This is a genomic window from Natrinema salsiterrestre (assembly GCF_029502005.1).
GTDB lineage: Archaea > Halobacteriota > Halobacteria > Halobacteriales > Natrialbaceae > Natrinema > Natrinema salsiterrestre.
The window spans coordinates 1-55,919 of sequence record NZ_JAMQOT010000010.1 but is presented as its reverse complement, the minus strand read 5'-3'; the positions used below and the strand labels follow the sequence as shown (position 1 = coordinate 55,919).

Annotated in this window: 59 protein-coding genes and 2 pseudogenes (1 of these 61 running past the window's edge); 16 read left to right on the top strand and 45 right to left on the bottom strand. The window is 54.9% G+C overall.

Annotation, left to right across the window (positions count from 1 at the left end):
- The 3 genes and pseudogenes from NDI89_RS20400 to NDI89_RS20390 all read right to left on the bottom strand — a co-directional run.
- Positions 1–662 carry the 5' portion of a hypothetical protein gene (locus tag NDI89_RS20400; RefSeq protein WP_277524393.1) on the bottom strand. 181 nt of this gene lie to the left of the window's left edge, so only the first 662 of its 843 coding nucleotides appear in the window; the start codon lies at positions 660–662; its stop codon lies off the left edge, out of view.
- A 422-nt stretch (positions 663–1,084) separates the two neighbouring features.
- Positions 1,085–1,966, bottom strand: a pseudogene (locus NDI89_RS20395) (biosurfactant protein 1).
- Positions 1,967–2,060: 94 nt separating this feature from the next.
- Positions 2,061–2,987: pseudogene (locus NDI89_RS20390) on the bottom strand (transcription initiation factor IIB).
- Positions 2,988–3,256: 269 nt separating this feature from the next.
- Here NDI89_RS20390 and NDI89_RS20385 point away from each other — a divergent pair.
- Genes NDI89_RS20385 through NDI89_RS20375 form a run of 3 tightly spaced genes read left to right on the top strand, consistent with a single transcriptional unit; the run spans position 3,257 to position 5,947 of the window.
- Positions 3,257–3,784, top strand: a complete 528-nt coding sequence (locus NDI89_RS20385; protein WP_277524391.1) for a hypothetical protein — start codon at positions 3,257–3,259, stop codon at positions 3,782–3,784.
- Positions 3,771–5,486 (top strand): hypothetical protein, encoded by a 1,716-nt coding sequence (locus NDI89_RS20380; RefSeq protein WP_277524389.1) that lies wholly within the window; start codon positions 3,771–3,773, stop codon positions 5,484–5,486. The genes NDI89_RS20385 and NDI89_RS20380 overlap by 14 nt, the downstream gene beginning before the upstream one ends.
- Positions 5,483–5,947 carry a hypothetical protein gene (locus tag NDI89_RS20375; protein WP_277524386.1) on the top strand — a complete coding sequence of 155 codons (465 nt, stop codon included), beginning with the start codon at positions 5,483–5,485 and terminating at the stop codon, positions 5,945–5,947. The genes NDI89_RS20380 and NDI89_RS20375 overlap by 4 nt, the downstream gene beginning before the upstream one ends.
- Before the next feature lie 20 nt (positions 5,948–5,967).
- Here the strand turns inward: NDI89_RS20375 and NDI89_RS20370 are convergent, their stop codons facing one another.
- From NDI89_RS20370 to NDI89_RS20355, 4 genes are all read right to left on the bottom strand, one after another.
- On the bottom strand, positions 5,968–6,228 hold the full coding sequence (locus NDI89_RS20370; protein ID WP_277524384.1) for a homing endonuclease associated repeat-containing protein: 261 nt from the start codon (positions 6,226–6,228) through the stop codon (positions 5,968–5,970).
- 216 nt (positions 6,229–6,444) lie between these two features.
- Positions 6,445–7,311: a DNA-binding protein gene (locus NDI89_RS20365; protein WP_277524381.1), complete on the bottom strand. Its 867-nt coding sequence runs from the start codon at positions 7,309–7,311 to the stop codon at positions 6,445–6,447.
- A 496-nt stretch (positions 7,312–7,807) separates the two neighbouring features.
- On the bottom strand, positions 7,808–8,695 hold the full coding sequence (locus tag NDI89_RS20360) for a hypothetical protein (RefSeq protein WP_277524379.1): 888 nt from the start codon (positions 8,693–8,695) through the stop codon (positions 7,808–7,810).
- A gap of 475 nt (positions 8,696–9,170) precedes the next feature.
- Positions 9,171–9,428 carry a HalOD1 output domain-containing protein gene (locus NDI89_RS20355; RefSeq protein WP_277524377.1) on the bottom strand — a complete coding sequence of 86 codons (258 nt, stop codon included), beginning with the start codon at positions 9,426–9,428 and terminating at the stop codon, positions 9,171–9,173.
- A 120-nt stretch (positions 9,429–9,548) separates the two neighbouring features.
- On the opposite strand from NDI89_RS20355, the gene NDI89_RS20350 reads away from it, so the two are divergent.
- On the top strand, positions 9,549–9,809 hold the full coding sequence (locus NDI89_RS20350; protein WP_277524375.1) for a MarR family transcriptional regulator: 261 nt from the start codon (positions 9,549–9,551) through the stop codon (positions 9,807–9,809).
- Positions 9,810–9,893: 84 nt separating this feature from the next.
- Here the strand turns inward: NDI89_RS20350 and NDI89_RS20345 are convergent, their stop codons facing one another.
- The 8 genes from NDI89_RS20345 to NDI89_RS20315 form a co-directional block, all read right to left on the bottom strand.
- Positions 9,894–10,064: a hypothetical protein gene (locus tag NDI89_RS20345; RefSeq protein WP_277524373.1), complete on the bottom strand. Its 171-nt coding sequence runs from the start codon at positions 10,062–10,064 to the stop codon at positions 9,894–9,896.
- A 25-nt stretch (positions 10,065–10,089) separates the two neighbouring features.
- The gene (locus NDI89_RS24155) at positions 10,090–10,320 is read right to left on the bottom strand and encodes a DUF8150 family protein (protein ID WP_486641802.1); all 231 of its coding nucleotides are present in this window, start codon (positions 10,318–10,320) and stop codon (positions 10,090–10,092) included.
- 117 nt (positions 10,321–10,437) lie between these two features.
- Positions 10,438–11,007, bottom strand: a complete 570-nt coding sequence (locus NDI89_RS20340; RefSeq protein ID WP_277524371.1) for a hypothetical protein — start codon at positions 11,005–11,007, stop codon at positions 10,438–10,440.
- Positions 11,004–11,369: a hypothetical protein gene (locus NDI89_RS20335; RefSeq protein WP_277524370.1), complete on the bottom strand. Its 366-nt coding sequence runs from the start codon at positions 11,367–11,369 to the stop codon at positions 11,004–11,006. Before NDI89_RS20335 ends, NDI89_RS20340 begins: the two co-directional genes overlap by 4 nt.
- Positions 11,370–11,454: 85 nt before the next feature.
- Positions 11,455–11,793 (bottom strand): DUF7558 family protein, encoded by a 339-nt coding sequence (locus NDI89_RS20330; protein WP_277524368.1) that lies wholly within the window; start codon positions 11,791–11,793, stop codon positions 11,455–11,457.
- On the bottom strand, positions 11,793–12,083 hold the full coding sequence (locus NDI89_RS20325; protein ID WP_277524367.1) for a DUF8069 family protein: 291 nt from the start codon (positions 12,081–12,083) through the stop codon (positions 11,793–11,795). Before NDI89_RS20325 ends, NDI89_RS20330 begins: the two co-directional genes overlap by 1 nt.
- Before the next feature lie 243 nt (positions 12,084–12,326).
- Positions 12,327–12,632 (bottom strand): hypothetical protein, encoded by a 306-nt coding sequence (locus NDI89_RS20320; RefSeq protein ID WP_277524364.1) that lies wholly within the window; start codon positions 12,630–12,632, stop codon positions 12,327–12,329.
- Positions 12,629–12,829: a hypothetical protein gene (locus tag NDI89_RS20315; protein ID WP_277524362.1), complete on the bottom strand. Its 201-nt coding sequence runs from the start codon at positions 12,827–12,829 to the stop codon at positions 12,629–12,631. Before NDI89_RS20315 ends, NDI89_RS20320 begins: the two co-directional genes overlap by 4 nt.
- A 493-nt stretch (positions 12,830–13,322) precedes the next feature.
- Between NDI89_RS20315 and NDI89_RS20310 the strand changes: the two genes are divergently transcribed.
- A complete protein-coding gene (locus tag NDI89_RS20310; protein WP_277524360.1) occupies positions 13,323–15,380 on the top strand; it encodes a PAS domain-containing sensor histidine kinase in 2,058 nt (685 codons plus the stop codon).
- Positions 15,381–15,899: 519 nt separating this feature from the next.
- Here NDI89_RS20310 and NDI89_RS20305 read toward each other — a convergent pair.
- Positions 15,900–16,157, bottom strand: a complete 258-nt coding sequence (locus NDI89_RS20305) for a hypothetical protein (protein ID WP_277524357.1) — start codon at positions 16,155–16,157, stop codon at positions 15,900–15,902.
- Positions 16,158–16,547: 390 nt separating this feature from the next.
- On the opposite strand from NDI89_RS20305, the gene ddfA reads away from it, so the two are divergent.
- Positions 16,548–16,814, top strand: a complete 267-nt coding sequence (gene ddfA / locus NDI89_RS20300; RefSeq protein WP_277524355.1) for a DdfA family disk-determining factor — start codon at positions 16,548–16,550, stop codon at positions 16,812–16,814.
- Positions 16,815–17,549: 735 nt separating this feature from the next.
- Here ddfA and NDI89_RS20295 read toward each other — a convergent pair.
- The 3 genes from NDI89_RS20295 to NDI89_RS20285 form a co-directional block, all read right to left on the bottom strand.
- Positions 17,550–17,987 carry an SPW repeat domain-containing protein gene (locus NDI89_RS20295; RefSeq protein ID WP_277524354.1) on the bottom strand — a complete coding sequence of 146 codons (438 nt, stop codon included), beginning with the start codon at positions 17,985–17,987 and terminating at the stop codon, positions 17,550–17,552.
- 458 nt (positions 17,988–18,445) lie between these two features.
- Entirely contained in the window at positions 18,446–18,616 is a 171-nt protein-coding gene (locus NDI89_RS20290; protein ID WP_277524352.1) for a hypothetical protein, read from the bottom strand.
- Positions 18,617–19,086: 470 nt separating this feature from the next.
- Positions 19,087–19,386 carry a DUF7344 domain-containing protein gene (locus tag NDI89_RS20285; RefSeq protein ID WP_277524348.1) on the bottom strand — a complete coding sequence of 100 codons (300 nt, stop codon included), beginning with the start codon at positions 19,384–19,386 and terminating at the stop codon, positions 19,087–19,089.
- A 198-nt stretch (positions 19,387–19,584) separates the two neighbouring features.
- Here NDI89_RS20285 and NDI89_RS20280 point away from each other — a divergent pair, with 198 nt between their 5' ends.
- Entirely contained in the window at positions 19,585–20,025 is a 441-nt protein-coding gene (locus NDI89_RS20280; protein WP_277524346.1) for a response regulator, read from the top strand.
- Between the two features lie 88 nt (positions 20,026–20,113).
- Here NDI89_RS20280 and NDI89_RS20275 read toward each other — a convergent pair whose 3' ends face one another.
- Complete coding sequence (locus tag NDI89_RS20275; protein ID WP_277524344.1) at positions 20,114–20,677, bottom strand: hypothetical protein; 564 nt, start codon at positions 20,675–20,677, stop codon at positions 20,114–20,116.
- A 310-nt stretch (positions 20,678–20,987) separates the two neighbouring features.
- On the opposite strand from NDI89_RS20275, the gene NDI89_RS20270 reads away from it, so the two are divergent.
- Positions 20,988–21,266, top strand: coding sequence for a PadR family transcriptional regulator (locus NDI89_RS20270; protein WP_277524342.1), 279 nt, complete (start codon positions 20,988–20,990; stop codon positions 21,264–21,266).
- A 526-nt stretch (positions 21,267–21,792) separates the two neighbouring features.
- Here the strand turns inward: NDI89_RS20270 and NDI89_RS20265 are convergent.
- The 14 genes from NDI89_RS20265 to NDI89_RS20200 form a co-directional block, all read right to left on the bottom strand.
- On the bottom strand, positions 21,793–22,824 hold the full coding sequence (locus NDI89_RS20265) for a PAS domain-containing sensor histidine kinase (RefSeq protein WP_277524340.1): 1,032 nt from the start codon (positions 22,822–22,824) through the stop codon (positions 21,793–21,795).
- A 57-nt stretch (positions 22,825–22,881) separates the two neighbouring features.
- Positions 22,882–23,316 (bottom strand): toxin-antitoxin system TumE family protein, encoded by a 435-nt coding sequence (locus NDI89_RS20260; protein ID WP_277524338.1) that lies wholly within the window; start codon positions 23,314–23,316, stop codon positions 22,882–22,884.
- A gap of 8 nt (positions 23,317–23,324) precedes the next feature.
- Positions 23,325–23,858 carry a DUF7342 family protein gene (locus NDI89_RS20255; RefSeq protein ID WP_277524337.1) on the bottom strand — a complete coding sequence of 178 codons (534 nt, stop codon included), beginning with the start codon at positions 23,856–23,858 and terminating at the stop codon, positions 23,325–23,327.
- Positions 23,859–24,014: 156 nt separating this feature from the next.
- Positions 24,015–24,308, bottom strand: coding sequence for a DUF8030 family protein (locus NDI89_RS20250; protein ID WP_277524335.1), 294 nt, complete (start codon positions 24,306–24,308; stop codon positions 24,015–24,017).
- 693 nt (positions 24,309–25,001) lie between these two features.
- Positions 25,002–26,513 carry a primase-associated protein gene (locus tag NDI89_RS20245; RefSeq protein ID WP_277524333.1) on the bottom strand — a complete coding sequence of 504 codons (1,512 nt, stop codon included), beginning with the start codon at positions 26,511–26,513 and terminating at the stop codon, positions 25,002–25,004.
- Positions 26,510–27,394 carry a bifunctional DNA primase/polymerase gene (locus NDI89_RS20240; protein WP_277524332.1) on the bottom strand — a complete coding sequence of 295 codons (885 nt, stop codon included), beginning with the start codon at positions 27,392–27,394 and terminating at the stop codon, positions 26,510–26,512. Before NDI89_RS20240 ends, NDI89_RS20245 begins: the two co-directional genes overlap by 4 nt.
- Complete coding sequence (locus NDI89_RS20235; protein WP_277524330.1) at positions 27,391–31,230, bottom strand: ATP-binding protein; 3,840 nt, start codon at positions 31,228–31,230, stop codon at positions 27,391–27,393. The genes NDI89_RS20240 and NDI89_RS20235 overlap by 4 nt, the downstream gene beginning before the upstream one ends.
- Positions 31,223–33,439, bottom strand: coding sequence for a VirB4 family type IV secretion system protein (locus NDI89_RS20230; protein WP_277524328.1), 2,217 nt, complete (start codon positions 33,437–33,439; stop codon positions 31,223–31,225). The genes NDI89_RS20235 and NDI89_RS20230 overlap by 8 nt, the downstream gene beginning before the upstream one ends.
- On the bottom strand, positions 33,423–34,544 hold the full coding sequence (locus tag NDI89_RS20225) for a TraC-like domain-containing protein (RefSeq protein WP_277524326.1): 1,122 nt from the start codon (positions 34,542–34,544) through the stop codon (positions 33,423–33,425). The genes NDI89_RS20230 and NDI89_RS20225 overlap by 17 nt, the downstream gene beginning before the upstream one ends.
- Positions 34,545–34,546: 2 nt before the next feature.
- Complete coding sequence (locus NDI89_RS20220; RefSeq protein ID WP_277524324.1) at positions 34,547–35,662, bottom strand: TrbL/VirB6 family protein; 1,116 nt, start codon at positions 35,660–35,662, stop codon at positions 34,547–34,549.
- 2 nt (positions 35,663–35,664) lie between these two features.
- Positions 35,665–36,525 (bottom strand): hypothetical protein, encoded by an 861-nt coding sequence (locus tag NDI89_RS20215; protein ID WP_277524322.1) that lies wholly within the window; start codon positions 36,523–36,525, stop codon positions 35,665–35,667.
- Positions 36,522–38,255, bottom strand: a complete 1,734-nt coding sequence (locus tag NDI89_RS20210) for a DUF8186 domain-containing protein (RefSeq protein WP_345781980.1) — start codon at positions 38,253–38,255, stop codon at positions 36,522–36,524. Before NDI89_RS20210 ends, NDI89_RS20215 begins: the two co-directional genes overlap by 4 nt.
- Positions 38,256–38,283: 28 nt before the next feature.
- Positions 38,284–38,703: a DUF7985 family protein gene (locus NDI89_RS20205; protein ID WP_277524318.1), complete on the bottom strand. Its 420-nt coding sequence runs from the start codon at positions 38,701–38,703 to the stop codon at positions 38,284–38,286.
- Positions 38,704–38,739: 36 nt separating this feature from the next.
- Positions 38,740–38,988 (bottom strand): hypothetical protein, encoded by a 249-nt coding sequence (locus NDI89_RS20200; RefSeq protein ID WP_277524317.1) that lies wholly within the window; start codon positions 38,986–38,988, stop codon positions 38,740–38,742.
- A 201-nt stretch (positions 38,989–39,189) separates the two neighbouring features.
- Between NDI89_RS20200 and NDI89_RS20195 the strand changes: the two genes are divergently transcribed.
- The 5 genes from NDI89_RS20195 (at position 39,190) to NDI89_RS20175 (ending at position 46,953) form a co-directional block, all read left to right on the top strand.
- The gene (locus NDI89_RS20195) at positions 39,190–40,173 is read left to right on the top strand and encodes a DUF7544 domain-containing protein (protein ID WP_277524315.1); all 984 of its coding nucleotides are present in this window, start codon (positions 39,190–39,192) and stop codon (positions 40,171–40,173) included.
- A 134-nt stretch (positions 40,174–40,307) separates the two neighbouring features.
- A complete protein-coding gene (locus NDI89_RS20190; protein ID WP_277524313.1) occupies positions 40,308–40,538 on the top strand; it encodes a MarR family transcriptional regulator in 231 nt (76 codons plus the stop codon).
- 378 nt (positions 40,539–40,916) lie between these two features.
- Positions 40,917–44,108 carry a hybrid sensor histidine kinase/response regulator gene (locus NDI89_RS20185; RefSeq protein ID WP_277524310.1) on the top strand — a complete coding sequence of 1,064 codons (3,192 nt, stop codon included), beginning with the start codon at positions 40,917–40,919 and terminating at the stop codon, positions 44,106–44,108.
- 448 nt (positions 44,109–44,556) lie between these two features.
- On the top strand, positions 44,557–45,735 hold the full coding sequence (locus tag NDI89_RS20180) for a sensor histidine kinase (protein WP_277524307.1): 1,179 nt from the start codon (positions 44,557–44,559) through the stop codon (positions 45,733–45,735).
- Between the two features lie 459 nt (positions 45,736–46,194).
- Positions 46,195–46,953, top strand: a complete 759-nt coding sequence (locus NDI89_RS20175; protein ID WP_277524305.1) for a hypothetical protein — start codon at positions 46,195–46,197, stop codon at positions 46,951–46,953.
- A gap of 1,147 nt (positions 46,954–48,100) precedes the next feature.
- On the opposite strand, the gene NDI89_RS20170 is transcribed toward NDI89_RS20175, so the two are convergent.
- Positions 48,101–48,277: a hypothetical protein gene (locus NDI89_RS20170; RefSeq protein ID WP_277524303.1), complete on the bottom strand. Its 177-nt coding sequence runs from the start codon at positions 48,275–48,277 to the stop codon at positions 48,101–48,103.
- Positions 48,278–48,727: 450 nt separating this feature from the next.
- The gene (locus tag NDI89_RS20165) at positions 48,728–49,051 is read right to left on the bottom strand and encodes a DUF7344 domain-containing protein (RefSeq protein WP_277524301.1); all 324 of its coding nucleotides are present in this window, start codon (positions 49,049–49,051) and stop codon (positions 48,728–48,730) included.
- Positions 49,052–49,176: 125 nt separating this feature from the next.
- On the opposite strand from NDI89_RS20165, the gene NDI89_RS20160 reads away from it, so the two are divergent.
- Positions 49,177–49,428, top strand: coding sequence for a HalOD1 output domain-containing protein (locus NDI89_RS20160; protein ID WP_277524298.1), 252 nt, complete (start codon positions 49,177–49,179; stop codon positions 49,426–49,428).
- 462 nt (positions 49,429–49,890) lie between these two features.
- Positions 49,891–50,055 (top strand): helix-hairpin-helix domain-containing protein, encoded by a 165-nt coding sequence (locus NDI89_RS20155; protein WP_277524464.1) that lies wholly within the window; start codon positions 49,891–49,893, stop codon positions 50,053–50,055.
- Positions 50,056–50,285: 230 nt separating this feature from the next.
- On the opposite strand, the gene NDI89_RS20150 is transcribed toward NDI89_RS20155, so the two are convergent.
- Genes NDI89_RS20150 through NDI89_RS20135 form a run of 4 tightly spaced genes read right to left on the bottom strand, consistent with a single transcriptional unit; the run spans position 50,286 to position 52,886 of the window.
- Positions 50,286–50,480 carry a hypothetical protein gene (locus tag NDI89_RS20150; protein ID WP_277524296.1) on the bottom strand — a complete coding sequence of 65 codons (195 nt, stop codon included), beginning with the start codon at positions 50,478–50,480 and terminating at the stop codon, positions 50,286–50,288.
- Positions 50,473–50,895: a hypothetical protein gene (locus NDI89_RS20145; protein ID WP_277524294.1), complete on the bottom strand. Its 423-nt coding sequence runs from the start codon at positions 50,893–50,895 to the stop codon at positions 50,473–50,475. Before NDI89_RS20145 ends, NDI89_RS20150 begins: the two co-directional genes overlap by 8 nt.
- A gap of 48 nt (positions 50,896–50,943) precedes the next feature.
- A complete protein-coding gene (locus tag NDI89_RS20140; protein ID WP_277524290.1) occupies positions 50,944–51,738 on the bottom strand; it encodes a hypothetical protein in 795 nt (264 codons plus the stop codon).
- Positions 51,735–52,886, bottom strand: a complete 1,152-nt coding sequence (locus tag NDI89_RS20135; RefSeq protein WP_277524288.1) for a tyrosine-type recombinase/integrase — start codon at positions 52,884–52,886, stop codon at positions 51,735–51,737. Before NDI89_RS20135 ends, NDI89_RS20140 begins: the two co-directional genes overlap by 4 nt.
- A gap of 329 nt (positions 52,887–53,215) precedes the next feature.
- Between NDI89_RS20135 and NDI89_RS20130 the strand changes: the two genes are divergently transcribed.
- On the top strand, positions 53,216–53,536 hold the full coding sequence (locus NDI89_RS20130) for a hypothetical protein (protein WP_277524287.1): 321 nt from the start codon (positions 53,216–53,218) through the stop codon (positions 53,534–53,536).
- Between the two features lie 51 nt (positions 53,537–53,587).
- Here the strand turns inward: NDI89_RS20130 and NDI89_RS20125 are convergent, their stop codons facing one another.
- The 5 genes from NDI89_RS20125 to NDI89_RS20105 all read right to left on the bottom strand — a co-directional run.
- Positions 53,588–54,061, bottom strand: a complete 474-nt coding sequence (locus NDI89_RS20125) for a zinc finger domain-containing protein (protein ID WP_277524285.1) — start codon at positions 54,059–54,061, stop codon at positions 53,588–53,590.
- Positions 54,062–54,276: 215 nt separating this feature from the next.
- A complete protein-coding gene (locus NDI89_RS20120) occupies positions 54,277–54,456 on the bottom strand; it encodes a hypothetical protein (RefSeq protein ID WP_277524283.1) in 180 nt (59 codons plus the stop codon).
- A gap of 43 nt (positions 54,457–54,499) precedes the next feature.
- Positions 54,500–55,123, bottom strand: coding sequence for a Cap15 family cyclic dinucleotide receptor domain-containing protein (locus tag NDI89_RS20115; protein ID WP_277524280.1), 624 nt, complete (start codon positions 55,121–55,123; stop codon positions 54,500–54,502).
- Positions 55,104–55,634 carry a nucleotidyltransferase-like protein gene (locus NDI89_RS20110; protein ID WP_277524278.1) on the bottom strand — a complete coding sequence of 177 codons (531 nt, stop codon included), beginning with the start codon at positions 55,632–55,634 and terminating at the stop codon, positions 55,104–55,106. Before NDI89_RS20110 ends, NDI89_RS20115 begins: the two co-directional genes overlap by 20 nt.
- Before the next feature lie 166 nt (positions 55,635–55,800).
- On the bottom strand, positions 55,801–55,919 hold a 119-nt coding region (locus NDI89_RS20105), incomplete at its 5' end, for an integrase core domain-containing protein (protein ID WP_277523737.1).

The window sequence follows — 55,919 nt, the reverse complement described above, 5'->3', positions numbered from 1 at the left end:
CGAATGTTTGGGTGTAGTGAGGAGTTTTGGTCAAGTTGAACGGTGATGTCGTCACCGTCTTCGGCGGCGAGCAGAAGTTGTGCTCTGCTCACTTCGACAGCGTCGAACTTCGACTGAGGGTACTTGAGGTAGCGAATCGAAAGGTCTGAGACGTCGAACCCGATTCGGTCCAACAAGTTGCCGTGACACCACAACAGAAACTCCTCGTTTGAGAAGAGTCGCTCCGTGTACGGTTCTTTGGTGACGCCGCGGACGAGCGTCAGCTGGGATGGTTGACTCTCGGTGAACCGGAGAAACATCGGTCGTCCGACTACCACCATGTTCACGAATTCGTGTGCGAAGGGCGGGTAGATCAGTGAGACATCCCCGGACTGGATGTCATCCCATGCGTCTGCGAGCGTGTACTCATTATCGGTTGAAGTCGTTGTTTCGGCGAGTTCGCTGTGTTGTTCTCGTCCTCGAACGAGACGTGCTGGGAGTGACTCTTCGTCCCAGTCGCTGCCACGTTGGAACCGGGCTTTCTGCTCACAGTAGTGCTGTGTCTCGAGCATGCTGAGCGGGATAATCCGCTCTGCATCGTCGCCTGATAACGCGTCGAACAGGGACAACTGGTCTTGAGCGATTTCCGAGGGCTCTGTTATGTGCGCCTTGCTCCCAGACATGCTACATCATTGACCCGCATATACCATAGGGCTCCTCATTTTGCATAACCTCCCGCTGTACAGCGATCATGGTAAAAATATTGACCATTCATTTAAGTATCCCGCGCGGTCCATGAGATACGAGCAATCCCGTGAACTATACGCAAATCCTCTCAGTACTCCTACTATTCTCGTTCCGCTTCAAGGCTTGCTTTGACCTCCTCAGTCAGCTCTTCGAAGATCGCGTCGAACTCCACCGGCTGCTCGTTGATGAACGTCGCGAGCATGTCGAAGGACGTGATCTCTTATTCGAACGCAGGGTAATCGGCTGTCGCTGGCTCGATTTGGTGTATTGACTCCAGATCGTCGCAGGAGCTCACAGTATTAACCAACAAAGCTCGGAGACCATGCAAGATGTTGGTTAATCGACATCCAACCCTGTGCTACTCGAGACTGGGTCCGTAGCGAGCCGAGCCACACACCCGGCACTCCCAGATCGGTTGTCCCGTCCACGCCTCATCTGGGATTGATTCATGGGTCTTGAACCGGTGGTCGGTTGCCCGTCCACAGTTTTGACAGTCGAGTTCCAGAGTCGCCGGCACCGCCGACATCTGGCGATCAGCCCCAGCTTCGCCAGTAGATTCGGTCAGCGCCATCGCTGGAACCAGCCACACCGCGTCGTCGGCGTCGTCGAGGACCTCAGTGAGCCGTGACGCGTCGCGGATGCCGTCCCCACGCTGGTCGTAGAGCCGCGTCGGGGTCTGCTCCCGACGCTCCGACGCTCCCTGCCCGTGCCACCCAGCCCGGTCACGGGCGGCACTAAGAAGCCGTTCTCCCGCCGCTGCCGACACCTGTACCGCGTCGGGGAGTGAGGGCTATTGTTCGGCCAACTGGCGCGCCGACGCCTCATCGAGATCGTAGATGAGCGTGTAGTCGTCGACAGCCGGCTCCGCCTCGTTGGCGGAGAGGAGGTTCGCAGCGGCGCCGCCCTTCGCCACGGCGCCGTAGAACGTGGTCGACTCGACGACCAGGTGAACGATGCCGAGAAACGTCGTCGACGCTGTCTCGTTCGTGCTAGTGGCGTCACTTCCGAGATGGTTGGTGAGACAGAACCGGCATTTTGTCTGGCCGTCTGGGACTGACGCCCCACAGGACTGGCACTCGCCATCGGTTACCGTCGGCGCATCAGGGTAGCCACCAGTACTCGTCGCGACGCGTTGCCGCCGGGGGTCTCCCTCACACCCGTCATCCAGCCTCGTGTCCGGAATGTGGGACGCCTCGCCGGTCGGCCGCAGTTCCTCAAAGTCGGAGTAACGACCGTTCATAGAGCAGTCTACAGAGAACATGGCTCGTCTTCGTGTTTAAATCGTAGCGTGGATAGAACGATGTGCAGTACAGACGGAGAGACCGTGATCTGCCTCAGGCGACCTGTTCCTCCAACGTATCTCGGTGTGTCCAGACGGTCGCCTTCGAGGCGTTCGCCACGTCCGCGGCCTCGGATTGCGTCAACCATCGGCCCTGCTCGCGACCGGCCTTGTAGAGGCAGGCCGCGGCGAACCCGGCCGGATAGACGCCCGTCGTGACGCCGCGCTCTTCTGCCTGCTCAGCGAGCGTTCGGGCCCGCTGTCGGATCTCATCCGGGCACTCGAGGTTCGAGGCGAGGCGCGGCACGAACATGCTGGGTGAGACGGGCTCAGCGGGAAGGCTCAGCTCTTCGTTCAGCGTTTTGTACGCGTTCGTGACCCGTGGCTCCGCGACGCGGGCCATCTCGCTGATGTCGTCCACTAACCGAGAGAGGCCGTTACACCGGCAGGCTCCGTAGACGCTGGCCGCAGCAATGGCCTCGATGGATCTGCCACGAAGCAGATCCTCGTTCTGGGCGCTCCGGAAGAGCTGACACGCCTGGTCGCGGACCGAATCGGAGATCTCGAGGGCACTCGCTAACCGACGCACTTCGCCCAGTCCGTGGGCGAGATTCCGTTCCGATTCCAACCGCCAGCGACCCCGGGTCTACTCTCGGCGAATTCGCGCGAGTCGCCGCCGCTTCTTCCCAGAGAGTTAGTTTCCTTTCGCGTCGGTGCCGCGACCGATTTCCGTCGACAGGCCGGGATCGTGGCGAGCCGCAGCAAGTGGGGCACCCGTTCGTTCACATTCCTCGTCGTCGTACGCCCGCCACTCCGGCCCGTGATCGATTCGCTGTTCGTCGATGACCAGCCCACAGTCCTCGCAGACCGTTTCGACCGCGTTCGTCGTGACTCGTCCGCCGCACTCGGGACATTTGTTCGCGCTCGATTCCGTTCGGACGTCTTCGTCGAAGCCAGTTTCGTAGATGTCTCTGGATGCCATCGTTCTCACCGTATTTCGGGAACCCGCCAGTACAGCGAGCCACTCACCCCTTGAGGGGCTAATAAAAACTACCGCAGTACGGATATTCTGATAAGAGATTATGAAATCTAGACAGCTGAGTTATGACCGTTTCTTCCCGTACAACGGAGTAGGAACAACGGATAGGTAGGCGTTCTATACATACGAACTATTAGTAAGCTTAATAGATTTGCCTGCCAACCACCACACACTTTATTGCCTGTGACATTGTTTGACGGAACAGTGTCACAATGGGGCTTACTTCTCAGATAAAGAACGGTGGATGGGGGGCACTGGCGATATACGTGTACTCCCTCCTCGTCTTGCTATACTGGGATATTCCTCTAATTTCGACAGATCGGATAGCACTTGTGGCAGCTACCGTTCCGGCTCTAGCCGTGATGTTCACAGTCGTTGTTGCTAATGATTGGCTCAACGACTTCTGGGCAGGAGGGAATCTGAAGCGATCCACAGCAACCATTCTGAGGATTACCGGAGAAAACGATTTCTTTGACTCCGCCCAGCAAGAGGTGAAAGACGCAATAGATGACTTCGACGAGAAGGGCTATAGCCATCACGTCTCCATTCTAGCCGGAATTCTTCTCGCAATCACAGTACCAATCACAGGATATGTGATCGGCAAGTTTGTGGGCCTGTTTATCGGCGTCGGGCTTGCCGCCATCATATTACGTGTGTTCTCTGTCCGGTCGTTTCGTGAACTGAACCAGCTTGCAAAACAGATGTCTGTCCCCTACGAGGAAAACTATGAAAATCAGTAGACTCGAAATCGAGAACTTCGCAATCGATGAGAGCCCAACAATCGCCGAAGAGACGATTTCCGGCGATGACTTGTTGTTGTCCGGCGGAAACAGATCCGGAAAGACGTTGACATTTAACGCCATCCTTTACGCGTTGTACGGACGGTCTGGAACGTTCGGAGTCACGTCCGGTCAACACAGTACGGTGAACGTCCACTTCGATAACACAGATGCAGTGCTACGGGATCAGAAACATACATACGAACACGATGGTCAATCTCTCAATGCCGGTGAAGGGGTGAGATCATACATCGGACCAGAGGAGGATGTTCGCCTCCAGTTTATCACCGCAAATCCGGCAAACCAGCCGATCAGCGCACACTCTGGGGAGGATCTGCTGAATCGAATTAGGTCGCTCCTCAGCGCGGAGAATCAGATAAAAATCGAACGCCATCGCCGTGCAAAACACGACCTAGACCACCTTCGAGAGATTCGAAGACGTGGAGAAGAGAAACCGAGTATCAGGCAACTGGAAGAGAACCTGAATTCTCTTCCCATCTCTAGAACGCAGAACCGGATTGAAGAGATCGAAGAGCTCAAAGAACTGGTTGAGTCGGGGGAGATTGAGAGTATCAGCGCTCGGCTTCAAGCGAAAGACGAGGTTGCAGAGCGACTTGACGGACTCTATGACCGGCGACGGTTCCTTGAGGACCAACTCAAACAAAAACGGCGGGAACTCAGTGACACGTCCAGATATACGCAGAAGGTCAATGACCTCATCATTGATGCCATTCAGGAATTTACCTGCCCCGTGTGTGGACGGCTGGTTGAAGAAAAAAAGGCACGGAACCGCCTCCCGAACAGGTGCCCTCAGTGTGGACGTAACCGTGATCTCAGCGAACTCCGGGAGCAGCTTCGAGAGAAGGTAGATAGTGCAGACGACCGGATTGAGTCTCTGAAAGAGGAGATCGGAGACCTAGAGGAAGAACTCTCGGAAGTTAAGGCTGAAATTACCGAACTCACGGAATCCGAGCCCGAACTACATGACCTCAACCAGTTCGTCAGGACTGCACTCAAGCAGGCAGAACACGATATCGACCAACTTCAGGAAAGGACTAATGCTGAACTTACGCAGAAGCGAGAGGACCTAGAGGAGTTCAAATCTCAGAAAGAAGAGCTCGGTACGCAACTCGAAAACCGCCAAGAGCTCATCAACGCTATTGATGAATCGATATCTGCTGCAGAGGCTCAGATAGAGGAACTGGAGCAAGAAGCATTCGAAGAGATTCGAGAAACCTTCACAGACCGACTTTCGGAGGTTTACCAAGAAATCGCACCAGATCTCGGCACTGAAGTCGGTCTCACACCGGATGGGGAACTAGAGTTCCCGGGGACGGGGTCTGAGGGCATCCGTCCTTATGACCGGCTCAGCAGTGGCGAGAAGCGGTTGGTCAATCTTGCATTCGGGCTCACTGTAGCGCAGTTTGCCCAAGAAAATAAGGATGCCCACAACTGGCAGGTGTTAGTGCTTGACGAACCACTCACGAACCTTGAATCAGACATTCAGGACGCCGCAGCTCGGTATCTTCGAGATGTGGAGATCCAGTGCATCATGACGTCTCCGCTTGATCGGATTCAATCACACTTCCAAGATGATCAGTCACAGATCATCCAGTTGGGTCGAATCAGCACTGAAGCGGCGACCCTCGATGAATACCTATGAGCGACGAGGATCATCACCCAGAGTTGCTCCTCCTGCACGAGACCGGGGGGGAGATCGAAGGCCGAGGGAAGTATCATAAACTGCTAGATCGATATCGGCGTGAACCCGGGGAGACTGACGTCGATACTGTCCTCAAAGACCGAGGCCCATTTGACGAAGGACTCTCGCGAACGATTAAGCGATACATCGACATGGGAATCGTCGAGGCTGATGAAGAGGGCCAGTCCCGTGATATTGAAGAAACGGAGAAGGGAGAGCGATACGTAAGTGGATTCGAACGTACCAAGTCCTATCTGGATGATTCGTTCCAGAGTACGCGCGACCGAGTTCGGAAAGTTGCCTCGGAGTATGGCAGCAAGAGCATGAACGAACTAGTGCAGGAACCAGACGTGCAGGAGGATAAGCAGCGGTCGCTTGGGACTCGACTACCGGGAGATACTGACTCTGGGGAACAGGAATAACAGCTCCCTGAAAACGAAGATCATGCCCGTCTATCCAGACAGGATACGCGTAACTGTCTCCCATCGATCGATGCGGCGCTAATGGTTCCTCCCTTAGTGTCCATCTCACCCATCTCCGGCGGGCGTCCTTTCTCGGTGGCAAGCCGTTGTAGTTCGGTTATCAAGTCCTCTTCTTGGCGATCATCGCGGTGATACCACGAGATGTGTCCGGCTTTCTTGCTGCCTGATTTGAAGTCTTCCCCACAGAATTCACAAACGTACTCGTTCGTATCCTCGGACATAGCTGGTTCAAGGGCGCGATACTGTCACACCGCCCCCCTCCGGGCGCAAAACAAACCGTACCGATTCGCTCGCGTGATTTTCGATCTGATGTACAGCTCGTGGAGCGTCAGCTCAAGGTCATGGCTGCGTGCGCAGCGAAGCGAGCACGGAGCGGAGGGTAGGGTGGCGGGGTCTGGGTCGGCCCGGCCCGTAAAAAAAGAAGGCTGCTCGACTGGCTATGCTTCCCACCAGCGGCCGCGCTCTGGGAAGTGGATATCTGACCACCCGGTCAGCGCGATTGAGCACCGGCCTTCGTACCAGTTTTTGGCTGCCGCCCGGAACCGGACCGTTTCGCCTTCCTGCATCTCCGTCTGGTTGCTCTTGTTCCAAACGGTGAACTTGATTCTCCCACTGTCATCCGCTATAAGCCCGACTTGCTGGATGCTCGTTGAGGAAGGCTCCCAGAGCGTCTCGATGGTTCCTTCGACCGTCACCTCTCCGACCGGGACGTCCGGCACATCCGCGATAGGTACGATCGCCCCCGGCGCCGCCTTCAACTCCTCGAGAGTCTCCAACACCGCCTTCGTGACGTCCCGACCGCGCTGCACCTTCTCGGCCAGCTGCTTTGCGACGACCGCTCTCGACCAACCGCCCTTCACCTCGTCGCTGATCCGCATCGCTTGCTCGTTGACCGCCGCGAGTTCGTCTTGCGTCAGCTTCTCTCGGGGATCCGTCCGCTCCGCCGACGCCGGCTCATCACGGCCACACAGCTTGCTGACGACCTCTCGCGTGCGCTGCTCCCGACCGTCCTGCGTTCCTAGCTCGGCCTGGGCACTGATGCGCTCCAGTTCGGCTTCCCGCGCCCGAATGCGCTCCTCCTGCTCGAGGGTGACACCGTGAATCCGGTCATTGCTCGTGTCCGAGATCCCGTCTGGGTGGTTCGCATCCACCTTGGCCTGCGTCTCCTGCTCGACCGCCGCCTCGAACTCCGGCGTCTCGTCGACGACCGGGAAGCCGTCTTCATTAACCGCCTGCTCGCCCGCTTTCTCGAAAGCCTGTTCATCGACCGAAACGACCTTTCCGCTAGCGTTGTTACTGGACATTGGAATCTCACCAGATTCCGAAGGCGCTCACGCGCCGACTCCGCGATGCTCCAACATCGCGGTTTTCCGACGACACTACCGACAGAACCATCTGCGCGCTCTCGCTCGCGCCTTCGCGAGCGCCCTACCGGGCGCGAGCGAGAGCGCGCCTGCATGAGGTGGCCCCAACTAGCACCGCGCGCCGACCCGCCCGGAGCGAGCGGCCAGCGCATTCCCCGTTCGCCGCGACGCAACCACGTCCGTCGCGGTCGGCTTTGCCGAGGTCCGCAGGATCCGAACGGGTGAAGCGCTGGCGTCGAGGGCACATACACTTTAGCCCGGCAGTCCGCCCGCTACTGCAGGCAGACCGCCCGGAATGGTCGGTCGCGAGCGACGCGGAGGGCGGCAGCGGTGAGCGGTGCGTTCCGTTGCGTTTACAGCAAAAATCGGACCTGTCTCAGATGCCTCGTTTACCGGACTACTCTTTCATATCGGGGTCTACACTACCAGAAAATAATCAACTGATGGACCAATTCTCTATCCATTCTCTTGTTTCCCATATAGTGTACCCAATCCAGTCTGATTCTTCTGCTATCTTCTTGATATCGCTCTGTGCCAGCTCATCAGCCTCAGCTTCAGAGAGCGGAGTGACTTCTACATCTTCTTCAGACACTTCTTCAGAGGCTTCTACAACTTCTTCAGACACTCCTTCGACTGCCCCATCAATAGCAGCTCCAAAGGATTTGGTGTAAATAATTCTCACCCCCCAATGGGCCACACTTAGTAGTCGAGAATATGCGGACCATCCAATTTTTGGGCCGATTCTGTGGATAAGTATACTATTTATTGTGCCTACACTGCCGTATGAGAAACTGTATGCAGCACCCACTCCAGTTGCGAGCAACAAGACCTCAACAATAACGAGTGCTATGCTTTTCAAAAAATTGACGTAGGTACTCTGTTTTACCGATTCATCTACTTCAAGCCGGCTGTGTATCTGGCACCCGGAATCACAAACTCCCTTGACACTCCAAACAAGAGGAATGAATTTGGCTCCAGTCCGAGCATCTTCAGCTATGTCTGCTACCTCTTCCATCCGTTCAGCTACAGTATCCGAAAATGCATCAAATCCGCTAATAAAGTATACAATTTCGCTTGCATAGTCCAGAATCCCTTCGTATGCAGTTGCTGAGTCCTGTAGCTCGTCCCATGCGAGGTCTTGGAATTGGGCAAGAAACCCAGGCTCCTCAGGCGTTTCTTCCCCAATATCTTGGATTTCACCATATGCATAGCAGACAAGATCGAGGGCATCCATCAATTCTTCTTCAAACTCTTCTATACTCCAGCCGGTGTCGAGAAAATCGGTGACTATGTATCTGAGAGCCCCAGAGAGTTCCTCTGGCACCTCAATCGTAGTCCATTGCTGGAAAACGTGACCGCCTACTGCCGTCGTCCCGGACGACTTCAGAAACTCACGCCGTCTCATCTGCTGAACAATACCAGCCCCTGTCAAATAAATGTGTGAACAGAGATGGATTTGCGTGTATCTTTATCAGCACTTAATAGCAGTGGACCACGCTCATGACAGTGAATCCCGTGAACAAGCGGAGGGCGGCAACGGCGAGCGGGGCGGGCGGTTACACGCACCACTTGAACAGCTAGACGCGTCGCTCGGCAACCACCACCATCCTGGCGGACTCAGAAAGGGCGAGGCTGCCCCGGCCGGCTCCCAACCCCGCAAGCACAGCAGGAACGAGGCGCGCAGCGGCGTCCTCGTGAGCGAAGCGAACAAGGGCCAGCAAGAAGGGGTCTCGCACGGTCGCGGGATGTCAAGCAGCCGCAGGCTTTCAGGAATGTTTTGCGCGTCGACCGTGATCTCGCTACTGATCCGTTGAGCAGGGTTCTTCGTCGATCAGGACATCGACGCTTTCCGGCGTCACTGCGAGCCGAATTCCTTCTACCGTGAACTGTACTTCGACGTTCCCATTCGAGGAGTGCATGATCCCCTCAAGCGCCTCGACGTCGACGGTATCGTACAGGTGATACTCGTCCCGATCTAGCCCACACGCTTCGAGTGTTTCGATGATGTCGACCAAGAGATTCGACGCTACTCCAGGCCCAGCCGCTGATGAGGTCATTGAACACTTAGATATTGATATCTCCGACGCTTAAACGATTTGAAGTCAACTATAGTTGCTTGAAGCTTTTTCAGTTGACTTAGCGCGTCTGGAATATCGTTGGCGCAACCAGAGGCGAGTATGCGCTTTGACGCCGACTGGATGTCGCGCGCCGACGACCGCATTCTGGAGCATCTTGCTGAGGAGGGTCCAGACACTCCCAAGGAGATGGCTGACAGTGATCGCGTGCGATTCTCACGGCAACACATCAACGCCCGCTGCAAGACACTCGTTACATACGGACTCCTCGTCCACCTCGGGAACGGTGTCTACGATATCACCCGTGAGGGGGAGCAGTACCTTACCGGTGAGCTCGATGCTCGCAACCTCGAGACTGAATGAATTCAGCTGGCGACAACCTCGGCCGGCGAATAATCGGTCGCCAATTATGAACCTCCACACATGGTTCCGAAAAAGCGGGCGTGCTCACTCGTTCTCGAGTACTGCGTAGATCTCCGCGTGGCGACGTCCGTCAAGCTTCCCCATTTCGAGGGCGATTTCGAGACGTTTAGCGTTGCTCTCTGCCGCGTAGTACCGCTCGTACAGCTGGCGGACCTCGTCAGCGTCTGACCCTGCTGGAGTAGTATCCAAGGTCATTGCTGTCGCAGCGCCCCCTAGGCAGTCACCGATCGCCCAACCGATTTCGAGCAGCCGCAAACTGAACAGGATCAGTGTCGCCAGCCGCAGCCATCTCATTCGCCGACTGGAGCTGGGAGTCAATAAGGCGATTCTGCTGGCGTGACCACTCACGATCGTCGTGCGTCCGAACGTACTCGGCCCAGCGCTTGATCATGGCACGCCGTCGCCCCGTGTTCTGGCGTTGATCGTCCTCAAACTTCTGTGAGTTCCGCATAGTAGCCCTCTACTTCAAGATCTGTAACGTACGTTTGAGCTTCTCTATGTTAAATCGTCCTTCAAAGGACAAATACAGTTTTTCCATCCAGATACGTCGGCAGATTTGATTGGTGCCTTACTCGAGGCGGTCTCGCAGCTGGGCAACGTAGGGACTGTTTCCCCAACTCCGGTGTGGACTAATCGTTGCCAATAGCGTTCGAGCTTCGTCGTCGGTCATATAACCGTTCCGGGCGTAGTCACAGATGAGCCGCGGCGTCGGGACGATTCGCGGCCCCTGCAATACCGCGTGGATGAGCGGGAAGTTCGTCCCGCCGAACTCGTCGGTGAGGAAACCGTCGACGTCGAGCGCGTTCGCGAGAACGATCCCATCGGTTTCACCGTCGTCGAGGCCGTACGTTGGCCGCGAGTCCGGAGTTTCGTCACCCTTGTAGGGATCCTCGACAGTGTAATGATTGCGAGCCGCCAGGACGTTCGTCGCTGCAGCGCTGTGGATATCCTGATACTGGGTGAGCTCTTGGAGCTCTGTGAGGACCTCCGGCGGGACGAATACGTCGCACGAGGTGAGCAGATACTGAAGGGGGTCTGGGGCGGTACCAGTATCGTACGCCGCGTCGGCGCGGGGCACAGCCAAACTGACCAGCGCGCTCGTGTCGGCAACAACCGTCTGCAGTCGCCGGCCTGTCATCGCTTGTCGTCAGCGGTGTCGACCGTCGCCGTGTCGTCGCCGTAGATGTCGACGTCGTCAGGGGCGCCAAGATCCAGCGGCTCGTCCTCGAGGTCCGCTTTGAGAAGGCGGAGCCGCTGGGCGGTTTCAGTGCCGACTAACTGCTTGACGGTCTCGAACTCGAGCTGGTCGTCGTAGTATTTCGTCGCGACGAGTTCCTGGAACGTCTCGCTGTCAGCCGTCTCTTCGAGGTACTCGCGAATCGCTTTGACGAGCAGATCTGTCCGATCTGTGTCGAAGAGTTCGGCGACCGCGTCGAGACGTTCGACCAAGTACTGTGGGGATTGGAAGTGAACCCGTCGCGGCTCGTCACTTGCGCTCATTCTATGTGTGTATTCTGCACATGAGATGATAACCGTTTCGGAGAATGCACACAGCTTGCACATTGATATCCGTCACTCTCAGGGATCAATCATGACTCGCGGTGACGATGAGATGCTCCTCGAGGTCGCGCGTCCAGTACGTCGCGAGGCCACCCGGGCTACAGCGGGCGCACAGCTGTACCTGGCCTTCCAGATGGCTGAATTCAACTCGGAACCGCGTGAGCGCTGCGAGCGTGTCGACGACCAGCCCACAGCCGTCACAGGCGACGTGATCGCGCTCGTCTGGATCCGGCTCCGTCTGGATGGCACAATCGACGCAGATCGGGTGGGTGACCCGCTCGTCCTGCCCCCAAGTGTGCGCCTCGCCAGTCTCGGTACCGGGTGGGGCATCGCAGAAGGCACAGCCGACGAGGGTTTGCTGCATCACTCTCCCTCCGAGTCGGTGTCGCGTACGGCCGTCCAGCCCCGGTGGAAGACGGCCAACTGCGTCGTGGAGTCGAACGCGGCGCCGCTCGGCTCGTGAACCAGAACGCGGTCCTCGGGAATCGGAGTAACGACGTCCGCGTCGATGAGCTCGCTGACCAGGTGCTGGGCCGTCGCATCGTCGACGTCCGCCGTCGTGACACTGGTGGCGTCGCGGTCCTGAGCGAGCAGCGTTCGCTCGAACTGTTCATAGTCGGCACTCGTATCGTCGCGAGGATTGGGATTAGCCATGGTGAACCGTGCTGGGCACGCGAGAGCGCGCCTCGCGCCTCACGGCGCCGACAGACTCATCGTCAGTAGCAGATAGGGTAATGAGGTAGAGCCCAAATGCTGAGAGTATTAACCAACGATTTGAGATAACTCTCGGTATCGTTGGTTAAGGACAGGTCCTCTTCCACAGAACTGTAGAAAAGAACACAAGCCCAGAGAGACAGGGACCGACCTCCAAGAAGCGGCTACGCTACGTACGGTGACTTAGTCCCCACCACTGCAGTGCTCAGAATCGAGCCGAACATACGCGTCTGCAGTGGCGCGTAGTTCGGTGAGTGACCTGTTGAGCGTCAGTGGCTCGGGAAGGTGTTCGTTGATCTCTCTAAGAGCCTGGTTGGCCTCGAGGAGTGCCTCATACAGATCGCCACCGTGAATCTGCGTACCATCCACGGCGCCACGTTCTGGGTGATTTTTCTGATCACCGTCCTCCGAGTCGGGAACCGGATCGTCGACACCGAGAGCCCGGTCGAACTCAGGAGCCTCCTGTGGATCGGGCACCTCTGGCGTCATCGATCGAGTACCTCGACGTCGGGATTCGCACCGGCTGGACCAGCGACCGCTTTCGCACGCTCGAGTTCGCGACACTCTCGCTTGGCCTGTCGTCCGAGGGTGTCTGCCCGACGACAGCGGTCAATTCTCCCGTCATCTCCGATATCGTTGTCATCGATCGTGAAGCGCTTGCCGCGGTGGTCGATCTGCCCGAGCATCAGGGTATAGCCTCCTGAGCCGCATCTCGAGCGTCCGCCTGCAGGTGTTCGTATCGGACCTCACAGCTGTCCGAACAGAATCAGCGAGCGTATCCTGCCTGATCGCGAGTGGGTGCCGAACAACCCGGCATCCGACACGCGTTGCGGTTGGTCATCTGGCGATACCTCGCTTCAGGAACTGAGTCGTTTCCGCGTCTGGCGACGCTGTTGTTGCATCAGTTGTTCGCATGGATTGCTACGGCGGGCTTCAGTCGGGCCCCCGCACCCCTCCTGGGGGCGACAAACCATCTCAAGCGGACGACCAGTTCAACTCACAGTTGCTCAATAGATATTACAGCTGTGTATTGACTGCCAGGGAATTTCCTAATATCTGAAAATATCTAGAAAGTCGTACCAAATACATAGTGGGTTTTCACACTATAACGGGATAGATGTGGAAGCCATTGTTTGGGAACGCCAAGCGCTTATGGGTTCACGATGAGATTCGAAGGTAATGGGATCTCAGGGGCCAACACAGAACGTGACGAGAGACGATATCCGGAGGTTCCTCAGTCAAACACCCTGCCCGTCGACGCCATTCTTTACTGAGGAGATCTCGGAAGCACTGGAGTGCCCCCCGCAAGTCGTCAAGTGCTGTCTGGAAGAGCTCGTCGACCGAGGGGAGATTCGAACCAAGCAAGGAAACGGTTCGGACAGGGTCTGGTGGAAACCCCAGAGACAGCTATCGAGTAGCCGGCAGCCGGGTGAAGAACAGTTCCGGGCCTTCGTGAGTGCCGTCACGGATTACGCCATCTTCTTGCTCGGTCCCGACGGCAACATCGTGAGCTGGAACGAGGGAGCCGATCGGATCAAAGGTTACTCAGAAGACGAAATCCTGGGCAAACACTTTTCGACGTTCTACACTGACGAGGACATCGCCGATGACGTACCGGAGCAGAACCTTGAGGATGTAGTGGCAGATGGCCGGATCGAAGATGAGGGGTGGCGGGTCCGTGCAGACGGCTCGCGGTTCTGGGCGAACGTGACGCTCACCGCTATCCGGGACGACGAGGGAGAACTCCGGGGATTCACGAAGGTCACACGAGACATGACTGACCGCCGCGAGTACGAGCAACAACTAGAGGAACAGGCCGAGAAGCTCGAACGGCAGCGGGACGAACTCGAGGCGGAACGTGATGAAATCTTTAAGCGAGTCGACGAGGCGTTCATGGCCCTCGACAATGAGTGGAATATCACCTACGTCAACGACCAGACTGCCGACTTGGTCCAGTTGCCCCCGGAGGAACTCCTGGGGGCTCGTGTCTGGGATGTTCTCTACGAGATCGCCGATGAACACCCCCGCGAGATGGCCGAGGAAGCAATGGCGGCTAATGAACCGCTGGAGCTAGAGTATTTTTCGAATGTACTTGATATCTGGGTGGAGGTCCGAGGGTACCCCATCGAGTCGGGAATGTCTGTTTACTTTCGAGACATCACTGGCCGCAAAGAGCGCGAACGTGAACTTCAGCATGTCCGAGAACGGATGGAGTTCGCGCTCAATGCCACCGACGCGGTCGTCTGGGACTGGAACGTCGACGAGGACCGGGCGTCGTTTTACCCCTCGGCGGAGTCGCTTTACGGAACGACCGTCGAGACATGGGAGGACTTCGTCGAGGTGATCCATCCGGAGGATAGACAGACGGTACGAGAGGGTATCGAGAAGGCCCTCGAGACGGGCGAGCCGAAATCCGAAGAGATTCGCATTGTCCGGGACGGGGAGGTGCGATGGATCGAAGCTCCCGGTTATCCGATCCAGGACGATGACGGTCCAACGCGGGTGATCGGCGTCGCTCGTGACATTACCGAACAGAAGACCTACGAGCGAAAGCTCGAAGAGTCGAATGAACGACTCGAACAGTTCGCCTACGCCGCCTCCCACGATCTTCAGGAACCACTACGGATGGTCTCCAGTTATCTCCAGTTGATTGAGCACCGGTACGTCGACGATCTCGATGAGGACGGCCGCGAGTTCATCGAGTTCGCCGTCGACGGGGCAGAACGGATGCGTGCGATGATTGACGGACTTCTCGAGTACTCGCGTGTCGAGACAGAGGGAGAGCCATTTGAACCTGTTGACCTGAATGACGTCCTTGAAAACGTGATGGCTGATCTCCAGATCCCGATCGAGGAGCATGACGCGGAGATTACAGTCGAGGAACTCCCGACGGTCGAGGGCGACGCCAGTCAGCTCCGTCAGCTGTTCCAGAACCTGCTCAAGAACGCTATCGAGTACAGCGGCGACGAACCGCCCCACGCCAACGTTTCGGCCACGGGGTCCGGTGACGAATGGACCCTATCGGTCACCGACGAGGGCATCGGGATCGATCCCGAGAATCAAGAGCGCATCTTCGAGGTGTTCGAGCGGCTCCACACCCAGGAAGAACACGCCGGCACAGGGATCGGACTCGCGCTGTGTAAGCGAATTGTTGAGCGCCACGGGGGCGAGATCTGGGTCGACTCGACACCGAGTGGTGGCGCGAGGTTCTCTTTGACGCTTCAGAACCCACAGTGAATCGCCTGCTCCGGGGGGATCTGAACAGCCCAGAGATTACGCTTTAATGAACGCTCTCTATGGGCCCTGTGTGAAGTACCCGCACGCGGTGGCGCGGGCCTTCGCCGTTTGCCCTCTCCTAATAGGAAGCGTAACGGTGGCAGGTGAATTTAATTCCCTCCACACTTCCTGAACAGGTCGTGTAGGAGCAGTAACACACAAACACGCCGTAAATCCTACCGCACTAGAGGACGTCTAGTGCCGCCGTAGGTGGCGTGTCCGTGGAGTTCGGCGGCTTCACCACCGCCCGACACAGCCCGGCGCAACCCTGGCGGGTGTTTTGCGAGGCAGATAACGTGGCTCCCGTGCTGTAAATATGCTTCTGCAATGACTTGAACACATGGATTGTGCAGCAAAGCGTACCCGCTTGACCCCCACCCACAGTGGGGCGGGGAACTCGTGCTGCTTTCCGTTTAGATTTACCCCTGACGAGCTGTCGATCAGGTGTTTGCATCGCCAGTGTTGTCGTGGTTTATTCGATCAAGGTTCAGGCCCTTCACGAATCGGTGCGTCGATCATCTCGGTTCGTATTTCAAATTCAGCGTCGGCATTCCGTTTATCATCGGCTCTGAGTGCATCGACCGCTTCGTAAGGCTCAATTCCGTACTTCGAAAGGTGATTGACCGCGAGTTGCCAGGATCGCGCATCCAGACGTGGAGTGTCTCTCTGCCGCCGATACGAAAACTCGGCTAAGGCGACGGCAGTGAGGAGATCATCGCGATGCTGGTCAGTGAACATTGCCTCTGACTATTTGTATGGATAGTGATAAAGTCCTGATACTGCACAGAAACGCTGACGGGGGGAGGGAGTGCCAGCGTTGGTTCCCCCTGTCAATGGGTGTTCGACTGGGGGTGATGGTCCGGAACCGAGTGACAATATGGCAATTGGCGTCGGTGGACCGATTTGAGGTGGCGAGTTCTGGTGATGTCTCGAAGCGGATCGAATTCTGACTGCGTGATCAGATCCTCAATCCCTCGCCAACTCTGTTTCACATGTGTTGATAAGTAAGCTTATTGCCCATATAGTATGGTAACACCGTTGTCACCCGATGTAAATCCTCTTTAGAATATGTCCTATGGAAATTCTAAGGCCGACAGTTTTTAATAGACTACTGTGGGACGAGGTGGTATGCTTGGAGACTCCGGGGTAAAACGGGGCGTATCTACCAAGATAATCGAACATATTGCAAAAATGGAGGGAACTGAGCCAGTAAAGCTTCCACCTCTCTACGAGGCAATCGATCCAGATGCACTCGAGCGGCTTTTTGCGTCAAAAAAAGATGGAGCAGAGCGGTCGGGACGAGTCGAGTTCCAATATAATGGCTATACGGTGATCGCTGAGTTTGATGAGGAATTACGGATTACAACCGAAGAAATCGCTTCGGTATTTGATTAACCGACATCGTCTGGGCAGGCAGATATGTGTGGGGCGTTCGTATCATCCGCATAGTACTCGCTAACCATTCGACCTAGAGGTCGGTCTTCCTCAGCACTCGAGTACCTCGTCGGCACTCTCGAATGGTGGTGGCTTCGGCTTTAGTTCTCAAGTAGGACCAGCAGGGCATGTTTGGGGGGAGGATGTCCGGGGGGAGGGAGCATCGATGTGGTGCCCTGCTGTACCTCTACCTTGAGGTGTGGAGATGATATTAGTATCTCCAATGCTATTTGGCTCCTCGAGCGAAGTTCCGGGAAAGTTGGTGATCAACTCATCTAGCATCGTCTCTTTCATCTTCTGGATTTGCTGGAACTCTGCAACGCCGGGATCGTCATTATCGGGGTGGACGTCTGGCGACGCTGTTGCTACACCAGTTGTTCGCATGGATTGCTGCGGTGGGCTTCAGTCGAGCCCCCGTACCCCTCTAGGGGCAAGAAACTATATTGAGCGAATGACCAGTTTAACTGTAATTCATTAGTAGATAGTAGCACTATTTCTTTATTTAGAATTGGTTCTGAAACCGAATTTCCTGATTCGACAACTACAGATGCGTAGTGAGCAGTAGTTCCATTAGATTAGGTATAGAAAGAAGAGGGTTTGACAGAGCTGAAACAGCATAGTCTCTCTACATTCTCTTCGTCGTCAAGAATATCGAATACGTTCTCCCCTCTCCGGGATGGAAACTGGTAATTTTATTTAGGCGCGAGCGGGGGCGCGTTCGGAGGTATCAGCCTTGCTATTGGCATAGGCATTGTAGGCTGAGAGGGCAGCTGCGATCAGTCCGCCAGCGGCGGTGGCCATTGCGAGTTCACTGCTTCCCATCTCGATAACCGCTGGTGAGACGAGCGCCCAGAGTCCGAGTAGCGTGGCCAGCGAGGCGACGCCGACGCTCGCCAGCCGGTCACGCGACAGGCGGACGAAGTTATAGCCGGAGAGCAGGAAGATCGCCGTCCCTGTGAGGGTGTCGTTCCAGATTGCCGCCTCCGTGGACTCAAATATGAACGGGTAGGCGACGAGTCCCAGTCCGGCTAAGGCGACGATCGCGCTCACCCACTGCATCGTGTCCGTGTTGAGGGTATCTCTGTTCCGAGTAGACGCAGCATCGCGGCCCGTTTCAGTGTTGGTGTTGCTCATGATCTACACCCACCATACTCATCCACGGGAGAAAACGGCAGAGCCAACACACACTGGTCATTATCGCCTTATAAATCGCCTATTCTGAGTATTGCCGCTGAGCGGTAACTCCGTGTGCGAACTGATCACTGATTCACTATCTCTCTATCTTCATAGAAGGGGTATAACTCAGATCGTCACACAAAGTATAGTCGAGATGGTTGAAGACGAGGAGAATCAACGGGCAGCGGCAGTGTGTGAGAACTGCGGGACTGCTCACGCAGTACGTCTCGGTCCCGACGGCGAAATACAGCCAATTGGGTGCGGATTGGATACCAGCTGCACATGCGAGAATGGAGATCTTCGTATCCTTAGTAACGATACGGCTGTTCTTGAAGACGTAGACATATGAAATATCTTTGATTGAGTGAAACGGCTGCTTAAAGAGAAATATCCGCGTCAGTATCGAAGTAGCGCATTTATCCAACCTCTTCTTCAGAGATATCAACTGAGCGGTAGATCTTTGATCGCAATTTAGATGCCCGCTCTTTTCCAATTATCTCATTATCTTCAAGTTCGTCTACAATCTCAACTATTGCATCGCAGAGTTGTTCCGGGTTGTCGATGCGAGTTTCAGATTCGTCACCCATATGCTGTCGTACACATCAAGTGTATTCAACAAGGGGGATAGCCGTCCAGTATCTCTTGCCAAAAAGGAGAGAATTTGATACATCAACCGAACAATTCTCAGATGCGATATTCACAATCAGACTGCTGACTTCCTTCGCTGAGACACTGGAACTCTGTCACTTGTAGTGAATATTCCACCCTTCTTCGATGGGCTTGCTTTTTCGAGGGGAGACCTTTTGACGATAGTGGCCTCCATTACATATTGTCTCGAGAATTATAGTTGAAAGCAGCCGTGTCTAAGTCACTCCCGAGATAGGTGAATGAGCTCCACTCTCGCGGGCGGCTCATTCTTTTGCGAAACGATAGGTGAGTTACCTGTCTTACCGCTAGTTCACAATCTCCTGCCCGACCCCACTCTGATTCTCGGACACAGTGTTTCCGGTAACTATGTCTGCGTACTGAACACCAGCAGATAGGCTTACATGTCCCTTCAGATCCGATTCTCAGGCAATTCATCAGCGTGACTATCAAGAAGTTCAAGAAGGGGCCTTATTTCATCAAATTTGGGCCTCTTTCTCACCTCACCTGTATCTTGATTCCAAACGATGTAATCGCCCTCTGCCAATCGAGGAAGATGATTGTGATATAACTGTATTTCCGACTCTTCCGTACAATTCTCAGTAGGGTCTGCTATTGTTACACCACCATCTGCTTGTACAGAACGGCCATGTAATTCGAGAAGAGTTTGGCGACGCTGGCCGTTTGATACTATTCTGAGGAACTCGTCCATACGCCTGCAACAAGCCGCGAAGCCGAAAAGATAGTGCCAACAGGTTTTGGGGTTTTCTGCTTGGACGGTGTCTAAGCTTTCTGTACTAATTGATAACTACTGGGTCGAGTGGACGATTGTATCGGAAATAGGAGAAGTGAAATACGACACAAGCCACTCGCCGAATCCCTTATACGCGTTAACCTGAATCGTCATACTATGGATAGTGGGCTTTCAGAGGCTGAAATACTATTGGTAGAAGACAATCCGGGTGATGTTCGCCTCATTGAAGAAGCCTTCTCGGAGGGCAACGTCGCAACCAAACTCAACGCCGTCACCGATGGGCAAGCAGCACTCAACTTCATTCATCGACGCGAAGAGTACGAAGACGCTCCCCGACCGGACATTGTACTACTCGACCTAAACTTGCCGAGAGTGGACGGTGAGGACGTTCTACACGAGATTAAACATCACCCGAAACTGGATCACGTCCCGGTGATAATCCTGACTGGGCTGGATGAAGACCTGATCGAATCCCATGACCTCGATCACGATGCGGACGAAGATGCAGTCCTGAAAAAACCGGTCGATCCCGGCGAGTTCGTCGAGGTAATTCGATCGTTTGACCAGTTCCGGTTAGCAGTTATGCGAGAAGACTGATTCGGGCTTCTGCGGTAACTGCTTGTCCTGTACTGAGCGCGAGTTTCCTGACCAACACTGGATAAAGAAATAGTCTTGCTAACTACTGTTATCGATTGAACGTCCCATCTGGAGCGGGGATGATCCCAGTTCGGATCTCGAGATCAACACGTCTGAGATGCTTACAACCACCGGTGGGCTGGCGTTGTTTCCAATCTGGGCAGGTACACGTCTCCGTCTCAACGTTAACCTCGTAGGTGTTCCCGCTCTCGCTGACGACCTCGTAGATGGAGCCCACCCTGGCGAACCGGACGTCCATCTCCTCGCTTAATGCACGCCGGGTTCGCGAATCCTCGATCGAGTAGCCACCTGCCTCGAGTAGAGTTGGTGGGTCTGGCGTCTCACAGTGATCGATGAACTCATCACGACGATTTCGTTCTTGACCGCAGTTCCGGCAGCGCCAGTACCGAGTGCGGTACTCAAAACCATCGGTGAGGTCAATCTCGTACGGTGTTGGCTCCGTGCCTGGCAGCCACTCGTCGATGGCGACGAGTTCGTGCTCGTTCAGTCGAGCGATGTCGCCGGAATAGCGTTGCTCTCGGTCACTGGTGTTATTACAATCATGTTGGTAGTCCTGGTGTTGCTCGCTTTGGATCGGTCGATCTGTACTCATGGGTGCTCTCGAGGTACGCGTGGACGCGCCTCACCCGTCAGGCGCGAAAAAACCAGCTTTGAGAGCGGATTGTCGGTGGAGGAGAGCGGTTTCTGACTGGAACGAGCGGTCTCTGTTCTTTCGGATTCACTCCTCGAGGCCGTTCTACGAATGAGGTTTTACTATCCATCGTGGGATATTCGTAAACAGATCGATAGTGGTGACTGTGTGACCATGTATCTGAGACTCTCGCTGTAAAACAATTGAAAACTAATAACTCTACATCAGAGATAGGTGGGGCTTTATGCGACTACTCAAAGAGTCCAATAGTATGTACGATCTTACTGGGTTTCAGCGGGATTTGCTATACGTGATCGCCGGTCAAGAAGAGCCACACGGCCTTGCCATCAAAGACGAACTCGAAGACTATTACGAGAAAGAAATCCACCATGGACGGCTTTACCCGAATCTAGACGAGATCGTAGACAAAGGACTGGTTGAAAAAGGTGAGAAGGACCAGCGGACAAACGTCTACTCGATCACTGCTCGCGGCACTCGAGAACTCGAAGCTCGCCGAGACTGGGAAAACCAATATGTTGACTTAGAGTAGCCGATTATCAATTTCTATAATTGTTTTCAGAGATTGTTATCCACCATTTCTAATACTACCAAACGGCCAATAGGTTGATACCAGTTGTGTTCTAAGAACCAGCTGGCGGGGGGAAAGACCAGTCAACACCCATCGACTGTTCGACACGAGACATACAACCTCGCTGCGCTGAGATCGCTCCAACGTGAAGACAATAGCCATATTGTCACCCGGTCTCAGAACCACCACGGTTGACACACCACCGTAGGGACATGAATGCCGACATCCCCTGTCGGCGTTTTCTAGAGCACGTAGGGTTATCCAAGAAGCCGCGGCCAACGCTGGGGATGCAGCTATCCAATCAACAGAGGGATCATCAGATGGCCGTCGCACTGACCGAATTGGTTCTATTGGAAATTTTAAAATTTGACACAATTCTAACGATCTATGGCAAGTACAGGATTCAGATATCCTATTGGTTGTCACATAGAACCGCTGTTCAGTACAGACGAACCAACTCCTAAAAATTCATACTAGCCTATATCGTTTAATTGCTGTTTATACTGGAAGGGATACCAGAGATCTCAATACGTGTCCCATTTTCACGGCCTTCAAGTATAGCAAAAGACCAGTCATGTGCGATCACAATCGCTCGAACGATTGCTAGTCCCAATCCCGTTTTCGAATCGCGAGAGACGTCACGCTCCTGTAATTGGTCGCGTTTGGCGGCTGGAATCCCTGAGCCATTATCTTCAATGTATATTCCGTCAGTAGTCGTTCCTACCCAGACGGTCACTGATGATCCACCGTGTTCAACGGCGTTCCGAAATAGGTTTGCAAACAGTTGGTGGAGAAGCTGTTTATCGGCCATAAATGAACGTGTTGCTTCGATCTCCAGCGACGCATTGGCTGTTGGAGTTTGTGCCCACGCATCCATAGCGGTATCTTCCAATGATACTTGAGTCAAATCATCAATGCTTTGCGTGCGAGCGAATTTGAGGGTTGTGTCAATTAGTTCTGCCATCCGGTCTGCGCTTTCTTGAATAGCTGTGACTGTCTCCGTGTCTACATCCTGGGTGGAAAGCTCCTCGGCGTAGCCATGAATAATGCTGAGCGGATTGCGGAGATCATGTGAGAGGATACTAACGATGGTTTCTAACTGGTCCGTTCGAGTTTTTCGTTGAAGTTCTGCCTCCTTACGGGCAGTGATATCTATGTGAGTGACAATAGCATATCGTGCATTATCATAGGTAACTGCTGTTGCTTCAAGAAGAAACCAGCGCTGACCGTCAGGTGGATGGCACGGGTATTCCAGTTGGAAGTTGTTTTGATCACCCGCTAATAAAGCACTAAGGGCATTTGCAACAGCGGTAGCGATCGGATCATTCGATCTGTGACATATAGATAGGTAATTTTCTTCGACCCAATAGGAATCGTGTGTACCACTATTATTATCCCCAAATGCTTTCCATTTTTCGTTAACGAATAGTATCTCTCCTGTCGTATCTATCAAAGCAACCTCAAATGGCAGTGCCTCAAACGCAACTTGGAGTAAGTCAGAGTCAACTACGGAATACACTCTCAGTTAAGAGAACTGCCAGTGGCGAGAAATAGTTGTTGGCCCCTGCTGGGTCGCCTACTCGTCCCACAGGACCGTGATCCGGTCTTCGATCTCATCGAGGACGAGCGCAACGACGTCACGATGGTCGTCTGGCCACGATGCGTCCTCGCCGGGCGTCGGGGCGGTGGGCGGGGGGTGGAAATGATCCCGTGTATTGTGCGGATTCGGGTGTCGGTCCCACCGACACTCCCAGGTGTGGTCCGCGTGCTGCTCTCGATAGTGGAGTTTGAAGTCGTCGTTCGTGTACCAACGGACCGTCAACTCCGCCTCGTCGACGGCTATCGGGTAGTACGACGAGGTAAAGACGACGTGGAGTTCCAGATGGCCGCTTGTATCCGTGACGGTCGCTCGAGAGACCTGCCTCGTCGCTTGGAGCCGCGTCTGGAGGAACTCGAGGATTGGACGATCGATGGGGGCAGGGCTCCCGCCATCGCCTGTCGGTGGCACCATCGAGCGGGCTACCCGGACGCCTGTTCGCGCTCGCCACCCGTGCGTTGCTGGCGCGCGCGTTCGTAGCGGTCACGCTCCTCGCGGGCGGTCGCCCAGTCAGCGAGGTCGCTGTACACGTCGTCGATGGTCCGCTCGTCGCTGCCCTCCGCGGCGGCGACGGCGTCGACGGCGGCCGGTGACGCGGCGTCGTACGTCGCCTCGTACTCGGTGATGCGTGTCGTCAGCTTACGAACGCGATCCTGCAGGTCCTCGACGGAATGGTCGGCTGCGAGCTGGTTGATGCGTCGCCACTCAAAATACGCGTCATTCCGTTCGTAGGTGGCCGGATGGCCATCGTGCCGGGTGACGATTCCCAAATCGTCGAACCAGCCAAGGTACTTCCGGGCGGTCTTGGGGTCACAGTCGGCGCTGTCGGCGATCGCGCTCGCCGTTGTCGGCTCGCGGGTCTGCAGGATGGTGCCGTAGATGCGTTGTTCGACGTCGTCGCTGCTGAACGCATCCTCGAAGGGAGGTGGCCCATCGGCGGCGTCTGTCTCGGACATACTCGGTATTGAAGGCTGAAGGATATAATTCTTACTTCGAGGAATAGTTTCTTGATCTGTGTAGCGTACCGGGTACCGGCTGTTGGCTTCGAAAGGAGCACGATATTAACCAACAACAGGTCTGGACTCAGGGTGTTGTTGGTTAACTCACTTAGATCAGTGCATCCGGAGCTTTCGAGCGGGTTTGACGCTGAACGTATCTGGGTTGTCGACCGGCACGTCGTGACTGCGATCAGTTGTCAGCGACGACGTCCGGGTGAATCGGGTGATGAGATCCTCGCGGACAGCCCGCCGACTGATCGTCGATTCGTGCCATCCGAGTCGATCGTCGTAGTGCCGTTTCCGGAACATCTCTCCGTTGTCGTCGATAGCGATGAACTGGGTTCGCTTTGCTCCCCACACGTTCGCAGAGACGTACTCCGCACCGACCTCCTCGTGGGTGAGTTCCACGAGGACACACTCGACAAATGAGACGATGGAGAGCTGACTTCTCTCGTTGGGAACCGTCAATTCGAGATCCGCCCACGGCACTTCGCTTGATTGTTCTATCTGTTCGCCACGTAGCCGCGATTGCTGTCGCTCGTGTTCTGAAGACATAGTAGTTCGGTGGGCGATCACTGCGCCCCCTCACCCCTCCTGGGGGTGAGAAAATCCACCGCGAATCGCGCCACTATCCAATGAGTAACTTCTGATATATCGGCTAGAGACGCTCGTCGTTTGCTGGCCCCTCGGCCGGAGAGAGCCAGCGGCATTTGCACCGGTGTACCCTAGCCTTACTTTGGATGATTTTGGAGGTGCAGAGAGTGATGAAACGGGCTTAGATTTAGCAAGAGGGGCGTCGGGCAGTTCTCAGCGGTTATTGATGTCCTCGACGTGTTCTAAGATACGGTGATTTGATGGGATTGTACTCGACGGGGTGGTGAAGTCCTTGAATTCGAGAGAATCGGATTCACATTGTAATTGAGGTTTGGTATAACTGACTGACGGCAAATGATGGGCTACATGATGTTGGTTCTAGTGACTCACCCGTTCTTGGCCAAATTGGTCGATACAAGGCCTGAAAAGTGGATGACGAGATTTCAATATCCGTCACATCCCCGTCTTTTGAATAATGGTGTGGTACCTGACAATCGACTGTCCGCGTTAGAACTCGTTTCCCTTACCCTCGGTTTCACTTAGTCGATTGTACATCTCATCCGGGAAGGGGAGACTCCCCCAAATCGAGTATGGACACTCATCCTGTCCGATGCAGTACCGCTGCATATCGTCGTTATCGCAGTTCATCGGAAGCGGGGTGTCGCCACCAATCGTATTCGAGAATTCGTAGCGAATCTGGTAGTCGGTGACCTGTTCGTCGTACCACGGCCATCGTGAGAAGATGTCCTTGAGATCCGCGACAATCGTCTCGAGGTCACTGTCTTGGTACTGGGGCAGCCACATCACCATCCGAGCAAAGCTGTACAGATCCTTTCGGACTGGCTTCTTTTCGTAGAGGCGTTCGGCCATGTTCGCCATACAGGGGAGCTCGAACAGATCTTCAATCGACTCGACGTCAAGAGGCTGTACGCCACGCGAAGACTCCTGAATCCGATAGTGGTTCGTATTTCCGTGCTGTCGGATAGTGAGATTCCGATGGTCGCGCTGGGATGCAAGAACATTCCCAAGACTCCGAGGACTAGAGATACGATCACATACGTCCCGATTCCAGTCCGCTTCTGGGTCGTAGGCCTCTACTGCTTCAAACAGCTCCTTCGCCGAGTGGAACTCCCCCAGTGAGACGACCTCATCTGGAACGTCTCGAATCGCGTCCCGGAGTACACGGATGGTCCGTTCACCGGGGTTCCAGTCTCGCCAGATTCGCTCGTGGTGTCCCGTCTCGATGAAGCGGTCGATGCGATCTGTGATGGCCGACTCATTCGTGCTCAGCCACGTCAGCTGGTCTTCTGAGAGATTCTCCTCCTGGACTCGCAGGAGCTTCTTGAACGCACGTCTGGCGTACTCGCGATACTTCGTGTCGAAATCACCGACCGGTACGTAGAGGCAGTTGTCCTTGATGCGAGTGAGCAGTTCTCCGGTCTCTCCTGGCTCGGGGTCGGCGTGAACGAGACAGTCCCTCGACGCCGCAGTCATCGGGATTTCGAGATACAACCCCTCACCAAACTCGGGCATCTCCTTGATCCCTGTACAAACGCGACCAGGGTGCGGACCATCCTCTCCGGGGCCTTTCGCGTATAGCACTTCTGCGATATCCTGTTGAAGACCCCCGTCACCGAATTCTCGAAGGAGGGACGCGAGATTGTTGACATAGAGCTCGCGAATATCGTAGAGGACCTGCACCTTTCGTGGTGGGGCGTGTTCGAACTTCGGGTGTGCTTTGACGCAGATCGCACTCAACGTTGCGAGGACGACGAGCGTTCCGGGATCGTCGACGAAAGGTTCCTCTGCGGCATTGGCCCTGACGTCTTCTTTGAACGCCGCTGTCCCGAATCGCTCGAGGTCGTTTAATAGATCGTCTGGTTGGTCTTCCCCGTCGACGATGTAGCGATTGTAGCCCCGCGTGAACAGCTGGTTGATTCGGGTCGTGCCGTATTCGAGTGGGAGCGTCGCAACGCGATAGGCGGTACTCTCGTCCTCGACAGGCGTCGACCGACTCATGACTGGAGCACCTCCGGTGTCGCAGACCGAACGTCGAAGGTCGGGCTCTCAATTGGCATGACGATGCTACAGACGTCAGCGTGCAACGAGTAGGGCAGTCGGGCGACTCGACGACGGTCGGCAGTAACCACTGGGTCGATAGGGATCCCGTAGGTGTCTTGCAGAAGGTCGTTCAGCACTTCTCGACTCTTGGCGTCGTACCGATGGGCAGGGTCCGTATCGAGGAGATATACGTGAACGCCCTGACCGCTGTACACCACCATCGTCTCCTCGGCATTGAAGTCGTCCTCGAAGATATCCCGTAGCTCGAAGCCGTACTCGATGGCCCGTTCGATATCCTCAAAGGCATACGGATATCCCTCGGGAGCGGCGTCGAGGATTCCTGCGGCGTTGAGGAGCGCATCGTTGTCCCGATCGTCGACGTCCTCCGAGACCGTACCCGCTGCTCGGTTCCTGGCGATGTCTTTCGCGTCGATGTCGACGAGGAGGACCCAGGGCCGCTCCCAGTGATCCAGCGCGTAGTAGACTGCATCAGGACACGGGTCTGGTTTGTCAAGCAGGTCGGGATCTGCGAGCGCGAAGTTACTCCGACCGAGTGGATCATTCCGTGCTGGATGCCGGATGAACTCGAGGACGTCGTCGAACTCCTGAAACGCTGCCGTGGTCCGCTCACCAGAGGTATTCGTCTGCCACGTATCTCGCCGAATGAAGTTCTTGTCGGGAACTCCGTCTTTCCGTACCGGGTGGGGTTCCCGAAACGCGAGTGCGTACTGTTTCGGTCCCTTCGCTGTGATGAACGACGGGAGTTCGTCACGGTATGAGGGAAACTCCTCGGCGTAGTACCGGTAGATCTCTTCGCGAGTTGCGTGACGCCACGTCATGTGTTCAACTCCTGGTCGAGTTTGTTGAAGCTCCGAACCGTCGTCAGCCCAGCTGCGTCGAACGATTCAACGGCCTCTCGAATGTCTGAGAACGACCGGGCCGCACGCCCGCCCACACTGCTTTCAATTCGATCAACCTCAGAGAGACAGTCCAGCACCTCGACGGCTGTCTCGCGTCTGTTGAACGCCCAGACAGCGTTCGCATCCACCGCACTCTGCTTGTCGTAGTCGTCGACCGGCGCGTGTTTGTTGTTACTTGCGAGTTCAGCTTCACCGACCCACACGAGTTCCCCGTCAGCATCGAGACCGGCAACATCGAACACCGTCTCCTCATCGTACTCATAGTAGGATTCGACCTGTGCGACGTCGTCGCGAGAGTCTAGCCATAGTTCGAGCAGCTTCACACCGACCTTGTGCGGCGTCTTCTCGCCGACATCTCCCTGACCAGGACCGACCTTGAGTTTCTGGCCGAGCAGTTCTCGCCCTGCCGGGAGTACGGTGTAGTACTTCCGACCGCACGCTCGTCCTTCCTCCAGCAGGTCTTGATCGACGAGTCGTTGCACGTCCAGGTCGTCAAAGTCGTTCTTGAACGCACTCATTGAATCCAAGAGTCCATGATCCGGTGCGTCACCATTCATGACGTCGAGAATGTGGGTCAGGAAGCGGATGTCGTCGTGAGTAAGCCTGCGCCGTCGAAGCTCGTCATCTGGGACGGTTACTCCACCAGCCTGTACTGGTGACGATCCGTTCTCGTCGACAGCTGTCTCCTCTTCTTCACCGACTAGATCTTCTGACTCAGGATCTCCAAAGAGCGGGTTGGTGGTGTCCCTGTCTTCCCCTTCGTTTCCTTCGTTTCGTTCGTTTCCTTCGTTCTCTTCGTTCTCTTCGTCGGCTGCTGAACCACTGGTTGCCTGTCCGATGAACGACGACTGCGTCGTGTCCACAGGACTAGCCGATTCTCTGGATGTCGACCGTTCATCCGTCGGTCTACTTCCCCATCCTTCGGTGTCTCCGGCCTCTGATTCGCTAGTGGCCTCAGCAAGCCCGTACTGGGCCTGTGTACGCTCCGAGAGGCGGGGGAGGGCCACGGTCTCGAAGTGGTCCTCCTGTTCGACAGAAAGCGGCTCGTCGCTCTCTGGATGGCCAGCTGCTATCGGGAGCGGCTTCACAGAGAATGGGGCTGGCCCCGTCTCCCCGAATGACGGGCTCGGGAGTTGTGCAATCCACTCCCCGCTAGGGAGCGTGTTAATCCGATTTCGCAGGTCAATGGGACTCAAGTCTTCGTGGGCCAGTGACTCGGCGAGGTCGCGTTCGATGGAGATGTTCCCGATGAGCTTCGTCTTGATGTTGTTGAGAACCTCGTCGTAGGCGCGCTCATTTCGATTTCGAACTTGGCCGGGGAACTGCATCACCAGTCCCATGCACAGGCCGAATGACCGTCCTTGTGGAAGCAATTGTTCGGAGACGAGTTTTGTCGAGGCCACAGGGGCGGCTTCCTCGATAATGAGGTTAGTGAGGTTCTCGTAGTCTGTCTTTCCATCACGCCGGCGCACTTGGACGGCGTCCCAGAGGTTACTCAACAGGAGGAGTGTGATTGCCCGCTGTGCCTCGGGACGCAGATCACCCAAGTCGAACAGAATCGTGGCGTCTTCGCCGAGGAATTCGCGGAAATCGAAGCGGTTGTCAATATAGTCTCCGTCATCATCCCGTTCCGGAACGTGACTGAAGATACGTCGCAGGTGCGCGTCTTCTCTGAGTTTATCGAGACGGTTCCCGACGGCGTCCATCGATACCTGGAACTGGTGGTCGTCCTTCGAGAAGTGCCGTGTGAGAGACTCCTCGACATTCTGATTCTCTGCAGAGACCGGAGGTACTGTCCGCTCGCGTTGCATCTGGAGTGCAGCCGTGAAGAGATCATCAAGGCCGAAGGCGTCGCTGCCGTACTCCTCATCGAAGAGCGCCTTGATCAGGTAGCTGAGGATCTCGTTTGCGACGAATGCCTGACCGTGCTGCTCGCGGCCCATAATCATCCGGAGGATGTCGTGGAAGTGGTCAACCTTATCCTGAATCGCATCCTCACGGCTGCGTCCGGCTTCCAGCGCGGGACGGATATCGAAGAAGGAGAACGCGGGGATGGCTTCCGGGACGCGAAACTGGTAGACGTCGTCCAACCCACCGAACTGCTCGTAGTGGCAGCGCAGATAGTTCTCGCACATGCCGTCGCCCTTCGGGTCGACAATGACGACGGGCCCGCCGGTCGTCTCTTGAAGTGAGAGGGCATCATTGATGATAGCTTTCGACTTTCCACCGCCAGTCGACGCGAAACGGCCGTAGTGCGTTGTCAACAGATCCGGCGGAATACGGATCGGATCCGGTCGCGGCTCGCCGTTCTCGTCGAGGGCATACCCGATGGCCATCCCGTCTTGGAACTGCTGAATCAGGTCTGGATTCGGCCACGGCAATGGATTTCTGCTCTGTTGCTCGGCTCGAGTGCCCCGTGTCCCCTCGACCGTCAATTGTTCAGAGGAGGGAACCAACACGAAGTTCGCGAGCTCCGTTCCACAGAGCACTAACTCGGGACGTATCTTGCCTCGTCCGGTCGTCAGTTCGCGGTCGAGGAGACGCTGCAGAGCGGCCCGTGCGTTCTTCGTCTTCGTTTTCTCCCGGAAACCACTGTCACGGAGGCGTTTCCCCTCGACTTCGTAGAACGGTCCATCAAGCGGGTCGAACACCGGGAGCAGTGAGTCCATGCGGGCATCGAGATCGTCACGAGTGTCCTCGGTAGGAACGCCGACAGCGCGGATATTGGCGGTGAACGACCGTTTGGCGTTCTTCGCGTCGATGTACTCGATCCGTTTCTCGACGGATTCGCTGATCTGGCGTTCGTCCTGGTCGCTCCGTTGGTCTTCGACCTCGAGCAACGATCCGACGACCTCCTGGAAGAACGTATCCCGGCCGTCGACGAGGTCTTCTTTCCGCACCTCCGCGTCGGCCTGCCAGCTGGATCGGCGTTGGAAGACGACCTGGAACGCGGTCGGCGCTGTTGCTTCCATCAGGTGATCGATCAGCGACGCCAGAGCTGAGCCCGATTGATCGACGGACGAGAGGTCACCGTTCGTTTCCTCCGCCGTGAACGGCGTCAGCGAGGTCATCCAGTCCTGCTTCCGCGTCGCGGAGCCACACCAGCGGACACCGAGTGGTGAGACGGCGTCTTTCGCCGGGCGAGCCAGAATCGTGCCTTCCGGTGTCATCGTCGGCTTCTCGATGGCCCACCGTTCCTCCTCGTCGTCTGGGAGTGCATCGGGCGGCGCTAGTTCGAGGACCGAGTCCCCGACAGTAACGTGGTGATCTGGTACTGTGGTGGACGCCGTACCGCCGTCGACAATCGGCTCTGCTTCGGCTGACTTGGTGTCTGCTGGCTCCTCGTCGATGAGATCGTACTGCTCCGCTGGACCGAACTCGTACTGAAGGCGACCGGCGTCGTAGTGCTCGACGAACTCCTGCGGTGTGTACTCGACCGGCTGAATGAGCCGGGCGACGACGTCAACATCGACGCGTTCGATGTTGAACGTTGCTGGGTAGATGGAACGGAGGCGCTTCTCGAGCGTATCGAGGTGTGCATCAACCCCGTAGAAGAACTCCACCGGATCGTCCGGGCCATTACTCATCGCGAGGAACTCGAACCGCGGCGGTGTCTCACTGTGGAGCGGATTCAGTGTCGCCCCGAGACTCGACGAACTGGGCGTGGTCAGTTTGTGGAGACTCTCGAGGACTCGAGAGATACGCTCCGGATCGAGTCGTTCGGACGTCGGCGTCACGCGAAGGTAGTCACCCATCGCTATCCCCCTCGGTAGACCCACCGTCCGGTTCGGCCGCAATGACGTCTGCGTCGTCGTCCTCGCCGTTCGTTGCTCGGTATTCGAGCTCCTCCTGGAATTCCTGTATCTCGGTATCAACGGCGCGGTCGCCGGCGCCAGGGAGCGAGGACCGAACCTGTGTGGTCGGGTCGAAGTCGATGATCTCCTTCTCCTTGGGCATCGCTTCGACCTTGATCCCACGCCACTCGCCGTCGACGCCGACCAGCGCTTCGGAGAAACCAGCGTCCTCGTTGCCAGGGACGGCATCTTGGACGAACCGCATCTGTGCATAGTTCAACCCGAACTCGTCGGCCCACTCCCTGTCCATTCCGTCCAATCGGTGGAACTGCTTGACTGCACACTGATCCAGAATCGCTTCGGACTCCGCGTGTTCGAAGAACTCGTCGACGGTCTGCGTGACCAGCCGGATCGAGAGGTCGTGGTGTCGATGGTGCCGGAAGACTGTCTCGAGGAACGCGAGACTCGCAGCGTCCTGCATAATGTATCTTGCTTCGTCGATGTAGAACACGACCTCCTTCTCCGAGACTTTTGCACGCTCGTAGACCAGCGAGATGAGCAGCTGCATCGTCAGTGCCGTACTACTGTCGACGCTGCCCTCCTGCTGGGCGAGGTCGAGGTAGATGACCTTCTCGTCGCGGATGTCGAAATCCGAAGGTTGCCCGAGATTGGCGTGCCGACCGCCCTCCTCGAAGGGGCGGAGCTGGTCGAGGAGCCACGTCGCATCCTCTTTGATCTTCCCTGCTTCCTCGTCAGACCGAACGACGAACTCCTCGGGCTCGTCGACCATCTCCTCGAAGATGTCCATCATGTCCCGGATGGTCGGACTCGGATTGCCGTGCGTGGTGATGTCGTCGGTGATGCCGTTGCGCTTGTACGCTCGCTTGAGACCGAGTTCGAGCGTCGTCCGGCGGTCGCCCAGTGAGATTCCACGAAGCGCGAAGAAGTTGGTGAGGAAGCTCATCGCGTCGTCGAGCTTCTCGTTGAACGGGCTGGCGTCCTCGCCCATCGCTCGCTGCACGTGCTCGGGGGTCTCCCGAATCTCTAGGGGGTTGAGGCCGAGCGTCCCACCGACGGTGATCCGCTTGGCATCCAGCGCCTCCGAGACGCCAGCCCAGTTGTTCAGCGGTTCGAGGATGATGCCGATGCGGTCCTTGCTCTGCTCGATCGACCGGATGAAGTTCTGCTTGGAGCTGAACGACTTCCCCGAGCCCGTGTCGCCGACGGTGAACATCGCGTACCCGTTGTCGCGAGCAAACGGATCGATGACGACCGGGCTCTGGTTGTCCTTGTGAATCCCGAACTCGACGCCGCCCTCCTCGAGGATCGTCGCATTGTGCGGCGAAGAGAGCAACGCTCCGACCGCGCCCCCGAGCGCGATGGACGTCCGGCCGAATTCGTTGTCACCGATGGGCGCGGCGGACTGGAGGGCGAGATCCTGCCGGCAGATTGCGGTCTTCGGCGTGAGGTTCGCCGGATCGTCGCGGAGCGCACTCTTGACCGTCTGAACGGCGTCCCTGAGCTCGTCTTTCTCGTCGGCCCGCACTGTGATGAACATACCCTGTCCGAAGACGCTCGCACCGTTCTCGACGGCTGTGTACGTCGCGGCGGCCTCATTGGCGCGCTCCTGCAGATAGGCACTCCGGACGCTCTGTTCGAGATCGGCGTCAACCTGAAGGTCGTCAGCGATGTCCTGCAGTTCATTCCGTGCCCGTTCCTGGTTCTTCGGTGTGATGTGGGCCGTCAGGTCGAACTGCACGTCGGTCATCTCGAAGAGCTCGCTGAGGTAGCCGTCGTTGGGATAGTCCGGATAGTCAGCGATGTATAGCGTCGTCGTCCACTGCTCCCCGACCCGTGCAGCTCGTGTTTCCCACTCGATGGCGGCCGGCGCCGTGACCGTCTTGTGTGACTCGGCGATGTCGTCGAGGAGCTGGCGTTCGGCGTGGCCGTCTTCGAGCGTTTCCTCCTCGAGCAGGTCCGAGAACTCGACCTCTTCTTCGTCGTCCTCGGTGTACCTGTTCCAGAGGAATTTCCCGACGGCGCCGAGGACGACAATGATCCCGACGTAGAGAGCCGCACCTTCGGCCGACGTCGGGTTCGAGAGCCACTCGACTGCTTGGCCGATAGCGCGGCTACCAGACTGGAGGGACAGATCACGCATTGTGGTCATCCTCCCGGCGTGAGTGGCCGATGATGGGTCGTTCGCGAACAACGCGTGCTGCCTCGTCGTAGTCGTGTTCGCGACCGTTCCAGAAGTCCATATTCAGGACGAACAGTTCTACCGTGCTGAGTCGACGCGCGGACCATCCGGATGCTTGCTGGACGAACTCGACTCGGACGTCGTTGACTCGGCTATCGAGCTTTTCGAACATCTGGGCGCGGCGCTCGACATCGGTGAGGTCCTCACGGCGAGTGACAAACGGATTGAACAGGAACCCGATAACGGGGAACTGCGTCAGCTTCTCGGCAGGAGTACCCTCGTCCCGGAAGCGATCGTAGACCTCCAGCGGCGTGACCTCGACGCCGATGTAGTACCGCACTTGCTGGATGCCCCGTTCGCGCATCTCCTTCGGCCGGGTCTCTCGGTACTCCTCGAGGAGTTCTTTGAAGATCGGATTCTCCGTGACGTCTTCGTCATTTAGTCGATCTTCGATAGTCTCCGTAATCTGTTCAACGGGGAACGAGCGGGTTGTCGCATGGAGTTTGAGCTTCGAGTCCAGTTCTTTGTTGGCGAACTTTTCCCCGGCTTCCTGGAGTTGGGCCCAGTCGTCGGACATCGCGAAATCCATGTTGTCCGGGTCAATCTCGATGAACGCCTCCATCGTCCCGTCGGCACGTTGAATCGCGCCAGCGCCCGGCCACGCTCGCTCGATGTTCGTGAGGTCCTGGGTTCGTTCGTCCGGCTTGAACGGCGTGTAGTTTGCGAGCCCGCCCTCGTTCCGCTCCGTCTCATTCGTGCTATTGTCGGCTTCTTCAGGTGCGCTGAACGTGATCTGAGGCCGCTTCGCGTAGCGATAGACGTCCTTCGTCCACGTCCATGCATTCACATGGTCGGGTGAGACGTAGACGATCGCGACGCCGAAGCCGAAGCCACCCGCGACGAATGGGAGAGCGAGTGATTCGATGCCGGTCAGGCCGGCGATGAACAGGCCGATGATCGGGAAGGCGATCAAGATGCCTACGTCACCCTCCTCGATGTTGAGATAGGGGATACGACTCTCCTCACCGAACTGATCCATGATACGCCGTGCGGCTGCGTCTTTATCGATCGACATCGTTAGTGGATACCTCGGTCAAAATCCATTCCACGGCCGTCACTCGCTGTCTCCGCTGTGACTCCACCGGGGTCGTTTTCCGTGCGGCGGTACGATGGTGCGCCTCCTCCCTCACCGGTATGCCCACCTCGAGCAGCAGCCTTCTGGGCAAGAGCGTGGCCCGCAGCGGCTTTCGGGCCCCACCGAGCGGCGGTCGTCGCGACGCCGGCGCCGCCAATGTAGGCCCCGGCAGCCACGCCGCCGACAAGAGCTGCTCCTTTTGTCGCACCTCCAAGGATCTTAGCGGTCAGCGGGGTTGCGAATTTGAAGGTCTTCCAAGTGAGATAGACCGCGATGAGAGGTAGTGAAGCGGCAACTAAGTACTTCAGAAACGCACTATTTGGAGAAAGAGCCCCTTCTGAGTAGAGCAGATCGTATCCTTTGAACACGACTGCTGCTGGAAGGGGAAGAACTGCTAGAGGAACAAATCGCTTGGAAAATCCCATCGCGATGTCGGAAAGGACTGGAATGTTACCGTATGCGAGGGCGAACGCCAACGGCATTCCATAGACATACACGTAGAGCAAAACCTCCCGGATGTAATATAGGGCCTCCAAAGCCCACATTGAGAGGCCACCGATAATCGCGAACACGAATGCAAGTCCGGGGTTCGTCAGTGACTCTTTGAGGAAATTCAGCATCGCATCAGCTAGGGAGTCCAGACTCGGCATCAACGCAATAGTGAATCCGTCGACGATGTAGAGGCCGAGAACACTCACCCAGTACCAACTGATAATGAGGAAGGCGCCAACCCAAGCGGTCTTCTTTGTCCGCCTCGCTTCATAGGCACTTCCAATATTGAATATTCGAACTGTGTGTCGTCCTTGTACACACATTACCAAAAGAAGTAGAGAGATAAGCAGAATCTCACCCCCAACCAACGCATCGCGAATTGCTGGCCAGGGTCCGTTTGTCGGCGCACCAAAGACAAATGCTCCCTCCGTTTCGGGCGTAGGGGTCCTAAACATCTCCTCAGAGAGAGTTTCATAACCGGTGTTCAACCCTTCCATGAAGAGGCCGATCACCCAATCTACGATGTCTTTGAACCCCTCTAGGATGACATCAATCAGGTCTACCATCGTTAGTCCTCACTAATTGTGATCCCGCAATTATCGAACTCTTCTGACGCAGAGTAATGGATACTGTAAGACTCAGAAACTCGGTCAGTCCTTACTTGTGTTTCCAAGACAACTTCGAAGCTCCCGTTTTGTTCTTCGTTCTTACACGAAGTCCCCTCTCCTCGAATGAACGCAAACGGTGAACGGTAACTGTACAATGTAAGCTGCTCTCCTGGTTCTATGACCATCTCATCAACTTCTGCATCCCTTTCTGGGTCGTATATGCCACTGATTTCATCGCTGTCGGCGTAGTTCGTTCCTTCCCCATCTGAGGGATACGGGACATCTCCAACGAAGAGGAGCTGCATGATCGCATCTGGGCCACTCCCTCGGTTTTCGACAGATACGAATGCCTCTTTAGTGATTTTATCACTTGAGCTATCCCACATCTTTTCAGGTCGATTCTTCCCTATTCCCATTTCCATAATTCTGAGATCAGGCTGGATAGAAAGGGAAGACTCCTCTACAGTCTCTTCGCCTTCTAGAGCGAGTACACGATATTCACCGGGGGAATACGTGGTTCCGATTTCGAACAAGACCTGTTGGGAACCTGTGGCCACATCACGCTGTCCGAACACTTCTCCATCCGGCTGGATGAGATTGATCTGATCGACATCGGTTTCTGCCGAAAGCTCAACGACAAGCTTTGTCCCATCGACAGCAATACGTTGGAGCGGACCTTGACCGTCTGGCGAGGTAGTTCTGTCACCAGATGTTCCAGAGCCACCATCGTTGTTCAGGCAGCCAGCAACGCTCACGAACGTAGCGCCTGTGAATGTTCGTAGGACGGTTCGCCTACTGATTCGTGGATTCTTCTGTGTCATGGATTTCGTTGGAAGATGTCTTCTGGACCGAGCATCCGCAGAAGTCGTTTGCCTGCGTAGAACATCACGAAAAACGGGAGGAGCTGCCAGCCAACCTCGAATACGAGAGCGAACCACCCCCCGATCGTCCCTAATGGGTGCCATCGAGCGGTTGCGGTATCACTCACGTATGCGGGATTATGGCTAAGCCACGAACCTGGGTGGTATCGAGCCGTGTAGATGCCCGGATCATCAATCGTCACGATAGCGACCCCGGACGCGTTGGTTTCGACACTCTGATCCGCGATGGTGATGTGTCCGTTCCGGGTGGTCCCTCCGATTGGATACTGCCGGCTATCATCGAGTTCGATCGGTGCACTGGTCTCATTATCCCGGAGCTCGAGCCGGACAGTCGCTTGCGATTGATTCTGCTCGACGACCTCTACGGAGAGGTTGCTACGCCGGAGCTGTCGCTGGGAGCCTCCCTCCGGTTCGATGATCGAGGCATTCACGCCTCGGACGATTCCGGCTACCTGAAGAGCGTCGCGGTCGACGTTTTCGGCACGTACCGCAACCCCATACGTCGTCGTGTACGACTCGTTGACGATGTCGATGTTGATGTTCTCTCCGATGGTATCGACTGGTGATGGGCGGTCAATCCCCCACGTATCGATGAGTTCCGGGCCGTTTCGAACTGGCTCGGCACGCGGACCGATACGCGACGGATACGCATGGACGTAGACCGGAATCGCATCGGATTCGACCGTGGTGCTATCCGTCCGGTTCGACCGAATGAGCGTATCCCAGTTGGTGTTTCGAGCAGTGTAGAACCGCCAGACTCCACGAACCCTCGTATCACCATCCTCAGTCAAGGTATACCCCTGCCACGGCCGAGACTGGAAGGTGGCAACGCCGGAATCCCCGTTGGGATACTCGGCATAATAGGTGGATGCCGAGAAGTCATAGATCTCGACGTCGATCGAATCCGAGACGGTATGTGATTCCGTCCGGTAGCTGACGGTGGTGTCTGTCTGATTGTTTCGACCAGTCTGGGTGGTCTTCTTTAGACGGACGTCGATCTCCGCTTCGAGCGTGAGATTTGCACTCCAGGCATCCTCAATCTGGTAGTTGAGAGTCGGCGTATGGGATCCGTCTTGCGCTGCGATGACCTCTTGATCGTTCTTCAATCGGACTTCTTCGATCTCGTGCTCCGCAAGCGCCCACTCAGTAGTCGCGTTTTCGGAGGAATTCCCGTTGGGGACCCGAACACGATAGTCGATGAACCCCCGGATCGACCCGTTCGGCGCGATATACAGCGGTGCCTCGCTGGACTCGAGGTGTCCCCGTGTGGAGGGGTGGACAGCGAAGATCGTGGCATGAGCATCATCGATGAAGACGCCGTCCTCGAGGTCCGCGTGTGGCGGATGTACGGAGGTGTCTGCGTTGCCAGCGTCGAGGTCCTCGAAGTCGTTTCGCGTCCACGTTGCAGCGGTCTCCGGCGGCCGTTTGAACGTAATATCTGTGCCATTAGCGACTTGGTGGACAGCGGAGCGGTTCTCGCCGTATCGCTGGCGGTACTCTTCTTGGGAGACGTAGTTGTCTGCATCGTGCGACCACAGTGATGCAGACTCGTTTTCAGTGAGCCCGTTCCCCTCCGTGCCCGGTCGCGGCGGACCAGCTGCGACGATGCCCGATGCTACGCTTGTCACGAGCACGGCGGCCATGAACACGGAGAGCTTTCGGTGGGACATGAGGCTCACGTCGGGGATAGCAGGGAGATTACCAGGGGACGAGGTCAACGCACTCCGCCAGCGGAAGGCTCATCATCGACCCAGCAACGGTATACAGTGGGCCGAGAACGACGAGGACAATCGCGGACTTCATCGCCGAGCGCTTGTGACGTTTGAGCCCCTTCTTTTGCTCCGGATTGAGCGTAAACATCTCGATAAGGGAGTCTGCTTGCCAGACGATAGCGAGGCCGACGATTCCCAGTGCAGTGGTTAGCTGGAAAAAGCCTTCAATCATGCTGGGAAGGTTGTCCGCACTACAGACTGCGTTACTCTGTGCCGCGACAGGCTGTACGGCAAACAGACTCAGAAGGACGATGGTGAATGCAGCCTGTTTTGGGATTCTACTGATCGTCGATGGCTCCGTTTCGGTGCTAGGTTCGGGTTCGGAGGAGTTGATATCCTGGGACATAGCGAGTTACTCATCAGTGGCATCTCCAGCCTGCGGCTAGCATTGCTGGTCCTCCACGAGCGACTGGAGATCGACGAATCGGTTGGTATTTTCAGCGATCTCTTCGAGTGTGTAGCCCTGCTCGCGGGCTCGCTCGACAAGGTCACGGAGTTCATCAGGATCGATACCTCTAACGTCCATTTCCTCGCGGAGTGCGCGACGATAGAGGGCAGAGGCGTTAATGTGGTCGTTCCACATTAGGTACAGATCATCGATCTCTTCGATAGTGACTGACCGTGTAATCATATATGCGAATTTGGGTATGCACTGGCTCAATCCCGGTGCATACTGTCATATCCATGGGGATGCAAATATATTTTTTGTTTGGTGCAATATGAAATAACACGGCCCCCTCTAACAGAATACTGTATTAAAGAACGTTCGTGCGGAAAAGTCCCGTGAGAGACCACCAGAAGGGCTAATTATCTGGTTAAACTTATCAAACATATGTCCCTCCACGCCGTCGAAAACATCGGAGAGGCGTTCAGCGTTACCCGGGAGTTCCTAACGCCGATCGACGTGCGCCGCTGGCTGAAGCTCGCGCTCGTCGTGTTCTTTGTCGGGAGTGGCGTTAGCTTCCCATCGGCACAGTTCAACACGTCGACGCCATCCAGAGATGTCCCTGAAAGCGGTCTCCCGTTCAACGTCCCGGTGGACATCGTACTGCTCGTTGTCGCGCTCATCGTTGCCGGACTCCTCCTCGGTGCGCTGTTCACGCTGATCGGAGCGATCATGGAATTCGTGCTGATCGAATCACTTCGAACCGGCGAGGTGTCGATCCGACGCTACTGGAGTCGCCGCTGGCGACAAGGACTCCGCCTGTTCGGGTTCCGGATCGCAATCGGGGTCCCGATGGTTGCACTGTTCGCCGGGTGGCTCGCGCTGCTCGTCGTTCCGATCCTAACTGGGCTCGACCTCACGATTCCCTTCGCAGCGTTCCTCGTCGGGATCCCAGTGTTATTTATCATCGGTCTATTGTACGCGCTGGTGTCGGGGTTAACGACCGTGTTCGTCGTGCCGCTAATGATACAGGCAGACTCCGGAGTTCTCGCGGCTTGGATGCGACTCTGGGGTTCGATCAGGTCAGCGTGGAAACAGTATCTAACGTATATCGTAATCGCGTTCCTGTTGACGGTCGCAGCCGGGATCATCGCCTCGAGCGTCGTCGGAATCATCGCAATCGTGCTTCTCATTCCCGTTCTCATCGTGGCTGCTGTCACACACGTGACGGTCTCGCTGTCGTCGACAGTCGGAACCGTCCTCCTCGTCGGGCTCGCACTCCTATTCGGGCTGTCGATACTCATCATCTCGGCGCTCGCGCAGGTTCCAGTCGTGATGTATCTCAGATACTACGCGCTGCTCGTACTCGGTGACATCGAGGAGTCGTTCGACATCCTTTCCAATCATCAATCAACGACAGAGGGCCCGTGACCGGCAAACCTCCATTGTATTCAATCGTAAACGCGACCACTAACTCATTTATGGCAGACTCAAAACCAATATCGCAATACGAGCGCTAAACCGAAATTATCTATACCGTTCTCAGACCACTGTTACCATAACACATGAGATGTTCAGTAGAAACTTCACTTGAAAAACTACCACCAAGTGCAAAACTCGTCTATAAAACCTTAGAATATGAGGGGGAATGTACGCAGAAGGAACTCGTAGAAGAGACGATGCTTGTCGCCCGAACTGTTCGCTATGCGATTTCTCGGCTTGAGGAGGAAGAACTGATTAAGAAACAGGTGTTCTTCCAGGATGCTCGTCAATATCTCTATACAGTATCTAAATGAATTGGCAAAAATCGATGGTTTGAGTGTTTAACCCAGCTATTTCCCACCAAAATTATGATCTCCTGCAAGGAGTCGGTTCCCTTCCTTGTAGAGTTTCTCACCCCCAGTGGCTGCATTCGTCAGCATGAAACTGATCGATGGTCCCTTTCAACCGTTCCAATCAGTCATCGGCTTCGGAATCGTTCGCCATCTCAGACCATCCCCAGTTAGAGTGCTGTGATAGCGAGGAGAAAGAGCACCAGAATACGATGGCGATTTTGTAGTAAATCAGAGTCGATCTCTCAGGTTAAGTCGCTATCTCATTGTTTCAAGTGATATTTCTGAAGTCGCGTTTGAGCGGCCGAAAGAACAACGAGACAGGATACAAGAATTATAAATATGCCAACTACCGGGGAGGGGGATATCTCGGTCCTTCACGTGGACGCTGAGTCGAATTTTGCCGAGATGGTTGCAAGGATTCTTGAACGGGAGGACGACCGGTTTTCCGTCGAGACGGCGACTAATGCGAGGGAAGGACTCGATTATTTAGCGGAGAACCATGTCGACTGTGTCGTCAGCGACTACGATTTGCCGGGCCAGAACGGAATTGCGTTCTTCGAAGCGATCCGGACCGAGCATTCCGACCTCCCGTTCATTCTCTACACAGGGAAGGGATCAGAAGAAGTCGCAAGTAAGGCGATCTCGGCAGGGGTCACTGATTATCTTCAAAAAGAGGGAGGGACTGATCAGTACACGTTGCTGGCAAATCGGATCCGGAACGCTGTCGAACAGTACCGAGCCAACCGACGAATCACGAACAACCATCGAATCAACTCGGTTGTACGGAAGGTCAACAAGGCACTCATTCATGCAACGACGCAAACTCAAATCGACGAGCGCGTCTGTGAGATTATCAGTGATTCAAAACCGTACCAGTTCGCCTGGATCGGTGAGCATGACACTGAGACAAAAACTGTTGAGCCCCGGACAGCCATCGGTATCGGGACGGAGTCTCTCCACACAATCAAGATTACGACCGACGAAAGTCCAACTGGACAAGGCCCAACCGAACGAGCTGTGCAGAATCGCGAACTGGAAATAGTGAAGGATATTGTAGAAATTCCCCAATATAAGCCGTGGCGAAAGCAAGCCATCGAGCAAGGGTGTCGATCTAGTGCCGCTATTCCACTCGTTTATGAGGATACGCTGTATGGCGTCCTGACTATCTACGCTGATCGCACGCATGCCTTCGATGAAGAGGAGCAACAGTTGCTCTCAAATCTCGGCGAGACCATCGCTCACGCCCACCATCGGATAGACCTCCAGCGACAGTACGTCGAACAGTACCGCAACTTGTTCGAGGAAGCCCCGGTGATGATCGTGTCTACGCAAGCGACCACTGATGAACCGATTATTGATGACTGTAATCGAGCGTTCACCGAACGGCTCGGATACACGCGTACAGAACTTCAGGGGACATCTTTGGCTGACCACTACACCAAATCATCCGCCGACAAACTTCTCGAGAAAGGATATCAACAGGCACTATCCGGCGAGTTCGTGCGTGAACAGCGAACGTTAGTAACTCGTGATGGGGAAGAGGTGTCCACCATCCTCCGTGCGTCACCACGCCGAAATCAGAACGGCGAGATCATCGGGACACTCGCGCTGTATCTCGATATTACGAACGAGCAGCAGGTACAGGAACTCGAGCAGACGAATGCTCTGCTTTCGACCCTATTCGATACTCTTCCCCAGGGTATTCTTGCAGAGACGGAATCACGCGAAGTCCTAGCAGCCAATCAACAGTTTTTCGAGTTGTTCGAGTTGCCAAGTTCCCCGGCGGATGTTCTCGGTGCGGATTGTGAAGAGATGGCCGAAAAAGCCAGTGAAATGTTCGTTGAGTCGGAGGGATTCATCGAACGAATTAATACCCTAATCGCTGAGGGCCAGTCTCTGGACAGTGAGGAATTGGCACTCACAGACGGTCGAATATTTGAACGAGCGCACCGTCCAATCGAACTTTCGACAGGAGATGGTCATTTGTGGGTATATCAAGACATCACCGAGCGCAAGCACCGCGATCAGGACCTCCAGACGATGAAACGGCAACTCGAAGCGATTCTCGAGAATTCGACGACACCGATGTTCATGAAGGAAGACAACGGTAAGTACATCTTCGTCAACCAGGCATACCGGGACCTATTTGATCTCCAAGACGAGCAGATCGTCGGGCGGACTGATCACGACATTCATTCCTCAGAGATGGCTGAGGAAGTCCAGCAGAACGATATGGCTGCTATCGGGCATGAAGAACCGGTCAAAGCCGAGGAACGCATACTCGTTGGTAATGAGGAACGTATCTTCATCACAACAAAAGTCCCCATCTACGATACGGGTACGCGGTCCGGTTCCGATACACCGGTAGCTATGTTTGGCGTTGCGACAGATATCTCTGAACGGAAAAATTACGAACAACGACTCCAAGCACTGAACCAAGCGATACGTCAATTACTGACCGCTGAAACGCGCGAGGAAGTCGCTGAAATCGGTGTCAAGGTCGCCAAAGAAATCCTCAATCTCGATGCGAACTCTATCCATCTGTACGACGAGAAGGAATCAGCGTTGAAACCAGTCGCGGCGAGTGATGCCGTCTACGAGCTCGTCGGTGATCCCCCCACGTTCACTGGCGATGATAGCATCGCGTGGCGCGTTTACGAACAGGGTGATGCACACGCACTCGACGATATTCACGACGATCCGGACAGATACAATCCAGAGACGCCGATCAGGAGTGGATTGTATCTTCCACTTGACAACCATGGCATCCTGATTGCTGGGTCACCGACGCCAGCAGCATTCGACCAACGAGACGTGCTACTTGGCGATATCCTCACCAGCAACATCGCTATCGCACTTGATCAAGTCGATCGAACCAACCAACTTCGTGATCGCGAGCAAGAACTAATGCGACAAAACGAACGATTGGAACAGTTCGCTAGTGTCATCTCTCATGATCTCCGGAACCCGTTGAACGTAGCTGAGGGGAATTTGGAACTCGCTCGCGAGGAATACGACAGTAAATACCTCGAGGAGATTAGTTGGGCCAATGAGCGGATGCGGACGTTGATCGATGATCTCCTCCTCCTGGCTCGGGAAGGCGATGCTGTGACCGACCGCAAAAGAATCGAGCTTGGAGCGCTCATTGAGGGATGTTGGGAAAACGTTGCCACAGGTGACGCCACGCTCACTGCCAATATTGACCGAACCATCCAGGCTGACGAAAGCCGTCTGAAACAGCTGTTCGAAAATCTGTATCGCAATGCGGTCGAGCATGGCGGCGAGAACGTGACTGTGTCTGTCGGCGAACTAGATGACGGATTTTATATTGAGGACGACGGACCTGGCATTCCAGAAGACGACCGGTTTGAGGTGTTCGAAGTCGGGTATTCCACCTCGGAGAATGGGACTGGGTTCGGGTTGAGTATCGTCCAAGATATTGTCACAGCCCACGACTGGCAGATTGAGAGTACTGCGGGAAACGATGGCGGCGCGCGCTTCGAAATTACTGGGGTAGAATTCGTAGAGTAACAGCGCTGGCCTGTCAGTACGTCTGCTTGCGCGGCCCCGAAATCAGAATCCGTTCGTCAGTGTATCGGTACATCCGCTCGTGACCACTCGCCGATGTTCAGTTTTGCCTCCGCATAGAGTATTGCTGTGTGGATATTTCCGCCTTGCCTTAGAGCGAATGGGTGTTCAGTTCGCATCTATAGTTACCAAAAGCGGCGTGTCCGAGAAGTAGAACAGAACCGGACAGGAGATCGCGAATCAGCGGTCAATAAAGGCCGCGTACATTTTATTGACACAATATTATGGGTTTAACACATATTCTAATACCAACATTGTTTGGTGAAACACTGAAACGGACAGAACTAGATAGTATATACACGCGACGGAACTAGTAACCAGAGACAAAAGAGGTGATGAAAGATCGGCGATTTTAGCAGCGAAACAACCAGCTGAAACTCCCACACGAGAAATGACTGAAAGCGAATTAGCTGCACAGGAAGTGAGACAGGAACTCTATAGTTCGATCCGAAGAGATGCTTCGTTTGAGGAAAAAGCAAATGATGCGCTTACTCTCGGCAAGCGATATCTAGGTGTGGATAATGGGCATCTCACACGGACCGATCAGGAAACCAATTACTGGGAAGTGATAGCCAGTACTGACCCAGCAGACGGACAATTCCCCCCTGGTCTGGAACTCGACCTTGGGACAACATACTGTCGTCAAACGATTACAGCTCACTCTCAAATTGCTCTCCATGATGCCCCGAAGCAAGGATGGGCTGATGACCCAGCTTTCGAAACACATGGCCTTCACTGCTATCACGGAACACGACTCGTAGTAGACGGAGAGCCCTATGGAACAGTCTGTTTCGTTGCTGAAGACCCACGAAATGAGCCATTCAGTGATGGAGAGATACTGTTTACTGAACTCATCACCCGGTTGCTCGAACGTGAACTCGAACGAGAGCAACACGAGACTAAACTTACCAGACAAGCCAACCTCGCCACTGTGCTTAACCGAGTGCTTCGACACAACCTCCGGAACGACATGTCTATAATCAGAGGGCATACGCAACTTATGGCTGAGAAACTAGAGGACGATCCCTCTGGCGATATTGCACTCAACCAAATCGATAATCTCCTCAAATTGAGTCAGAAAGCACGTGATCTGAATCGGATTGTCACCGCCGATTATGACCGCGAATCCACGGACATTGTAGCACTCGTTAAGAATGTTGGCGAGACAGTCACACAAGAAAACTCGTCAGCGTCAGTTTCTATCAACTATAACGAAGAAGTTACGGTAGACGTGTCGCCGAGTTTTGCACAGGCTGTCGAGGAACTAATCGAGAACGCTGTGAAGCATAGCAGTGAGACTCCGACTGTCACCGTGACCATTGAATCAGTCCGAAATGCCGTCGAGATTCAGATCTCAGATGATGGGCCAGGACTGGCTGATCACGAAGCTGATGTGTTGAAAACAGGAACAGAAACCCCGCTAGATCATGGTAGTGGGTTAGGACTGTGGATTTCTCGTTGGATTGTTACTAATCATAATGGTTCCGTGGAGGCAACCGACACGGAAGGGGGAACAACGATGACGATATCAGTTCCACGGAAGTCTACAACGGAATTCGGTAGACGTTAACACTTGTCAAAGCGTGCTATCTTGTTGAAAATGTTTAAATAGATTTCCCACGATGACTTTTGACAATTGCTGAGAAGATACAGAAGCCGTTCCAGTATAAGAGTTGGAAGTAGATCAGGATAGACCCGTCTGACCACTACTGACCCTTCTCAGACACTACCAGATAGACGTTTTTGATACGGGTGGAACGAATGTGCTGGTCAGTTCGCGTCTCTATTTACCGTGAGTGCTGTGTCCGCAAACTCCGTCTTCAAGGACAGCCGTAAGTATGGACGGACAAAACACTGAAGATTGTAATTCACTCTAGAAATAATATACAAAATAGAGGTGGATAGATGAGTAAGAGGGCGAATTCAAAACCATCTATAATTTTGTATACTTTCCTCCGTAAAGATCGAAACTGTTTGAGAAAAATTCTGGAACCCTCGTATTTTTGTAATCGTGTGGGGGAGTGTCAGTATGGATTCTCCGCCTTCTGGATGGAATATGCATAGATTCGGTGAAAAATCAGTGAGGTTTAGTAACAATGCAAAACGCATCGAGGTCGGTATCAAACCGATCTCCCGAGCGGGAAAGACGAGTCAGTCTGATACGAACTCTGCGAGATTTGTCATCCATGTCCATCAGGATCGATCTGGTGAAGGAACCTTCGGGAATCGGAACATGCAAACGTCCGTTAAGGACTGGAATAAGGCAGTGACCACGATCTACGCCTTCATGGAAGAATTTAATGCGGAACAAGCAGCGCTACCGCCTGACGAAGTAGAATCAGTTCATCGGAGTCTTGATGACGTCAAGACTGCCGAAGCCGTTCTTTCGGCAACAACAGCTGCGGAAGCGCTTACTGATGCAGCAGGGTACACGGACGAGTTATTGCTGAACGTCTTAGCCACAGAGACAAACAACCAGTGTCGATTGGTAGCTCACCGCCAAGGGAGTGATGTCAATACCATTCATCAGAATCTAGGTTCAGGACACGGTACTATCTCCATCGCAACGATACACGCTGCATTCCCAGTAGATGCATTAGGTGTCAAAACGATACTGGATGCAGAAATGCCGATTGCGATAACAACACATGTCGGCAAACACACGATCTATCGGTTCATTTTTGGCGACAATACAGAAACGGATATCGTCCTTCCTCGCGGAATACAGCTCGTGACCCCGGAATTTGAGCGGACGGTGATGAACGTCCTAGACGAGAAGTGGACATAATATTATAGAGAGGCTGTGTAAAGAGGCGGATAGATCGACACCTCCGGGGACCGGTCGTTCTCCTGAGGTGTAGGCCAGCGTTTGATATGCTTGTACTTGCGGTCGCAGTACCCGTGATTCGAGTACTTCAGGCATCAATTCGTACGTCAACAAGGTACTCCGAGCCAGACCCAGAACTGACGAGATACTGTCCCAGGAAATCCTTGACACACGGTTCAGCTGTTAAAAGTTGTGTGTGACTAATATAATTTATAAACGAAGATATAGATCGTTTTATTTCACGAGAAATACGTCCACCACCGTTCCAACTTCCATGTCATTCATATCGAAATTGGAACTCCGTTAGGCACAAACTTTTTTGAATACACCACAGGTTTATACTCATGGAAAATCCTCAGGAGCCTGACTCAAAACCATCGACTGACGGAGGATCAGATTTCTTGAACCATAATAGAGGCCCCCCTCGCAATTATGTACTCTCCACTAGCGATATCGAAACTTGGGTATGGATTCTAATGGGAGCCCTCTTACTCACTGTCCCTCCATTAGGATTCTTCGTCGCAGGATGGTATCTTTTCGATTCTATTGGTACCGTCGACGAAAAGGGGATCAGATACATCCCCCTACATCGATCAATAAGTAGGCCTCTATGGATCATTCTGCTTGCAATTGGTTCCCTCATTTTTGGATCACTGTTCCAATATCTCCTCTTTCGTCTCTTGGTGTGGCTAACAGCTATTAAATAGAAAAACACCGGCTATAGCCGCGCCCACCGAGATCGAAGTAAGAAGTATTCGCCGGTTCACGAATCTGCCTTCCAATACAACTGGTAAGTGTTTTCGGGAAGAGAACTGTATAATTCGATATGTACTTACTGCGGATACTGTGTCCGCGAATCCTGTCCTCGAGGAACGCCGAGCGGGTGTGATATAAAAGGACAGGGGGGGGGGGACAATTCTGGCTGACTGATAATCTGGACGAGATTGATTGTCATGCCGCCGAACATATTCACTGTCGCGTTCCTCACAGGCGCGACACGGTGACTTAGTTAACCCCCACCCCGAGTCATCCACCTACTCCGTCCGGCGGCCATCCTCCTTTGCCCATCCGGGCGGTTTTGAGACCACAACCAACCTCCCAGCGATAGCTATCTAATCTCGGGTGCGTCGACGGCCTCGGCGGGCCCAACGTCGTGACTGACGAGGCGGTCGGCGGCCAGGTACCACGCCTGTTCGGCGAGCTCGGGATTGGCCTGCTCGTAGTGGACTGAAAACTCAGTCAATGCGACGGCAACTAGGAGGTCCTCGTGTCGATCGGTCAGCATCGCCAACGTTGGCTGCGGCTTCGTATATAAACCTTCGCGGTCCAGAAATCGCCGACAGGGGGATGTCGGCGTTAATATCCCTTCGGTGGTGTGTCAACCATGGTGGGTCTGAGACCGGGTGACAATATGGCCAATGGCTTCATATCGGAGCGATCTCAGTGCGGCGAGGTCTGGATGTCTCGTGTCGAACAGTCAATGGGTGTTGACTAATCTTTCCCCCTCGCCATCTGATCGTTGGGATACAACTGACATCAACCTATTGGCCGTTCTCAGCTGTTTGATACCGGTAGAAACAGCGTTTAGTTTCTTTTTGAACAGAGCGATCTGGGACAACTCACAAATTGAAATAGAGTAAACCTTCAAATTGTATGCGGGCGCAGTGATTGATGTCCGGGTCGGTAATTCATATCCATGAGGTCATCTCCCCAACCCCTCATCTTCCCGGATATTCTACTCCATTTCCAGGACCTTCGTAGTGATGAGGAGCGTATCGAACGTTGTTGGTGGATCGTCTATCTCAATCTCGTTCGTCTCAACGTGGTGAGAGACGAACCCTAACGGTTCCATTTTCGGGAGATGTTTATGATGTATCGACACTTCGATCTGTTCGCTTGTCCCGCTGATGCCTGCTCCATCCGTGGGTGCGGCCATATCTGCAACTGCCTCAGCTACCTCACCGATGGGAACGGGGGCTGTTTGCTCATCCAGATAGTAGAAGACATATCGCCGTTCTTGGTCATGCAACAGGTCGAGCACGGTATCTACAGAGATCATGGTAAAATATAGCACACGACTGCATATCCTTGTTGTGGCAAATTACTACCATTCCCAATTAAGTCCACCAGACCGCCAGTCATTAATACAGGTGGGTAGAGTCTGGCTAACGCAGGAAGGGAACGATGGAAAAAGACAAAATATCCACCAGAGTAATTTTAGATGTTGCAAAAAGAGACGGAACAGATCCAGTAAATCTCCCACCACTGCACAACACAATCAATGCTGATGCTCTTGATGCCCTCTTTGAGTTGGACGGGGATGGAGAGACCGAACCGAAGCAAGTAGAATTTTCATATCACGGATATACTGTTCTCGTGGAGTACGACGGCGAGACAGACATCTCACTCGAGGACGAGCAGGCACCAGCTCAGTGACGGAAATCGGATCAATACGAACCGCGTCGGCCTGGCGACCTCGAAGGCGACCGTCCGCGAGTACGAGACGCTCGAGGGGTTGCGGAGGGGTGACAGGGAGCGGTTGGAAAGTGTCTATGGGGTTGGCGAAGAGACGGAAGAAACGGTTCTTGAACTGATTTGAAATCAGAATTAGACCGAGACTCGATTCGAACATGCTGGACAGGTCATCAACCCATTTTTGATGAGCATGTATGAGCCACCACATCGAGGGCACAAACTACCAAGTTCCATCTTCGACTCATGGAGGATTCCACGGAGTGTATTGAGCGTTCGGCGCTGGTCAGTCTCCACCTCTATCAGTTGATCGCGTAGCTGTTCGGCTTCCACAGCCCTCGCTCGGCTACGGATTATTTTCGCTCCCCGCGTCTGTTGAGGCATAAGGTATAGCACGCCCTACACGGAGACAAAGTAGATGTTCAGATCGCATTCTTCTGGACAGCAGTTGGGCCGGCGACCTCGAAGGCGATCGCCCGCGAGTACGACGATTTGGACGACGTTCGAGATAGTAGCAGGGAGCGGTTGGAGTCGGTGACCGATATCGGAGAGGAACGGGTCGGGGCTGTTTTGAGTAGGGTTCGGGAGTAGCGCTAGCGAATCGGAATCAACGACGGAATATCGTTTCGACAGTCCCTACAGACACAAACGGTATCGTAGACAGTCGGTTCGTTCGCCCATTCGAGGTTTTCGGTTGTACCACAGACAGAGCATGCATCGGTTGGCACGGCGCGGGCCTCTACCAGCACAAACAGCTTAGTTCTTTCAGAAGCGTGACAGACTGTACTACTCGCTGTCCTAAACCGTATTCGAGAGACCGGCTAGGAGAGTTCTGCCACGAGCAACACGCCGGCCGTGAGCATGAGCCAGATTTCAGGACGACGGAGGAGTCCGGTTTTGAGACGTCGATACCCACGCTGCCAGCGCGAGAGGTCCGGTTCCACGACGGTTCCCTCAGCTACGTGTGCGCCCGTCTCGGCGTCGTAGGCGTCGACGGTGGGTTTGTCTTTATCCATCGACATCCACCCGCTCTAAGTCATTGAGCGCCCGCCTGAAGTCGTCGGGATCATATTCTTCGGCCAGCCGGTCGAACACGATATCGACGCCACCGTTCTCGAGCCACGCCTTCTTGTCGTCGAGATTGCCACCGGGACACTCGTCGTCGAAGATCCGCATGTAGGTTTTCAGTACGTCCCACGCCGCCGGTTTCGTTGCCTGTTCTTGGTAAAACTCGAAATCGGCCGTTCCGAAGTCCGACCACGAACAGTCGCGGTACTGGTGTTCGATCACCGAACGCGAACAGCCGCCCTGATAGTGATACACTTGCCCGTCGCAGTCGGGGCACTCAGCGTACGCTGGCCCCTCGTACCACTGTTTGAACGTCGTGCGATACCACCAGCGGAGGTCGGCGAGTGTGTGGCGTAGGTTCATGTACTGAAGTTCGGCTGTTTGATAGTTGAAGGTATCGGGGACAGGCGGTCACCTGCGAAGCCGATCTATCCGGCTCGCAACCTGCATAGCCTCAAGCGGGTTTTCCCAGTCCTCGATATCTCGGTCAGACCACCGTTCGCTAGGGTCTTCTTGATGTTCGTCCGTGAATTTCTTGAACGCTCTCTCAGAGAGGTCGTTTCTTGCACCCTCGTTGTGGTACTGATTCGGCTGGTGTCGTGGATCATAGATCACTTCGAGACTGTCCCGGGAGAGTGCGAGAAGCCCGATATTATCTGATTTGAACTCGTCCAAATTGTCTTCGGCCCGGTGAACACATTTAGCGTCCATGACAACATGAGAGAAGTCCCCAAGAGACGCTCGGTACTTCTTTGCCTGCATGATCCCCGACTTCCAGTCGCTGATTTTCAGCTCGAACGTTTCCACAGTCTCGAGGATGTTATTCGGGAGGTGGAAATGAAGCCAGCCGTCAGAGTCCTCTAAAAGATAGTTTTGCTCTATTAGCCAGTCGACAGCCTCTTCTGGATTATCTCGGCGGGCAAGTCGGCTCACTAACTCATCTTTCGTGATTGGTGACCCACTTTTAGCCCAGCTATAGGCAGCGCGATACTCGTCAGGAACACCCTCCGTGTTTCCGTACCGTACGAGACGTTTCCATGCGCGGTCTGGATCGACGTGAGCGGCGGCGAAATCCGCACGCGAACCGCGAGTACCTACGGAGACCTCGTGGAATAGGTACGACGCATACCGCTCATCTAACTGACTACCCATCACCTCTTCGAACGTGGGGTGCATGTCTTCCTCTTCGCGTCTGAAAACCGTCATTCGTTCTCAAACACCTCCGTATTGTCTTCGGCCAGCTCGCTCGCTTCGATGTGCGAGTACATTTCACTCGTCGTCTGTGGGTCGGCGTGTCGCAACGTTCGTTGTGACGCCGCGGCCCCATGCTCACGATAGAGCTTTTCGCCCACGCCGCGGCGGGCTCCGTGTAGCGTGAGATAGTCTTTTGGCGAGTCCTCGAGTGGGACATCAGCTTCCTTCGAGAGTCGCTTCATGAGCGTCCGAGCGCCGGACTTGCTCATCGACGGCGGTTTGATGTCTCTTTCAAGAACGAACTCCCACGGGTTTCCGTCGGGACGGTCATGTTCCGAGTTGTCGATTGCATCGTACAGCGACGGTGGATGCCGGGAGGGAAAGACCGGCCAGTCCTCATTCGGGGGCATCAACAGCGTCTCGAGCCGCCGGAGTGGTTCGACTGCCTGTTCGGGAAGCGCCGTTTCCTCCTCGTCCTGGCTTTTCCCCAGCACGTCGAGATAGCCGTCCTCGAGATCGACGTCACCCCATCGGATGCCGTTGCGTCGGGAGTCACGGGAGTCGGCCAGTAGTTCCGCACCACGAACGCCCGTATAGGCGAGGACAGCCAACAACGCCCGGTTGCGGACTTGCTCGAACGCGTCCATCCCGTCGGCGTCGATCGCCTCACGTGCCTGTTCGTCGACGTAGTCCATGATCGCACGGCGTTGTTCTGGCTGCCAAAACTGTTGATCGCCGCTGTTGCTCGTCGATCGCGAGGGCATTTCCTTTTTCGCGCGCTCCTTTTCAGCCGGATTCTCGGCCAGATACTCCCACCGAACAGCCCACGAGAGGAACGCAGAGATGTAGTTGTAGTATGTCCACGCACTCGAGGCGCTGATTCCCTTACTGGAATCGGCCTGTTTCGCACGGACCCGCTGTTCTAAGTGCGAGGCGTAGCGTTGCATCGTTCGCACCGAGACGTCCTCGAGCGTGTGCGTCTCTCGCTTCCCACACCATGTGATCCACTTTGACGTGACTCGGTGGAGATTTCGCGGATAGTTGCCGTCGATCTCTGAGGGATCGCCGTCGTAGTTGCCGTCGAACGATCGGATGCACTCGTCAAGGGCGTTCTCGAGGAGTTTTCCCGTGGGTGAAGGCCCGGAATCTGTTGTTTCCATCGACTCGGCTTACCCAAGGGCGCGGACCTACAAAATAGCACCGTACATTATTGGTCTAATGTACTGTGTCCTGTTGATGTTGATTCGTTTGTGGTTACAGGCTTTGAGAGTATCGATATCGGGGTATAAATGGTGTTGTGAAAGTATCGTAAACAGTATAGTGCTATACAGAATACTTCCGCCCCAGCTCTAGTCAGTTCGTGCGTTGAAAGTATCGTCTGACGTGGTTTGAAGCACTCTCGCCCCGGTCCCCGGCAGAAGCAAGCACAATTCACTTTCACTCCGGTGGCGGCAGTCTTTACCTGTTCACAACCCAACGACAGGATGTAATGACGACGGACGGTTTTGATGACGTCGCCGACGACCTCGAAAAGCTAGCCGAAAACGCCGAAGAACTCGACGGCGAGAATGAGGTTCCGTGGGACGAACTCTACAACGAGCAGTTCATGCGGAAGCACACGAGCTTTTCCTCGCTTGAGGAGTTTCTAAGGGACAGTCCATGGGACGCTGACTCAGTAGACGAGTTACTCAAACTGGCTTCACAAAACGAAATAGATGAATACGTCGACAAGTATACTCGGTTCCCCACCGGGGAAAGAATGCAGGGGAAGGCAGTCGAGGAGTGGGCGGCAGGGCAACTCGGTTTTTAATCCCCGAACCGACTGATTTCACGCTGTCCCTGTGAACGCCTCGAGTCCTGCCTATTCACTCTCCTCCTCGGACTCGCCGTCGCCCTCGCTCTCGAGGATACCGGCCTCGCGAGCGGCGTCGACGCGGTCAGCATGGGCGCTCCGAACGCGGTGACCCGATGGGCGCTGGCACTTCCGACCGGCGTTCGCGCCGCAGGTCGGGCACGCGACCTCGTCGGCGATCTCACGCACTCGCTCGCGAACGCGCTGCCGACGCTGGGCGCGTGTTCCAATGTAGCTCTCTGGCGGCGTCCACGGATCGGCCGCGTACCATCCCTCGGCGGCTTCCTCAAGTCGAAGCCACTCGGTCGAGCTCGGCGCGTTCGCATCGATGTTGACGAACTGGTCGGGCGTCTCGTGGGGCCTCTCGTCGGCGTCCTCGAGCGTGTCCGCGCCGCAGGCACACGCAACGACGAAGCCCGCGTCGCCGGTCTTCATAATCCGCGTCTTCGTGTCGGTTGGCGTCGCGATCGGGTCATCCGTCACAGCTGGCCACCTCCGGCGAATTGCTCGAGACCAGACTGGCGGCTACTGTCCTGCTTGCTACGGTTTCGTTTCTGTTCCCATCTGAGCATCCCCTCCGTGACCGCGTGCTCGTCGTAGTAGTCATCCACCGCGGCGTCGACGTCCTCGAGGAACGTGAGCCCGACTCCGAACGCGACTGATGAGTTGGAATATCGATACCCCTAATCGACAGGATACTACACCGACGTCCGCTGGCGCATCGCATCCTCGATCTCGAGTCCGTGACTCGCGGCGATCTCTTTCGCGATCACCCACGCTCTGCTCGCCCGTTCGGGTTGGACGTCCTTCCGATCGTCGTGGCATTCGACGAGCGCTTCAACGATGAGGAGATCCTCTTGTGGGGTGCGATCGTACATCGCCGGCGTTGGCTGCGGCTTCCTATATAAGATACAGACCAAATCAGTCTTCAACGCGCTTTAGCTCAAATCGGCCCGTATTTTCCCGATTTGGTCCAGTATAGTATGTCCCAGAGAAAGTATCCTCTTCTGGGTTATAGTCTAACATGGTTGTCCCGTAATGATGGTTTTTCTCGTCATGATGAGCGTCTCCAGTGTTCTCATAATTGTACGTCAGTGATGGCCAATGCCCTCCGACTAGTATTGTTGCACCGATGCTTTCGGACGTCGAATCAGGACCATTTAAAAAGATCAGAATCTCATCCCAAGTCTGTTCGATTTCAATTGTAGCCTCCATCGGAGTTAGACCCTCATGTTCTATTTCTGCAGTTTCACTTGGCTCTGCATCATCGTATGATGTATAGAGGTGACCTTCCCATTTGCCACTGAAATCTGGAACCTTCGTAATGCCAATTTTGCGAGATAGGTCCCAATTCCATATTCTATTGGTGAAGAGATAGTAAACAACGTATGAGGATAGACCAAACGAGAGTGAACCAAGCGCAAATCCAAATCGAACTTGGAGAATTTGGGCGATAAAACCGCTTCCGAGAGAGATGCTAAGTGCTATCGCTCCGAGAGATAAGTACGTCTTCCACCGACGCTTATCAGTTGAATAGCTGTGCATTTTTTTGTTTGTCGTACCAGTCGTCCCACATCCCTCTAAGACGGGAGATCATGTACTCTGCCTCGCTTACTTCCCACTGCGTGTTACTGGATCCGAACAGTTCCTCCATCTCGGAAACCTGATCGAACCCCTCAAGATCGTCGCTTTCCTCGGCGTCTTCAAGGAATTGCAGCGTCTCATCAAATCGGTCTGCACGGTTTGAGCGTTTGAGGATAGCCTCGGGAACGTTGTATATCAGGCACTCGATGCCGTAGGAGTGCGCGCCGATCGTCCAGACGGTATCGAAGTTTTCGTTGTAGTAGTCACGTGCGTTTTTGAATATTCGCACAGTTTCCTTATAGTTCGAATGCATATCACAGCCATTCTCATAGTGCAGGCCAGGATAGTTGACGATCGTCTCCGAGGAGAACCGGGGTTGAAAAGCCATCCCCGAGTCATATGTTCCGTCCTTGTAGGCGGGATAGCTGGTATAATGCCGATGTTCGACGCAGGGAACAAGATCTACATCCACGTTGAGCCGACCGCTCTCTTTGCTTATCTCGATTGCTTTTCCTGTCCAGCTAATATTCCTACTGTCGAATTTCTTGGTAAGCCATTCCCAGACGTCTTCGGCAAAATTGTCATACCCGTAGTCCGCTGAACTGTGGTGTCGAAGATAACGCTCTCGATGGCACTGTCTAGTTTAGCACCTCCGCTGGCGTCTGTCCGTTGAGTGACTGGTGCGGTCGCTGTGTGTTATAGTAGTGTACGAACTGTTCAATCCATCCTCTGACGCTCGCCCGACTGCCGACCCATG

What these genes read in the sequence shown, in the direction of transcription:
- NDI89_RS20145 (WP_277524294.1), bottom strand. Translation starts at nt 50,895, where the DNA reads ATGAACCTACGCCACACACTCGCCGACCTCCGCTGGTGGTATCGCACG.
- NDI89_RS20190 (WP_277524313.1), top strand. Translation starts at nt 40,308, where the DNA reads ATGAGATGTTCAGTAGAAACTTCACTTGAAAAACTACCACCAAGTGCA.
- NDI89_RS24155 (WP_486641802.1), bottom strand. Translation starts at nt 10,320, where the DNA reads ATGCGGAACTCACAGAAGTTTGAGGACGATCAACGCCAGAACACGGGG.
- NDI89_RS20130 (WP_277524287.1), top strand. Translation starts at nt 53,216, where the DNA reads ATGACGACGGACGGTTTTGATGACGTCGCCGACGACCTCGAAAAGCTA.
- NDI89_RS20255 (WP_277524337.1), bottom strand. Translation starts at nt 23,858, where the DNA reads ATGTCCGAGACAGACGCCGCCGATGGGCCACCTCCCTTCGAGGATGCG.
- NDI89_RS20275 (WP_277524344.1), bottom strand. Translation starts at nt 20,677, where the DNA reads ATGAGTACAGATCGACCGATCCAAAGCGAGCAACACCAGGACTACCAA.
- NDI89_RS20200 (WP_277524317.1), bottom strand. Translation starts at nt 38,988, where the DNA reads ATGATTACACGGTCAGTCACTATCGAAGAGATCGATGATCTGTACCTA.
- NDI89_RS20165 (WP_277524301.1), bottom strand. Translation starts at nt 49,051, where the DNA reads ATGATCTCTGTAGATACCGTGCTCGACCTGTTGCATGACCAAGAACGG.
- NDI89_RS20270 (WP_277524342.1), top strand. Translation starts at nt 20,988, where the DNA reads ATGTACGATCTTACTGGGTTTCAGCGGGATTTGCTATACGTGATCGCC.
- NDI89_RS20175 (WP_277524305.1), top strand. Translation starts at nt 46,195, where the DNA reads ATGGATTCTCCGCCTTCTGGATGGAATATGCATAGATTCGGTGAAAAA.
- NDI89_RS20285 (WP_277524348.1), bottom strand. Translation starts at nt 19,386, where the DNA reads ATGGACGAGTTCCTCAGAATAGTATCAAACGGCCAGCGTCGCCAAACT.
- NDI89_RS20140 (WP_277524290.1), bottom strand. Translation starts at nt 51,738, where the DNA reads ATGACGGTTTTCAGACGCGAAGAGGAAGACATGCACCCCACGTTCGAA.
- NDI89_RS20185 (WP_277524310.1), top strand. Translation starts at nt 40,917, where the DNA reads ATGCCAACTACCGGGGAGGGGGATATCTCGGTCCTTCACGTGGACGCT.
- NDI89_RS20345 (WP_277524373.1), bottom strand. Translation starts at nt 10,064, where the DNA reads ATGACCTTGGATACTACTCCAGCAGGGTCAGACGCTGACGAGGTCCGC.
- NDI89_RS20150 (WP_277524296.1), bottom strand. Translation starts at nt 50,480, where the DNA reads ATGGATAAAGACAAACCCACCGTCGACGCCTACGACGCCGAGACGGGC.
- NDI89_RS20315 (WP_277524362.1), bottom strand. Translation starts at nt 12,829, where the DNA reads ATGCTCGGGCAGATCGACCACCGCGGCAAGCGCTTCACGATCGATGAC.
- NDI89_RS20340 (WP_277524371.1), bottom strand. Translation starts at nt 11,007, where the DNA reads ATGACAGGCCGGCGACTGCAGACGGTTGTTGCCGACACGAGCGCGCTG.
- NDI89_RS20220 (WP_277524324.1), bottom strand. Translation starts at nt 35,662, where the DNA reads ATGGTAGACCTGATTGATGTCATCCTAGAGGGGTTCAAAGACATCGTA.
- NDI89_RS20355 (WP_277524377.1), bottom strand. Translation starts at nt 9,428, where the DNA reads ATGACCTCATCAGCGGCTGGGCCTGGAGTAGCGTCGAATCTCTTGGTC.
- NDI89_RS20350 (WP_277524375.1), top strand. Translation starts at nt 9,549, where the DNA reads ATGCGCTTTGACGCCGACTGGATGTCGCGCGCCGACGACCGCATTCTG.
- NDI89_RS20320 (WP_277524364.1), bottom strand. Translation starts at nt 12,632, where the DNA reads ATGACGCCAGAGGTGCCCGATCCACAGGAGGCTCCTGAGTTCGACCGG.
- NDI89_RS20160 (WP_277524298.1), top strand. Translation starts at nt 49,177, where the DNA reads ATGGAAAAAGACAAAATATCCACCAGAGTAATTTTAGATGTTGCAAAA.
- NDI89_RS20230 (WP_277524328.1), bottom strand. Translation starts at nt 33,439, where the DNA reads ATGACCACAATGCGTGATCTGTCCCTCCAGTCTGGTAGCCGCGCTATC.
- NDI89_RS20290 (WP_277524352.1), bottom strand. Translation starts at nt 18,616, where the DNA reads ATGGGTGACGAATCTGAAACTCGCATCGACAACCCGGAACAACTCTGC.
- NDI89_RS20310 (WP_277524360.1), top strand. Translation starts at nt 13,323, where the DNA reads ATGGGATCTCAGGGGCCAACACAGAACGTGACGAGAGACGATATCCGG.
- NDI89_RS20260 (WP_277524338.1), bottom strand. Translation starts at nt 23,316, where the DNA reads ATGGTGCCACCGACAGGCGATGGCGGGAGCCCTGCCCCCATCGATCGT.
- NDI89_RS20330 (WP_277524368.1), bottom strand. Translation starts at nt 11,793, where the DNA reads ATGCAGCAAACCCTCGTCGGCTGTGCCTTCTGCGATGCCCCACCCGGT.
- NDI89_RS20205 (WP_277524318.1), bottom strand. Translation starts at nt 38,703, where the DNA reads ATGTCCCAGGATATCAACTCCTCCGAACCCGAACCTAGCACCGAAACG.
- ddfA (WP_277524355.1), top strand. Translation starts at nt 16,548, where the DNA reads ATGCTTGGAGACTCCGGGGTAAAACGGGGCGTATCTACCAAGATAATC.
- NDI89_RS20385 (WP_277524391.1), top strand. Translation starts at nt 3,257, where the DNA reads ATGGGGCTTACTTCTCAGATAAAGAACGGTGGATGGGGGGCACTGGCG.
- NDI89_RS20245 (WP_277524333.1), bottom strand. Translation starts at nt 26,513, where the DNA reads ATGAGTCGGTCGACGCCTGTCGAGGACGAGAGTACCGCCTATCGCGTT.
- NDI89_RS20210 (WP_345781980.1), bottom strand. Translation starts at nt 38,255, where the DNA reads ATGTCCCACCGAAAGCTCTCCGTGTTCATGGCCGCCGTGCTCGTGACA.
- NDI89_RS20195 (WP_277524315.1), top strand. Translation starts at nt 39,190, where the DNA reads ATGTCCCTCCACGCCGTCGAAAACATCGGAGAGGCGTTCAGCGTTACC.
- NDI89_RS20280 (WP_277524346.1), top strand. Translation starts at nt 19,585, where the DNA reads ATGGATAGTGGGCTTTCAGAGGCTGAAATACTATTGGTAGAAGACAAT.
- NDI89_RS20305 (WP_277524357.1), bottom strand. Translation starts at nt 16,157, where the DNA reads ATGTTCACTGACCAGCATCGCGATGATCTCCTCACTGCCGTCGCCTTA.
- NDI89_RS20295 (WP_277524354.1), bottom strand. Translation starts at nt 17,987, where the DNA reads ATGAGCAACACCAACACTGAAACGGGCCGCGATGCTGCGTCTACTCGG.
- NDI89_RS20365 (WP_277524381.1), bottom strand. Translation starts at nt 7,311, where the DNA reads ATGTCCAGTAACAACGCTAGCGGAAAGGTCGTTTCGGTCGATGAACAG.
- NDI89_RS20240 (WP_277524332.1), bottom strand. Translation starts at nt 27,394, where the DNA reads ATGACGTGGCGTCACGCAACTCGCGAAGAGATCTACCGGTACTACGCC.
- NDI89_RS20215 (WP_277524322.1), bottom strand. Translation starts at nt 36,525, where the DNA reads ATGACACAGAAGAATCCACGAATCAGTAGGCGAACCGTCCTACGAACA.
- NDI89_RS20225 (WP_277524326.1), bottom strand. Translation starts at nt 34,544, where the DNA reads ATGTCGATCGATAAAGACGCAGCCGCACGGCGTATCATGGATCAGTTC.
- NDI89_RS20170 (WP_277524303.1), bottom strand. Translation starts at nt 48,277, where the DNA reads ATGCTGACCGATCGACACGAGGACCTCCTAGTTGCCGTCGCATTGACT.
- NDI89_RS20375 (WP_277524386.1), top strand. Translation starts at nt 5,483, where the DNA reads ATGAGCGACGAGGATCATCACCCAGAGTTGCTCCTCCTGCACGAGACC.
- NDI89_RS20115 (WP_277524280.1), bottom strand. Translation starts at nt 55,123, where the DNA reads ATGCACAGCTATTCAACTGATAAGCGTCGGTGGAAGACGTACTTATCT.
- NDI89_RS20235 (WP_277524330.1), bottom strand. Translation starts at nt 31,230, where the DNA reads ATGGGTGACTACCTTCGCGTGACGCCGACGTCCGAACGACTCGATCCG.
- NDI89_RS20325 (WP_277524367.1), bottom strand. Translation starts at nt 12,083, where the DNA reads ATGGCTAATCCCAATCCTCGCGACGATACGAGTGCCGACTATGAACAG.
- NDI89_RS20380 (WP_277524389.1), top strand. Translation starts at nt 3,771, where the DNA reads ATGAAAATCAGTAGACTCGAAATCGAGAACTTCGCAATCGATGAGAGC.
- NDI89_RS20335 (WP_277524370.1), bottom strand. Translation starts at nt 11,369, where the DNA reads ATGAGCGCAAGTGACGAGCCGCGACGGGTTCACTTCCAATCCCCACAG.
- NDI89_RS20135 (WP_277524288.1), bottom strand. Translation starts at nt 52,886, where the DNA reads ATGGAAACAACAGATTCCGGGCCTTCACCCACGGGAAAACTCCTCGAG.
- NDI89_RS20370 (WP_277524384.1), bottom strand. Translation starts at nt 6,228, where the DNA reads ATGTCCGAGGATACGAACGAGTACGTTTGTGAATTCTGTGGGGAAGAC.
- NDI89_RS20120 (WP_277524283.1), bottom strand. Translation starts at nt 54,456, where the DNA reads ATGTACGATCGCACCCCACAAGAGGATCTCCTCATCGTTGAAGCGCTC.
- NDI89_RS20180 (WP_277524307.1), top strand. Translation starts at nt 44,557, where the DNA reads ATGACTGAAAGCGAATTAGCTGCACAGGAAGTGAGACAGGAACTCTAT.